Origin of the sequence: Dietzia sp. UCD-THP (assembly GCF_000349585.1) — a bacterium.
GTDB classification, from domain to species: domain Bacteria; phylum Actinomycetota; class Actinomycetes; order Mycobacteriales; family Mycobacteriaceae; genus Dietzia; species Dietzia natronolimnaea_A.
Window position 1 is genome coordinate 1 of record NZ_AOSR01000027.1, and the last position, 57,212, is coordinate 57,212.

Genomic DNA, 57,212 nt, shown 5'->3' on the forward strand with positions numbered 1-57,212 from the left:
CACCCCACACGGCCCCCTGGCCCAGGCCCGAGACCGGATCCTCGACCACCGATGGCGCCACCACCTCGACCGCCTCATCACCGACGACGGCCACCTCACCAACCCACCCGGCGCCCACCGCCCCCACCCCGCCTGACAGGGTCCTGATCGGGTTCAGCGTTGCCACGTCGTGGATCGTCTGGCGACCTCGTGGATCGCGTCGATCTCGCGCAATCCCAGTCGCTGCGGCTGCGATGTGAGATATCGCCTGATGCCGCGCCTGGTCACCACCGTCACAGCGCCATCTCTCGGCTGGTTCTTCACGGTGAATCCCCGGCGTGCTCCCACCACCGCGATCACCCCGGTGACCGGCACCGGAAAGCCGACATGCTCCGCCAGCAGACGGGATGCGCGCCTTGCCTCATGCCGACTGTTGCGGATGTACGGAACCCGACTGCCGTTGACCATGAAGGTGTCCCCGCCCACCCAGATCGAGGCTTTGGGGTGATTCTTGGAGTTCACGGTAAACACGCCACCCGGTCCGATCACCACGTGGTCGATATCGGCACCCCGCTCCCCCACGCGCACGGCGTGCAGGATTCTCCACCGAGCATCCAGTGCGGCCAGCTGGTCACCGACCGCCTGCTCACCATCCGCACCGATGCGCCACGCGCGCTCGTCCGTCTTCGCATCGAAGACCCGGGCGAGAATGTGGCGCACCATCCCCTGAGCCTCCCGTTCGGCGAGAGCCCGCTCGCGGGCGGCCGCCCCCGCGCGAGTGCCTGAGAGATCGTGCCACCTCAGCCCGGATCCGGTTGACGGCGCTGTGGTCAGGGGCGGCGCTGTGGCCGGAGGTGGAACCGGGGCAGTCGCCGCGACCGGCCCCGGCGACAGTGATAACGGTGTCGGGGATGGCGGTGTCGGGAGCGTCGGTGGCGCCGCCGGGGCCCCGGCTGGAGACGGCGTCGGTGAAGCGTTCCCCTGAGGTCGCCGGTCCAACTCTCGCACTGACCTCCCGTCCGGCCGGGAGTCCATGTGGTCCTCGATCGCCTTGCGCAACAGGGGCAGGTTGCTGAGGTCATCGGAGTGGTAGCGGCCGGTGGCGAGATCGAGGTATCCCAGGTCGGTTCCGCCCGGGGTCGCGGCGTAGAGCCTGTCGTGGCCGAAACGGACCCACCTTCGGACGATCCACTCGGTCACGGCGCCTCCTGTTGACAGTCGCAGAATCCTCACACCCCGACGCCCCGGTTCGTGGCGGAACGCGCGATTCGTCAAGCCCCCCGAGTGATACGGAATACTCCGCTCCCCCCTGTTGTTTGACATGTCAGCAAGTTAGGATGGAACGCATCAATAAGAGGTAACGCTCCAACAGACTGAAAGGCTCGCCGTCATGCAGTTCGGGATCTTCTCCATTGCCGACATCACCCCCGACCCCCACACCGGGCAGGTGTCCACCGAGCACGAGCGCCTCGAAGCGGTAGTCGAGTACGCGATTCAGGCTGAGCAGGTCGGCCTGGACGTCTTCGCGCTGGGCGAGCACCACAACCCGCCCTTCGTGACGTCCTCCCCCACCACCACCCTCGGCTACATCGCGGGGAAGACCTCGGACATCATCCTGTCCACCGCCACGACGCTCATCACCACCAATGACCCGGTGAAGATCGCCGAGGATTACGCCATGCTCCAGCACCTGGCCGGGGGCCGGGTCGACCTGACGATGGGGCGCGGCAACACCGGACCGGTCTACCCGTGGTTCGGCCAGGACATCCGGCAGGGACTGCCGCTGGCGATCGAGAACTACGAGTTGCTCCACCGCCTGTGGCACGAGGACGTGGTGGAGTGGGAGGGCAAATTCCGGACCGCCCTCCAGCAGTTCACCTCCACCCCGCGCCCGCTCGACGGGGTCGCACCCTTCGTCTGGCACGGGTCGATCCGCTCGCCGCAGATCGCGGAGCAGGCCGCCTACTACGGTGACGGGTTCTTCCACAACAACATCTTCTGGCCGATCCACCACACCAAGCAGATGGTCGAGCTCTACCGCCGCCGCTATGAGCACTACGGCCATGGCGCGGCCGATCAGGCGATCGTGGGCCTGGGCGGTCAGTTCTTCGCGCGCCCCAACAGCCAGGACGCCGTGAACGAGTTCCGCCCCTACTTCGACAACGCACCGGTGTACGGCCACGGCCCGTCGCTCGAGGACTTCACCGCCCAGACCCCGCTGACCGTGGGCTCCCCACAGCAGGTCATCGACCGCTACCTGACCATGCGCGAGCACGTGGGCGACTACCAACGCCAGATGTTCCTCATCGATCACGCCGGACTGCCCCGCAAGACCGTCCTGGAGCAGATCGAGATCCTCGGCACCGAGATCGTGCCGGTCCTGCGCCGGGAACTCGACGCGAAGCGGCCGGCCCACGTGCCGGACGGACCGACCCACGCAGCCCGGGTCGCCGCACGCGACGCCGCACTGGCCGCCGAGGGCGAGCCCGCCTACTCGGACGCCTACCGGTTCGGCACCGGGGACAACTGGACCGGCCTGACGGTCGAGGGCGGACAGCGCGCGCAGGAGCAGTCACTCGCGCGCGCCCGCCGCACCGAGTCCCGTCTCGCGCAGGCACCGGCCGGAAGGAGCAACAAGTGACCCCCACCCACTCGCCCGACGCCCGCCCGCTGCGGCTGGTCGTGGTCTCGGCCGGCACCTCGGTGCCGTCGAGCACCAGGATGCTGGCCGACCGGCTGACCTCGGCCACCCGTGAGGCCCTGATGCGTCACGGTCAGGACGTCGACGTGACGGTCCTCGAGGTCCGGGGGCTCGCCCACGAGGTCGTCGACGCCACGCTCACCAGGTTCCCCGGTGACACCCTGCGCGCGGCTCTCGAGGAGATCGGCCGCGCGGACGGGGTGATCGCGGTGACGCCGACCTACAACCAGTCGTTCTCGGGCCTCTTCAAGTCCTTCTTCGACGTCATCGACCCCGGAACGCTGGCGGGCGTCCCGGTGGCGCTGGGGGCGACCGGCGGCACCGTCCGGCACTCGCTGGCGATCGACTTCGCGCTGCGCCCGATGTTCGCGTACCTGAAGGCCGACGTGGTGCCGACCACGGTGTTCGCGGCGTCCGAGGATTTCGGGGCGGTCGCCCCGGGTGGCGAGGGCGAGTCGCTGTCCACCCGCGCGCAGCGCGTCGGCACGGAACTGGCCGACTACATGCTGCGGTTCGCCGGGGTGGCCCCCGGTGCAGTGGCGCCGACCCGGGCGGATGCGGGCCGGGGCAGGAGGAACGACGACGACGAGTTCGGCGACTTCGTCCCGATGGGCGATCTGCTCGGTGGGGCGAACTGATCCCGTGAGGCTGCCTCGTCTCGCCGGTGCACCCGGCCCCGTGGCGCGCGCGACCTAGTTCCGCGCGATCTGGGGCAGCGCCCTGATGGGGTCATCCGGGCCGATGTCGTAGGTGCACTCGTTCGGCCTGGGGTCGGGCACGAACGCCCACAGCATGGCTCCCGCGGCGCCCATCGCCTCGTAGTCGTCGATGCGGTCGCCGATCAAGTCCGCGCGGTCCTCGAGCGACAGGCAGGAGCCCGCGGCGATCCCGAGTTCGGTCACCACGAGCGGCTTGTCGGTCTGCGCGAGGCGCAATGGCAGGAATCCCGCGTTGTCGTAGTCGTGATACTGGAGCACGTCGACGTACGGGGATTCGGCGATGAGCCTGTACCCGTCGGCCACCAGGCCGCACTGGTCCCCACCCAGGAGGCCGGCGGTGATGAGTCGGCCGGGGTCGCGCTGCCTGATCAGCTGCCCCACCTCGTCGGTCCACTCACGCAGAACCTGCGCGGAGTCCGCCGGGCAGGTCCGGTACTGCCAGTGGCAGTCGGCCGTTCCGCAGACCGCGGTCTCGGGCTCGCCGATCGGCTCCCACGCCGCGATCGCCGGCGAGCCCGACCACCGTTCGACCGCGGTCGTGACCCAGTCGCGGTAGCTCAGTGGCATCGCCGTGGGTTGTTCCCAGCCGTCCAGGTACCAGTCGCGGTCCTTGTACTGCTCGTCCTCGCAGGCGCCGTCCTGGCCCACGAGAACCGGGATCACCATCTGATCGTGGCGCTCCGCGGCGGCGAAGACCGCGTCGATCGGGGCGAAGTCCAGGGCCCCGGTGAACTTGTTCACGGCGAGCTGTTGGAAGACGTTGAATCGCGTGGCGGCACCGTCCGGAAGTGAACCGAAGTACGCGTCGAGGTCGACCATCGCGCCGCATCCCCGGTTGACGCTCCAGTCCGTGGCCAGCTGGTAGGCGTTGAGCCCGGTGGGCCACCAGGGTTGGCCGTCGAGGTGGAGTTCTCCTCCGGAGACCGTGGCGCGATGCGGCTGCACCTGAGATCGCGAATCCGGTGGCGCCGCGCAGGCCAGCGTCATGACGAGCACCAGTAGTCCCACGAACGGAGCGGTCTTCATGAGGCGACGATAGACGACCTCTGTTCGAGAATTAATGAATTTTTCTGTGCATTCATACCCGCCGTTCAGACTCGCCGCCGACCTAGTCGAACACCCGCCATAGTCTCCAGGTCGGGCGGTCACTACCGGAGTTGACCACCTCGAACTCCAGGCTGCCGAGCTGGGCCCCGTTCTCGTGGACGGTCGGATAGCGGAGGTTGAGCGCGTCGGAGGTGCCACGCCCCTCGGCGGGCACCGTCAGCAGGAACTGGACACCGTTGGCCGCCGGGTCGTTGAGGATCTCGACGAAGTCGCGATCCGAGGGGATGACGAACTGTTCGGGCCTGGTGGTGGAGGCGATGATCGGGAATCCGTGGACCGTGTCCATGATGACGGCCCCGTCGGGGAGTCCGAGGGAGTCCAGATAGTCGGCGAGCCGGCGTTCGGTGTCGAACGACGCGACGATGGCCTCCTGTTGCAACCTGAGTTCCGGAGACCTGTCACCCGACTCGGGCAGGATCACGGCGTGCAGGGCGTGCTGCTCCTGGGACAGCGACGGGGACACCATGGCCACCGCGCTGAACGGGACTCCCGCCGCGAGCAGGAGGAGCATTCCCGCCGGGACGACTCGTCCGCCGGCGAGCCGGTCCTGCGTTCTCGCGGTGGCCCGGGGTCCGGGCCGTCGGGTGGTCATGACGCCACCGCGGGGGACGCAGAACACCGCCAGGACCACAAGCAGCGGTATGGCGCTGATATAGAACCTCAGGAACGGGAAGGTCATACCGCGGAGATAGGTGAACACCGCGAAGCCCAGCACCGCCACCAGGACCACCGCGGCCAGCGGTTCGGGGTCCCGACGGCGTACCGCCAGGACCACGCACACCAGCAGGACCACACCGAGCGCCGGGGCGAGCACCACGATCTCGGCCGCCGAGAACTCGAGGGCCGACAGCCCCCCGGTGGAACCCCCTCCGGACTGTTCGAGGATGGCCGCGTTGCCGTAGCGCGAGGAGAACTGCGCGAGTGCGCTGCCGGTCACCAGCCAGCTGGTCGCCGCCCACACGAGGAACGCCAGTGCGGTGGGCGCGGCGAGGATCACGCCGTCGAGAATCGCCGTCTCGGCCCTGCGGCTGCGACGGTACGACACCACCACGACGACGAGGGTCGCGGCGCCCGAGGCGGCCAGCGCATCGTAGCGGGCGAGGTAGGACATCCCCAGCGCGAACCCGGCCACCATCAGATCGTGGACGTCATCCGTGGTCATCCACCGCACCAGGCGGCGCACGGCCCACACCACGAAGAAGACGAACAGGGCCTCGCTCATGCCGTTCGCGCCGTAGTAGACGATCATCGGGTGCAACCCGAAGACCATGGTGACCCCCCAGGTGAACCAGGCCGGGCACCGGCGTTCGGTCGCGAGTGCGTGGATCTGGGTGACCGCGGCCGCCATCGCCGGCGCGCTCACCGCCACCGCGGTCAGGCTCCACCTGGTGAGGCCCGGGAACCACCCGGACAGACTGACCAGCGGGAGCTGGGCGAGCGCGGTGAGCGGGGTGAAGATGAAGCCGATGGCCGCCAGGTGCGGGTCTCTGGACAGCAGCGCGGTCCGGGTGTCGGCCACGCGGCTCAGCGCATCGCCCTGCAGGTAGTTGGCACCGAGGGCCAGGAAGAGCCCCACCGCCAGGTACAGCAGCGTGAACGCGCAGAAGACGGCGACGGGACGGGATCTCACGAGGCCAACCCGTGTCATGACGCCAACCCGTGCACGGTCTTCTCCCAGTAGGAGGGGTTGGCGAACAGCTGGTAGGTCCCCTTGATCGCGGCGATCGACATGAGCACCCAGTACAGCGGGACGGTCAGGCACGCCCACCACAGCGCCGCGTTGCCGGTCTCCCGGCACGCGATGAAGTTCGAGTAGAGGATCGTCGAGTTGCCCAGGACGAGGCAGATCAACGCGGGGAAGTACACGTAGGCGGGGAAGACCTGCGCGATGATCGCCGGCTGACCGATGATCCAGGACAAGGTGATGAGCCAGAACACCATGTTGAGGCAGGCGATCACGGGGGTTCCCGCCAGCAGGGTGGTGAAGCGGAACATGCTCACCGTGCCGAGGGTGCGCCACAGCCTGACCGGCTGACGCATGTGCACCAGCCAGGTCTGCAGGTACCCCTTGTACCAGCGCGAGCGCTGCCTGATCCAGTTGATCGGATCAGGGTTGGCCTCCTCCAGGGTCGTGGAGTCGAGCACTGCCGTCCGGTGTCCACGGGCGGCGATCCGGACACCCAGATCGGCGTCCTCGGTGACGTTGTACGGGTCCCACGCCCCGATCTCGGTCAGCACGTCCGCCTTGATGTGGTTCGACGTGCCGCCCAGCGGGATGGGCGAGCTGGATTTCATCAGCCCGGGCAGGAGGAAGTTGAACCACAGGGCGTAGTCCGCGGTGAACCACGCGGTGAGCATGTTCTGCGACCCGTTGTGAAACGCCAACTTGGCCTGGACGCACACCACGTCGTCGTCAAGATCGGTGAAGGCCACCGCCACGCGCCGGAGCTGGAGGGCATCCGGGCGGTCCTCGGCGTCGAAGATCGTGATGATCTCGCCGGTGGCATAGTGCAACGCGTAGTTACAGGCCTTGGGCTTGGTGCGGGGGTCGGCCGGCGGGATCCGGAGGATCTGACACACCTCCCCCAACCCCGCCGCCTCCGCGGCGTCGATCGTCACGTCGTCGTCGGCCTCGAGCAGTAACAAGACCTCCAGCTTGTCCGCCGGGTAGTCGATCGAGCTGACGGCGTCGATGAGGTCGCCGATCACCTCCGGTTCGTTGTACGCGGGCACCAGGACCGTGTAGGTGGGCAGGTCGGAGTCCGGCACGGCGAGGGCGCGATCGTCCTCCACGTGGAGGATCGACTCCCGCGCCAGACCACGCCCGAGCAGGAGGAGGCGATCGCCGAGCGTGATGAGGTAGACCGCCGTGCTCACCGCCGTCAGTGCGATGAGGGTCGGCGTGGTCGCCAGGACCAGGGCGAGGATCAGCACGGCGATCCCGGCGAGCCCGGCCCACTTCTGCCACGGCACGAACGGCACCGCCGCCGAGGCCAACGGGTCGCGTTCGAACAACCCGTGCACGGCGTCGTGGAGCGCGGCCTCGCTACGGCTCGCGTCCGGCTCGGCGGACTCGGAGGTCGCCGCCGCGGGATCTACTCGTCCGTCCACTGCGCCTCCACGAGATCGGTCGCGAGCTCGGTCAGCATATCGAGGTCCTTCTCCTGGGGGTCTGTGTCGATGACCGCGCCCGCGCCGCGCAGCAAGAGGTTGAGCAGGCGGGAGAACGACCGGGTGCCCGGGACGGCCGGGGGGAACTCGGCGTCGAACTCGTGGTTGTCCACGGTGATGAGCGTGACGCGTTGGATCCTGTCCCCCGACCGTGTCCAGATGAACGACATCACGCTCCAGGTGAGCAGGTTCTCGTCGTCGATCACCGTCCGGTACCGCGCGGTGACCCCTCGATTTAGTGGCAGCTCCCGGGGCGGGCTGACCCGTGCCGAACTGAGATCGAACATCATCTCCAACGGGAACACCTCGAGCACCCCGGGATCCTTGACGGTCAGCGTCTGCACCGCGGCGACCCTGGGGCGCAGGAGTTCGTCCCAGTCCGCCCGGACACGCGTCGCCCTGATCATCTGGCGCTCCAGCGTGGCGGACGGCCCGAACATCCGCTCGGCCCACGGGTAGTCGATCGTCTCGAGCTCCTGCCAGCCCGGGGGGAGTATCTGCCCCGACCCGCTCGAGGCGTCGGGCCCCGGGGACAGTCGTTCATCGATCCCCGCCGGCAGCGGCGCAAGGGCGAGGAGCACGGCCACGACGGTCACCAGAGGTGCGCTGCGCCACGCCTCACGCGGAGAGACCACCAGCGAGGGCAGGGGTCGACCACCCGACCGTTGACCATTCGCTGAGCCGGCCCCGCGGAGGCGGCGCAGTGCCGGTGGACCGAGGATCGCCAGCGGCCCCACAGACACCACCAGCACCATCACCAGCACCTGAGCCCACCGGTCCCCACCCAGGGCGAAGACGAAGAGTCGCAACGCACCCGGAGTCGCGACGGTGAGCAGCAACCAGGAGGGCCAGTACCGGAAGGTGCGGCGTGTCCCGAAGAAGAAGACGGACCCGCCCAGGAGGAAGAGCCAGGCGGCAACGAGATCCAGATGCAACAGGACGTAGCTGTCCGCGTACCTGGGCAGCACGAGCCACTGGATCATCAGCGCGATCGCCAGGATGATCGTCCCCGCGATCTTGTCGCTCTGCCGGTCGTGGATGGGCAACTCCGGCCGGCGCCGCAGGTGCAACGCCACTGCGGTCAGCACGGCGCCGACGGGGGCGGCGAGAACGACCTCGCTACCGGAGCCCGCCATCACCTCCCCGGCGATCCGCGCCCACGTCTGCCAGAACCCGGCGGCGGCGAGCACGACGAGCAGCGCCCATCTCGCGACGTGGTCCGCTCCCTCGCCCAGCACGACGCGGCGAACAGGGGCGGGCATCAGCGCCGCGGGCTGACCCGACGGCGCCGGGTGACAGCCCAGACGATCCCGGCGATCGCGGCCCCCGCCAGCGTGACCGCCAGACCGATGATCAGCGCGGTACGGACACCGCCGGTGCCCTCGTCCTGGCTGATGTCCACATCGACCGCCGCGGCCGTGGACAGTTCGACCGGCTCGCGGTCCGGCGCGGTGAACAGGACATTGCCGGCCAACATCGACCACCGACCCGGTTCGGCGTCCAACCATTCCAGGGTGCGGTCGAGCTCGGCCGACCCGGAATTCGTCGAGGCCACCAGTAGCGCTCGGTCGCCGTCCTGGACCACCTGCATCGACGCGAAGTCCACGTCCTCGTAGAACCGTAGGGTGGCCGGCTGGCCCTCCCGCGCCCCGATGACCTCCAGCGTGCGGCCCCCGGTCAGGGTCAGGGGCAGGTCGAGATCGGACGGGACGGACTCGGACGTCACGAGAAGTCCCGGAACGTCCCCTTCCACCAGGGTGTCGGTACTGACCCACTCAGGCAGCAGAGGAGTGGCGGACAGCGTCTGCAGTTCGGCGAGGATCGCCACCGCCCGTGCGGTGTCCTCCAGCGAACCGCTGCCGGTGGCCACCTGCAGGCGGGGCAGGAGCGCCTGGGGCAGGGAGCCGAACCCGGCGGGAGCGGGGGTAGCCGGGTCGGAGAGGCGGATCCGGGAGGATCCATCGATGATCATGGTCAACGGCTGGAGGACGCCGCACGCCGCGCCCGCGCCCGAGGTCTGCAGAGAGACGGTGATGTCGGTGTACCGGTTCAACGCGCCGGCGGGAACGGTCACGGTGCGGTCGAAGGACCCGGTCGGGTCGGCGGTCCAGGAGTCCAGCACCGTCTGACCGGCCGAGGCCACGAGCAGGCCGCTGCGATCGGACGGGGGCGGCGAGTACGACCCCACCAGATCGACCGCCACGTCCCCGGTGACCTGGCCCAGGCTGGTCTGGTCCAACCCGAAGCCGGCGGTGACGGAACCGACCGACCGCGCCGAGCGCGATCCCAGTCCGAGTTCGTCGAGGGTCGCCTCGGTCACCAGCGCGCGGGGCGCCGGGGTCGACGAGTCCAGGGTGGCCGAGCCCGCGACCGCGAGTGACCACAGATCGCTCGTCACCGACCGCATCTGGCGACCGAGGCTGGCGGAATCGCCCGTGATCTCCACGGTGGGGACGGCGTCGTCGGTCAGGTCGATCCGGGACTCGTCGGCTTCACGGATCTCCGCTCGGCGGGTGAAGGGCGAGGCCTCCGGAGCCCTGGACCCCGACGCAGGGAGCACCTCGATCTCCAGACCCGTCCGCCCGAACCTCGACGAGGCAAGGAGGGCCAACGCGGCAGCGGCCTCCGACTCGGCGAAGGTCGGCTCGTCCGGGAGGTAGATCTCCAGTCGCTCCAGGACCGGAGGGACGAAGTCGGCCAACACAGTGGGGGCCTCGGGCTCGCCGGCGAAGTCGACCTCGGTGTCGCGCAGCTCCAGGGGCCGGTCATCCCAGTCCGGGCAGGCCTCCCCGCGGGAGTGCAGGACGGTCCGCAGGGTGAGGTCCAGCACGCCGTTGAGCACCCGCCCGCGATCGAGCGGGATGGTCACCCGCTGCGACTCAGCGTCCGGCCCCAGCTCCTCCCGGCCCAGCAGCAGGTCACCTGACCACGCCTCGAGATGCCCACGCTCGAGGTCCACCGGGAGCTGGACCGTGGTGCTCAGGGTCCGGGGGGTCAGACCCTCGGGGACGGATATCGCAACCGGGACCTCGGCGCTGCGGTCCGGGAACGAGAGCACCTCCGCGACCCCGAGTGTGGGTCCGTCGACGACGGTCTGGGCGCCGACCGGGGCCGGGGCGGCGAGGGCGGCGGCCAGCAGAAAGCAGGCGGAAACACGAAGTGCGAGGGGCGCGGACACGGGTGATGACACTACCCGGCGATCGGGCTCATGGCCTGGGATCCGGCCGGGCTGCCCACCCACCCTCCCCTGTCAGATGCGGTAGGCCGCAGGCGCGGTCAACGAGGGTCGGCGGGTGCGCCCGGTGCGCCCCCCTCGACCCCCGCACGGTCAGTGCCCTCGTCGGCCAGCTGGTCCGGCTCGGGATGATCGGTGTCGAAGGTCTCGGGCAGGTTCTTGATGTGCTTGTTCATGTTGCGGATCAGCAGCACGGTGGCCACCAGCAGCAGCAGGACCACCGGTATCCCGATCGGCGAGGCCTTGCCGAACTCCGGCCCCATCGGATGGTCGTTGTACCCCGGGGTGCCCGGCGACTGGTTCTGTGCGAAGACCATCACCGCCTGGTGCGCCAGGATCTGGACGTCCGGTCCCAGAGTGATCATCGCGGGTCCTTCGCTGTGCTCGGTCCGACCGGCAGCGGGACGTACGGGTCGACGCCCTCGAACAGGTCTGACTCGTATTCTCCCTCAGCTCGCGCCGGTACGGCCACCCGGCTTGCCGCGAGTTCGAACTCCTCGGTGGGCCACACCCGCTGCTGCATCTCGACCGGGGCCGCGAAGAACCAGCCGTTGGGGTCGATCTGCGTGGCGTGGGCCAACAGCGCCGAATTGCGTTGCTCGAAGTAGTCGGCGCACTCCACCCGGGTGGTCACCCGCTCCATGATGTCGGGACGGTCGCCCCAGCGAGAGAGGAACTCGGCGAAGTGCCGGACTCCGTCGCGCGCGAACAACTCCTCGTCGAGAAGTTCCAGACGGCTCTTGGGGAAACCGTGCGTGTAGTAGACCTTAGCCACCGCCCACGGCTCGCCGGTCCCGGGATAGCGGGCGGGGTCCGCTGCGGCCTCGTAGGCGGCCATCGACGCCGAGTGCACCTTCAGGTGATCCGGGTGCGGGTACCCACCGTTCTCGTCGTAGGTGATCATCACGTGCGGGCGGAACTCCCGGATCCGGGCGACCAGGGAGCGGGTGACCTCGTCGTCGTCGGCAAGCGCGAAACATCCGGGAGGCAACGGCGGCAACGGGTCACCCTCGGGCAGACCCGAGTCCTCGAAGCCCAACCAGTGGTGCTCGACGCCCAGGATGTCGGCCGCGCGGGCCATCTCCCGGCGTCGCACACCGACGAGGTCGGCCACGACGTCGGGGCGGTCCATCGCGGGGTTGAGGATGCTCCCCCGTTCCCCGCCGGTGCACGTCTCCACCAGCACGGTCACACCCTGGGCCACGTACTTGGCCATGGTCGCGGAGCCCTTGGACGCCTCGTCGTCGGGGTGGGCGTGCACCGCCATCAGCCGGAGACCGGCCATCGTCGCACCTGCCGTTCTTCAGAGCTCGGGGATCGGATGACTCATTCTATGGACACACCGGGCACCGGTGCCCCCGGGGAGGCCCGTCCACCGCCCCCGGATACCCTGGGGACCATGAGTGAGGCGAGGTCGGACGTGGCGCCGCAGGCGGCGGGGACCCCGCCGGCCGGGCGGTACGACGACTCCGGATCCGGCGTGACGGGCAAAGTGGTCGCGGGATTCCTCGTCCTCCTGGTGGGCGCCCTCGTGGTGGCCGGCGCCGTCGCCGGCTACCGGCTCAGCTCCACCCCCACGATCTCCGCCGAGGTGATCGGCGTGACGGTCGTCGACGACTCCCGGACCGACGTGGTGATGACCGTCACCCGAGACGACCCCGGGACAGCCGCGTACTGCATCGTCCGCGCCCAGGACCAGACCAAGGGCGAGGTCGGCCGGCGGGAGGTCTACGTGCCCCCGTCCGCGAACAGCGCCATCCAGGTCGACATGTCCATCGCGACCTCCGCCCGCGCGTTCGTGGCCGACGCCTACGGCTGCGGCGACGACATCCCGGACTACCTGCGCAGGTAGGGCTTCTGCGGTCCCGCAGCAGGTCACCGCTGTGTTAGCATCGTCCTATCAGCACGGCTCCTTTCGCGGGGCCGTGTTTTTCGTACAGCAGCACACACACGAACAGATTGGAGTGCGCTCTCATGGCGAACGACACCCAGGGCTACTGGTTGACCCAGGATTCGTACGACCGCCTCATGGCCGAGAAGGAGGCGCTGATCGCCAACCGTCCGGTCATCGCCGCCGAGATCAACGAGCGACGCGAGGAGGGCGACCTCAAGGAGAACGCCGGGTACCACGCCGCCCGCGAGCAGCAGGGCCAGGAGGAGGCCAGGATCCGGCAGCTCGACGACCTGCTGGCCACCGCCCAGGTCGGTGAGACGCCCACCGAGACCGGCGTGGCCCTGGTGGGCTCCGTCGTCCGCGCGTACTACAACGGGGACGAGGACACCAAGGAGACGTTCCTCGTGGGCACCCGCGGTGAGGGCTCGGGCAAGGACGACCTCGAGATCTACTCCCCCGACTCCCCCCTGGGTCGCGCGATCCTGGGCGCGAAGGTCGGCGAGAGCCGCGAGTACACCACCCCCAACGGCAAGTCCGTCTCCGTGACGATCGTGACCGCGGAGCCGTACCAGAGCTGACCGGCCACGACGGGCCCGGTGGTAGGTTTTCCACGTCCATCGGGCCCGGGTCGACCAGCCCGATCCCGCGCCGGCGTAGCAGGAGTCCACGTGACAGACGGTTCCCATGACAGGCCTTTGGGCCCCGCACCGAAGATCGAGGCGGCGGCCGAGCAGGTCCTGGGACCGGCCCTGCGCACCGGGCAGTCACCGTTCGACGACGAGCTCTACACCTGGACCCCCGAGGTCGCCGAAGAGCTGGTCCGACGCCTCGACGGCGACGCCGAGGAGCACACCGGCGCGGACGCTGCGGGCTCCACTCGCTCCCCGGTCATGCAGGCGCTCCACGACCAGCTGGAGGGCGCCCCGCGGCCGGTGGTGCTCCTGGCGGCCGAGTTGCTCTACATCCAGCAGCTGCCCCTGTCCACGGTCACCGCGCGCCTCAAGCGGGGGCGGATCCGGGACGTCCTGTCCTGGGTGGACGACGCGCCGAAGATCCCCGACGCGCTCGACGAGGCGCTCGGCGAGAAGGGCCCGCTGACCGGCGGACTCGGGTTCAACGTCCAGATGCGCGAACACCTGCGGTGGTTGTGCACGTTCATCGTCCACTGGGCCGAGTTGGAGTCGGCCGAGCGGGACGCGGCGCTCACGGACCCGTGGGAGTTCCAGCGCGCCGCCCGCTCGACGCCCGGTGATTGGCGGGCCATCCGCTACAGCCTGCAGTACCTGGCCTGGCCCGGCTACTTCCAGCCGGTCGTCAAGCACGAGCACAAGACCCGGATCCGCGACGCCTTCGCCGAACTGATCGGCGGCCCGTCCGGCATCGACGAGCTGGACATCGACCAGGACCTGCACCGCATCGCCGAAACCCTCTCCGCCCAGCTCGGCCAGCCCGTCGACTGGTACCGAGGCGCGATCGCCAACCAGTGGCAGCGCCACCGCGACGACCACTCCCGCCGCGCGTGGCTGGTCCGGCCCGGTCGCGGCGGGGTCGGTCAGGCCGGGCAGTGGGTCGCGCAGAACCGGATCGCGCTGCCCGCCTCGCACCTGCCGCGCATCCCCGCGCACGCCAGCCGACTCGAGGTGTCCCAGGCCGTCGAGCAGGGCTATCCGCACCTCGACTACCAGGCGCGGTTCCAGCTCACCGCGGAACTGCACACCTTCCTGTCGAGGATGAGCCCGCAGGACGTGGTGGCCACGGTCGCCGACGCCAAGCTGCACCTGGGCACCCTCACCGACGACCTCGGATACGTGGAGGACGGCGGCCAGCAGCTCGAGCGCTCGGTGCGCTGGCACTCGGTCACGCTCGACCTGGACACCCTCCCCAGCCCGCTCTCGGAGCTGATCGGCGAGCCCGGCACGGTCGTGGATCTCACCGACGGTCTCGACGCGCTTCTCGCGGCCATGCACCCCGGCCGGCACTCCGCCGAGTCCCAGGTGGCAGAGGCCCCGGGCGCCGGAACCGTGCCCACCCTCCCCGACATCACCGACGAGCTCGCCGACAGCCTGCACATGCCGCGCAGGGAACTGCAGGAGATCGTCGACACCCTGCAGGAGCGGCAGCAGATCGTCTTCTACGGGCCCCCCGGCACCGGCAAGACCTACCTGGCGCAGGAGCTCGCCCGCTTCCTCGCCGGCGCCGACGACCCGAGCCGAGTGCAGCTCGTCCAGTTCCACCCCAGCTACGCCTACGAGGACTTCTTCGAGGGCTACCGGCCCACCCTGACCGAGTCGGGCCAGCCCGGTTTCGCCCTGCAGGCCGGGCCGCTGCGCCGCCAGGCCGCGCGCGCCACGTCGGACTCCGGCCGGGAGCATCCGAGCTTCCTCATCATCGACGAGATGAACCGGGCCGACCTGGCCCGCGTCTTCGGCGAGATGTACTTCCTGCTCGAGTACCGCGACCGCACGGTCCTGCCGCAGTACAGCCCCGACACCTCGTTCCGGCTGCCGCGCAACCTGTTCATCATCGGCACCATGAACACCGCCGACCGGTCGATCGCCATGGTCGACGCGGCCATCCGCCGGCGGTTCGCGTTCATGGAACTCCACCCCGACACCCCGCCCGTCGCGGGGGTGCTGCGGCGGCACCTCGAGGCCCGCGGCGAGACCACCGAGCCCGCCGACCTGCTGGAGGCGCTCAACTCGGAGATCGACGACTCGGACCGCGACCTGCGCATCGGGCCGTCGTACTTCATGAAGGACCGGGCCACCGAACCCGGCGGGCTCGAGGCGATCTGGCGGTACGACCTGCTCCCACTGCTCGAGGAGCACTACTACGGGCGCCTGTCGCGAGCCGAGGTCCACGAGCGCTTCGGGCTCGCGACACTGCGTCGGAAGATCGGCCGGGCGTGAACTCCCCCTCGGCGGGCTCCGCGGCGTCGGAGACCATCGAGTTCGACGAGTTCGACAGACGCGGCCGGCTCGTCACCCTGAGCTGGGAGGGCGCCCAGCACCTGTCCCAGACCCGGCTGGTCGAGGTATTGCCCGCCGGCCGCGACACCTGGCGGCTGATCCCGTGCGGCAGCGTCGGCTCGGTCCGCGTCGAAGGGCTGGCCGTCAGAGTCCTCCCGGCGGCCAACCTCGGCCTGACGCAGTTGTTCTTCCTGCTCGACCACGCGGCCGAGTCGGCGTTCCTCCCGTCCGCCGTCCAGGCGAGGGACGACGACGAGCTGTGGGTCTCCGTGGCCGAATCCATGGCCGCGTTGGCGCACGAGGCCCTGTCGTCCGGGCTGCTGCGCGGGTACCGCAGGGTCGACGAGGCACTGACCACCGTGCGCGGGCGGATCCGCCTGGGCGACCAGATCCGACGCCACCCGGGCATGACCATCCCCCTCGAGGTCACCTACTCGGAGTTCACCCCGGACATCGCCGAGAACCGCATCCTGCGCACCGCCGCGCACCGTCTGCAGTTCCTGCCCGACCTCCCGGACGCCACCCGGCGACGGTTGGCGATGGTGGACGCGCGGCTCGCGGACGCCACGCTCATCGGCCAGGGCGCCCCTGTGCCCGCCTGGACGCGGACCCGTCTCAACGCCCGGTTCCAGAACGCGCTCGCGCTGGCCGACCGGATCGTGCGACGCATCTCGGTCGAGGTGGAGGACGGCCACGCGGCGTCGGCCGCGTTCGTCACCGAGATGCCCGCGCTGTTCGAGCGCTTCGTCGAAGCCGAGCTGACCGCGGCCCTCGACGGCTGTGGGGGCCGGGTGCTGCACAACCCGGTGGTCCACCTCGACTCCGGGATCGAGGAGAGCGCAGTGGAGGACGCCGCCGCAGACGAGGGCGGATCCGGGGAGGACTCCGCCGCTGGCGGCGGTCGTCACAGCGCGCCCGCCCCTGAGGGCGATCACATCTCCGTCCCCACCGGGCTCGTGTACGAGGTCGACGGCCGCCCCGTCACCACGTTCGCCCCCATGTATCCCACCGACCGCCGGGCCCGCGCCGCCGAGCACTACCGCCTGCTCGCTGCCTGCACCGCACTCGGGGTGGACCGGGCATTCCTGGTCTATCCGGCCCAACGCCGCAACGACGCACCGCAGCCGCGGCGGATCGTGCACACCGACATCTCGATCGTCGAGTATCCCGTCGACCTCTCGATGGGGCCCGACGAGGCACGCAGGACTATCGTCGAACTGTCAGAGGAGGCCCGCGAGCTCGCGGCGCCCGGCCCCGCACGCCACGGCACCGGAGGGAGACGCCACGCCAGATGACTGACGCAGATGATCCGGTACGCAAGATCGTCGTCAACCTCGCCCTGGTGGCCGTGGGTTCGGTCGGCGCCTACCGTGGCGCGTACGAGCTCCTGGCCCAGCAGGCCAGGACCGCCCGGCGGGTGATCCCCAAACCCACCTCCCGGCCCTTCGACGGCGACGGCCTCTACCGGCCCGGGGCCGTCACCGCCGAGCCGTGGCGGCCCGGCATGACGTGCGACGTCCACATGGTGATCTTCGGCGACTCGCTCGCCGCCGGCCTGGGCGCGGACTCCCCCGGCGAGCTTCCCGGCGTGCTCCTCGCTCGCGGCCTGGCGGAGGAGGCCGGGTGGAACGTGCGGTTGAGCATCAAGGCGATCGTCGGCGCCACCTCCAAGGGGCTCGCGGGCCAGGTCGAGGCCATGCAGATCGCGCACGGCGATCCCGACATCTCGGTGATCCTCATCGGCGGCAACGACGTCACCGCACGCAATGCGATCGGCCCCTCGGCGCGACGGGTGGGCGAGGCCGTCGAGGCGCTGCGCGAGGGTGGTTCGCACGTGGTGGTGGGCACCTGTCCTGACCTCGGGACCATCAAGCCCGTCCCCCAGCCGCTGCGATCGGTCATGGCCACCCTCAGTCGACGCCTGGCCGCGGCCCAGGCAGTCCAGGTCCGCCGGGCGGGCGGGGTGCCCGTCTCGCTGGCCGAGGCCCTGGCCCCGGAGTTCCACAAACGCGGGGAGAGCCTCTTCTCACCCGACCGCTTCCACCCCAACTCCGCCGGATACGAACTCGCCGCCGGACTGCTGCTGCCCGCCGTGTGCGTGGCGCTCGGGGTGTGGGACGAGGTGCCGGAGGAGCAGGTGCCCCACGACGCCGCCGAGGCCGCCGAGTCGCTCGAGGCCGCGGAGAGCGCCGCCGAGAGCGCCGCCGACGATGCGGAGACCGCCGCCGCGCCGGACGCACCCGACTCGGACGACACGCAGCGCGAGTCGGTCGTGGCCAGGTTGACCAAGCGCCTGACCGACTTCGTCCGGACCCACGAGGACGCGGACGACGCCGACGAGAACACGTACCTGCATAATGAGGACGTGGACGGCGACCCAGAGAGCACTGGCGATGCCCGCGAGGCTGCGGACACCCTCCGCCGCCGGAGCCGGATCCTGCGGCTGGCCCGCCTCCCGCGGGACCAGTCGGACTCCGGCCACCCGATCGACCACACCTAGCACTCAACTGCAACGAAGGAGCTTTCCATGCCGGAAGCCGTGATCGTCTCGTACGCCCGCTCCCCCATCGGGCGCGCCAACAAGGGGTCCCTCGTGGGCATCCGCTCCGATGACCTCACCGCCCAGATGGTCAAGGCCGCGCTGGACAAGGTCCCGTCGCTCGATCCCACCCAGATCGACGACCTCATGCTGGGCTGTGGCCTGCCGGGCGGCGAGCAGGGCTTCAACATGGGTCGCGTCGTCTCCGTGCTCGCCGGCCTGGACACCGTCCCCGGTACCACGGTCAACCGCTACTGCTCCTCCTCGCTGCAGACCACCCGCATGGCGCTGCACGCGATCAAGGCCGGCGAGGGCGACGTGTTCATCTCCGCCGGTGTGGAGACCGTGACCAACTTCGCCAAGGGCACCTCCGACCACTGGCCGGACACCCACAACCCGATCTTCGCCGACGCCGAGGCCCTCACCGGCACCCGCGCCGAGGGCGGCGCCCCCACCTGGACCGATCCGCGTGAGAACAACGCCCTGCCGGACGTCTACATCCCCATGGGCCAGACGGCGGAGAACGTCGCGCAGATCACCGGCATCACCCGCGAGGAGCAGGACCACTGGGGCGTGCGGTCGCAGAACCGCGCGGTCGCCGCCGTCGAGAACGGCCACTTCGCCAATGAGATCACCCCGGTCACCATGCCCGACGGGACCGTGGTCTCGACCGACGACGGCCCGCGGCCCGGCACCACCTACGAGAAGATCTCGCAGCTCAAGCCGGTCTTCCGGCCCGACGGCACCATCGCCGCCGGAAACTGCTGCCCGCTCAACGACGGCGCCGCCGCGCTCGTCATCATGAGCGACACCAAGGCCAAGGAGCTCGGCCTCACCCCGCTCGCGCGCGTGGTGTCCACCGGCGTCTCGGGCCTGTCCCCCGAGATCATGGGTCTCGGTCCGGTCGAGGCCGTCAAGAACGCGCTGCGGATCGCCGGCAAGTCGATCTCCGACATCGACCTGTTCGAGATCAACGAGGCGTTCGCCGTCCAGGTGCTCGGCTCCGCCCGCGAGCTCGGCATCGACGAGGACAAGCTCAACATCAACGGTGGCGCGATCGCGCTGGGCCACCCGTTCGGCATGACCGGCGCCCGCATCACCGCCTCGCTCATCAACAACCTGCAGGCGGCGGACAAGCAGTTCGGCGTGGAGACCATGTGCGTCGGCGGCGGCCAGGGTATGGCGATGGTGCTCGAGCGCCTCAGCTGATCCCGGCCCGCGCGGCCTAATCTGGCCCAGCCCGGTCCGACCAGGCCCGGCGCCCCGCCGCCCGCGACCCGGCGCCCGGCGTCGAGAAGAGCGTTCCGCACACGTTTCCCGAGAGGATGTGTGCGGAACGCTCTTCTCGTTGTGTGGGCCCCGCCCGCGTCGTCTGGTGGGGCCGGCTCGCGCCTGCTCACCCCCGAAATGCCGGCGGCCCCGGCTCCCCTGTCGGGGGCCGGGGCCGCGGGCGCTACCGCTCGCGCTGATCAGTCGCGGAAGTAGCTCATCAGGCGCAGGATCTCGATGTACAGCCAGACCAGGGTGACGGTCAGGCCGAGCGCGACGCCCCACGCCATCTTGTTGGGGGCGCCCGCGCGCACGAGGCGGTCGGCGTTGTCGAAGTCGAGCAGGAAGCTGAACGCGGCGAGGCCGATGCACAGGAGGCAGAAGGCGATCGCGATCGGGCCGCCGTTGTACAGCGGGTTCGAGCCGCCGGTGAAGAAGCTGAGCAGGATGCTGCCGAGCGCCGCGAACAGCACGCCCACGATGGCGGCGGTGAGGAAGCGCGTGAACTTGGGGGTCACGCGGACGGCGCCGGTCTTGTAGACGAACAGCATGCCCACGAACACACCGATGGTGCCGAGGATCGCGGCGCCGACTGCACCGAGGACGCCACCACCCTGGATGTCGGCGGTGAACAGGTACGTCGCCGCGCCGACGAACAGGCCCTCGAGCGCGCCGTAGGTCAGCGTGATCGGCGCGGAGTCCATCTTCCGGCCGAAGGTGGCGATGAGCACCACGACGAGGCCACCGATGCCGCCGACGAGCAGCAGCGGGAAGAGCAGACCGGGGTTGACGCTGATCATGTAGAACGCGATCACGCCCACGATGCTGAGCAGTCCCAGCGTCATGGCGGTCTTGGTGACGACGTCGTCGATCGTCATGGGCCGCGTGTCCGCCTCGAACTGCGGATGGGCCTGGGGGGCACCGTACCCGGCCTGGGCACCGAAGCCCTGCTGGCCGTACTGGCCTTGCTGGAAGGTGGCACGGCCCGCGCCACCGAGCTGGGTGGCGCCACGCGCGCTGTCCTGGGACAGAGAGCTGAAGACCGGATTGCTACTGCTGCGCATCGAGGTCCCTTCGGATTGTCGGGGAAGGTCGTGTAGCGAGAGTCCCCGCCGGGTCACCGACGAATCACTCGTACTGGGTCAACGCGTGGGCACACCTGAGTGTTCCCCGCATTGATTCTTATCTTGCCTGACAGGTGGACCGCTCCACGCAACCGGCACTTAGCGATATGTCGTTGACATTCTTACGCCTGTCGCGGATACTTCTAGACAGACGGGAGCCGACCAGGCGCCCAGATCGGAAGGAGTCGCGATGAACATCGACGACACATACGGGCCGGGCGACTTCGGCCCATCGGCAACACCGGGCGGGGGCGGACATCCCCGGCAAGGCCGCCGCCCCGGCCGTCAGCACGGACACCACAGGGGCCGTCGTCACGAACACGGTGGCGGCGCGGCGCCGTTCGGCCCGGGAGGGCCCGGCACGCCGTTCGGGCCCGGTGGCCCGTTCGGGCCGGGCGGACCGTTCGGGCCCGGCGGACCCTTCGGCCCGGGAGGGGCCTTCGGCACGTTCGATGACGGTCCCGGGATGCGGCGCGGCCACCAGCGGCGACGACGGCGAGGTGACGTCCGGCACGGCGTGCTCCTGCTCCTGGCAGAGGGGCCACAGAACGGATACGGGATCATCCGCGAACTGGCCGAGCGAAGCGGGGGCACCTGGCGTCCCAGTTCGGGCGCGGTCTACCCGGCGCTCTCGCTGTTGGAGGACGAGGGTCTCATCGGTCCCGCTGACGACGCCGGGCCCAAGCACTACCAGCTCACCGACGCCGGGCGGGCGGAGGTCGACCAGCTCGCAGATCGCCCGGCCCCGTGGGTCGACGCCACCGAGGAGGCCACGTCCCGACTGGGCGGCGACGCCGACCTCTGGAAGGCCTTCGGGGAGGCCGCCATGGCCGTGCGGGCGGTCGTCCAGACCGGAGACCCGGCCGCCGGCGAGGCGGCCACCCGCGAACTGGTCGGCTTGCGCAAACGCCTCTACGGGCTCCTGGCTGAGGCCGGGGACTGACGCGGGTGGCGGGCCCCGGGCGTCTGTGCCCGGGGCCCGACCCGTATCAGGCCCCCGATCCTTATCAGACCCCCACCCCTGTCAGACCAGGGCGACCTTGTGATTCCACGAGCGCGCGGTGCGCCACAGGCAGTACGCCACCAGCACTGCCGACGCGGCCACAAAGCCGACGGGCATGACGTCGTTCCGCGCGGCCGCACCCGCGGCCACCTCGCCGAGAATGTCGAAGCGCACGAACTCGAGCGAACCGCCGGCGTCCATCGCGACACCGAACGGCAGCGCGATCATCGCCAGTAGCGACAGCACCTGGGTGGCCAGGTAGACCACGACGAACACCACGACCGGCCCGCCGGCTCCCAGCGCTGCCAGGCGCCGCTCGTGCCCCACCGAGACAGCGAAGTAGTAGTAGACGGGCCAGATCAGGAACGAGGAGAGGCCAGCGATCAGTCCGGCGGCGATCATCCACGGCGGCGCGGCCGTGGTCACCGCGGCCCAGGTGTCGGACAGGAGAGAGAGCGACGGCGAGGTGAGCCCTGAATGCAGGGCCGCCGCCCACCATGCCACCAGCGCGAGCCCGGCGGTGAGGACGAGCGCGGCCAGCGAGGCGATGATCGCCCACACCAGCCTGACCCAGAAGATCGCCGACCCGCGGACGGGGATCGAGTGCGTGAAGTACCCGGTGCGGCCGTATCCGGTACGCCAGTAGTCGGCGGCGAGGGTCAGCTGGACGGCCGGGACCGCCACGACCGCGGCCAACACCCCCAGGGCCATCCCGAGCTGGGAGAGAAGGGGCCACCCGGCGGACCCGAGCAGGCTGCCCAGGACCCCGATCAGGGCGATCATGCCGAGAGCTGTCCCGAGCGCCCCGCGAGTGCGCAGCCACTCGTGCTTGAGCAGTGTCGTCGTCATCGGTAGGTCTCCTTGAAGATCTGATCGAGGCTGGCGGAGTGCCGGCCGCGGAGGTCGTCGGCGTCGCCCTGGAGCAGGACGCGGCCGTGCCGCATCATCACCGCGGCGTCGAGGATGGGCTCCAGGTCGTGCACCAGGTGCGTGGATATCAGGAGCAGGGAGTCCTCGGAGAGGTTGCGGAGGATCCCGTCGAGGATCAGCTGCCGCGCGGCCGGGTCGACGCCCGAGATGGGCTCGTCCAGCAGGAACACCTTCGCATCGCGGGACATGGCCAGCGCGATCTGGACCTTCTCGCGCATGCCCTTGCTCATCTCCTTGAGCCGGGCGGATTCGCTCAGACCGAAGAACCCGATCAGGTCCCGGGCCTTCTCGGTGCGGAAATCGGAGAAGAAGTCGGCGTAGAGCTCGAGGCAGTAGCTCACCCGGGCGGAGTCCGGGAGGAAGCTGGTGTCGGGCAGAAAGGAGACGATCGCCTTGGACTCGGGGCCGGGCGCGTGGCCGTCGATCCGCACGCTGCCGGAGTACTCCGAGAGCACGCCGGCGAGGATCTTGAGCAGGGTGGTCTTACCGCAGCCGTTCTCGCCGAGCAGTCCCACGATCTGGCCCGGAGCCAGGCCCAGGTCGAGCGCGTCCAACGCGGTGGTGGAGCCGTAACTCATGGTCAGCCCCGCGGTCTCGACGAGTGTAGTAGCGGCGTTCTCGACGATGCTCACGTCAGACACCTCCGTCGTGCGCATGGGCAGTGGTGTGGTCATGGTCGTCCCATCTCTTGTCCAGTAGTTCTCGAGCCTTGTCCTGCGTCATCCCCAGTCCGCGGACCCGGCGGATGAACTCGTGGGCGGCACCGGAGGCCAGGTCGTCGCGGACCTCGTCGATGCGGGCGTCGTCGGAGGTGACGTAGCGCCCGCTGGCCCGTTCGGACCGGCACAGCTCGAGCCGTTCCAACTCGGCCAGTGCCCGCTGTGCGGTGTTGGGGTTGACGCCCAGGTCGGACGCCAGTTCGCGGACCCCGGGCATCCTCGCGCCCGCCGCCCACTCCCCGATCACGATGCGTCGCGAAAACTCCTCGACGAGCTGCACCCAGATCGGAGATGAGGTGTCGAACTGCATCGCGCCCCCATCCGTGTTGCTGTATTAGGTGCTTAATACAGTGACACTCGTCAACAGGAGAGTCAAGGCACGACCGGTCGCGCGCCCGTTGTGGATACCCCTAGGGGTATGTATCCTCAATCTCGAGGTCCAGGCGATCCGACCGTTCGCCTCGAAACCTCGTGATGACCCCGCGGCCACTCGCGCCGCACCCTGTGACCACTAGGAGTACGACCATGTGCCGACCGGCCACCTGTAAGACCTGTGGAAAGACGACGTGGGCCGGGTGCGGCATGCACGTCGACCAGGTGATGTCCCGCGTTCCCGCGGCCCAGCGGTGTCCCGGGCACGCCCAGGCTCCCAGGGAGGGGTTCGTGGCGAAGCTGTTCGGGAGGTGACCGGTCGGCCGGTACGGCCGGCCCCGATGACCGAACGGTGACGCCGGCTCAGTGCGTCAACGCGACCTTCACCGCCACGACGGTCGCGGCGACGACCGTGAGTGCGGCAGCACTGAGGAGCCACGTCCGGCTGGGTCGCTCGCCGTTGAGTCGGCCGATCACAAAGACGACACCGCCGATCCGCACCAGGACGGTGATCTCCGCGAGCAGGATCGCGGTGCCGTGCTCGAGTACCCCGATCCAGCCGACCGCGAGGATGAGCGACGGCAGGACCGCCGAGCTCAGGATCGGCACCGAGTTCCGCAGTTCGGCGCGCCTCTCGGCGCGGCTCAGCGGTTCGCCCTCACGCACACCGTGGCCCACCGCCTCGGCGAAGACGTGCGCGATGAACGTCGACAGCGCGGTGCCCAGCACGATCGCGATCCCCACGTACTTCTCGGTGTGGACGATCGGCACGAGCGCCGCGAGCACCAGGATGTTGCCGTAGATGTAGGCGCTGATCCGGCTGGCCGCGTCGCCACGATCGAGCGGCTGGCCCCGGGAGAGCCACGAGTTGCGCGGCAGGGAACGCCAGTCCGTGTCCATGCCGACAAGGGTGGCAGTCGGTGGGAGTCCGTCGCATCGAGTTCGCCGTCCTGCCCCGGGCCACCGGGCGCGCGGAATACTGTGGGCGTGCCCGGGATTCGAGGGCGTGGAGAGGCTCGGTATGGACTCAGCGGTAGACGTGGTGGTCGTGGGTGCGGGGATCGCCGGCCTGGTCACCGCGCGTGAGCTGACCCGGGTGGGCCACGACGTGGTGGTACTGGAGGCCCGGGACCGTGTGGGCGGCAGGCTGCTGGGCGCCACGCTCGCCGGAGGGCAGTCCATCGAGGTCGGGGGGCAGTGGGTCGGCCCCACCCAGCACCACGTCCTCGCGCTGATCCGCGAGCTGGGACTGCAGACCTTCCCCACCCACGTCGAGGGTCGGAACATCGCCGAACTCGGCGGTACCAGGGCGGAGTACACTGGCCGGATCCCCAGGTTCGACCCCGTCACCCTGGCCGATATCGCCCAGACCCAGTGGCGGCTCGACCGGATGGCCGCCCGCATCCCGCTCGCCGAGCCGTGGACCGCGCCCGGCGCCGAGCGCCTTGACTCGCAGACGTTCGACACCTGGCTCCGACGCACCGCCCGCACCCCGAGGGCCCGCGGGTTCTATCGGCTTCTCACCGAGGCCGTGTTCTCGACCGGTCCCGAGGACCTGTCCGCGCTGTGGGCGGCGTTCTACATCGGCTCGGCCGGCGGTCTCGACGCGATGATCGACACCGCCGGTGGAGCGCAGCAGGACCGCGTGGTGGGCGGGGCGCAGACGATCGCGATCGAGATGGCGCGCCGGCTCGGTGACCGCGTGGTACTGGACAGCCCGGTCACCGCGGTCGAGTGGGACGCCGGTTCCGTCCGCGTGCGAACCGGCCACCACACCGTGAGCGCGCGCCACGTGGTCATCGCGGTGCCGCCGCCGCTCGCGTCGAGGATCCGCTACTCCCCCGGCCTGCCGGGCGACCGCGACCAGCTGGTCCAGCGGTTGCCCATGGGGCGGGTGATCAAGGTCAACGTGGCCTACTCCGAGCCCTTCTGGCGCGCCGACGGGTGGAGCGGTCAGGCGAACAGCGACACCCGCGCGCTGGGCACCGTCTTCGACAACACCCCCTACAGCTCGAAGGGCGGCGGTCCCGGGGTGCTGGTCGGGTTCCTCGAGGGCCGACACGCGGACCGTTGCTCGCGCATGATGCCCGCCGACCGTCGGGCGCAGGTGCTGGAGGATCTCGCCGGGTACTTCGGCCCCCGGGCCCGCAATCCCGTTGACTACATCGAGCGCGACTGGGCCGAGGAGGAGTACAGCCGCGGGTGCTACGGCGCGTTCGCCGCGCCCGGGACCCTGACCCGCTTCGGCCCCCACCTGCGCCGCGCGGTCGGCCCGATCCACTGGGCGGGCACGGAGACCGCCACCCGCTGGGCCGGGTACATGGACGGGGCCGTCGAATCGGGCCGTCGGGTGGCCGGGGAGATCGGTGTGCCCGGGTGAACAGCCCGGAGCCCGTGGTCGCCTCGCAGAACGGCAGCACCCGGGTGTCGGCGTGCAGCCGCTGATCCGCACCGCCAGCCTCCGCGGCTTCGCCCCGCTGGTCAGCGAACTCGGCGGGGATCCCGAACAGCTGCTCCACCGGTACGGCATCTCGACCGAGGCCCTCGCCGGCGACGACGGGCTCATCTCTATCACCGCGCACGACCAGATGCTCGACGCCGCCGCTGCCGAGCTCGAGTGCCCGGATCTCGGGCTGCGGCTGGCCGACCGACAGGACATCTCCATCCTCGGCCCGGTGGCCCGGGCGGTCCGCCCCAGCGCCACCGCCACCGAGGCGCTCGAGTGCGCGGCGCGTTTCCTCTTCGTCCACAGCCCCGCGCTGACGATCGGCGTCGACGACGACCCGTGGAATCGGCGCGGAGTGATCGCCCTGACCTACCGCAAGCAGCTGTCCGAGTCTCCGTACTCCCCTCAGGCCATCGAACTGGGACTCGGCCTGTTCCACCGGATGGCGGTGCAGTTGCTCGGGCGCAGTCCCGGTCTCCGATCCGTCGAGTTGACCCACGGGCCGCTCTCGCCCGTGGACCGCTACCTGGACTTCTTCGGCGCCGACGTCAAGTTCGACCGCCCCGTGGCCGCGCTGTGCGTCGAGCGCAGGATTCTGGACGCCTCGTTCGCCACCGCCGACGAGGAGATCCGACTGGCCGCCCTCGATCACCTGGCGGGCACCTACTCGGACCCCGCCCACTCGATGGCCGGCCGGGTGCGCCGGGCTGTGGTCGAGCGCCTTCCCGGGCGGGTCCCGCCCCTCGCCGAGGTGGCGGCCTCGCTCGCGATCCACCCGCGGACCCTGCAGCGTCACCTCGTCGTCGAACACACCACCTACGGCCAGGTCGTCGACGAACTGCGGCGGGACCGGTCACACCGGTTCATCACGACCTCCGACCTGTCCTTCACGCAGATCGCCGACCTGGTCGGTTTCTCCGAACAGTCCACGCTCAGCCACGCCGTGCGTCGGTGGTTCGGCGTCCCACCCGGCGAGCTCAGGCGCCGGTCGAGAGTGTCGCGCTGACACAAGTGTGGCGGCGCCGGGCACCGGATCCTGGAAGTACCCGTCAGAGGCATGGCGCCGGGAGATCCACGGCGCCCGGAGGAGTACAGGAGTGGTGATGCTGCGCGAACACGAGTGGGGCGACCGAGACCTGGGAGACCATGACCTCCGGGACCGGGCGCCGCAAAAACAGTCCTCCGATCAGATGCTCGAGCAGATCGGCGCGCGCTCGATCCCCGAGTTCGACGGCGTCCACGACGTGTGGCCCCGGGGTGAGCGCCTGCGGGCCGTGCGTGCGGCGGCCGCCGAGTACAAGACGCGGTTCGTGCAGCAGGGGCAGGTGCGGGCCGTGCAGTCCGTGGACGTGGCGGCGGCGCCGTACCCGGTCAAATACGCGTTCAACAACGCGGTCTCGGTCCCCAGCCTGCCGCTGATCACCATGATCAACCGGATGATCGTGGTGCAGTACGACGACTGGGACGGCCGCCCCCGCACCCTGGTGTTCGAGCCGACCGTCCCCGCCGGATCCGCCGAGGCACCCTTCTACGACAACCTCCAGGCGCTCGTCGACAAGATCCCCGGTGGCAACCTCGCCGTCAAGCTGATCCTCAAGTACTTCAACGAGCCGGACCAGGCGCTCGCCAAGGTCGGGCTCACGCCCCAGGACGTGGACTTCCTCACCTTCGACCACCTACACGTGCAGGACCCCCGCATGATCCTCGGCTCGACCGAGGTGATCCCCGGGGACACCGCGCCCCGCGCGCCGCTGTTCGGCGACGCCAAGCTGCTGGTCCACCGGCGCGAACTGGCCACCCTCGAGGACCTGCATCCCATGCAGTGGGCCTGGTACGTCGCCGGCGGGCTCGGCGGGGTCGACCGGTCCCGGTTCGCGGTGTTCGACGGAGACATCGAGCTCGGCCCCGGCATCGCCCTGATGTGGACCCCCGGACACACCGACGGCAATCACTCGCTGGTCGTCAACACCCCCGACGGCGTGTGGGTGTCCTCGGAGAACGGCATCTCGCTGGACAACTGGCAGCCGGAACTGTCCCGGATCCCGGGCGTGCGGCGGTACCACGAGAAGTTCGGTCGGGAGATCTGCCCCAACGCCAACACCCTCGAGGACTCCCTGGACCAGTACGACTCCATGATCAAGGAGAAGACCATGGCGGACGCCTGCCCCGGCGACCCGCGCTGGCTGCAGATCCTGCCCTCCACCGAGCTCGTGTCGTGGAAGCGCTTCTGGCCCGTCGTGCCCACGTACTGCCACGGCGGCATCTCCTACGGCCGGATCCGCTCCGGACTGGGAAGCGAGAAGTGACGACGACGAGGTCGCGCAGCGCCCTCGTGACCGGGGCCGGTCGCGGGTTGGGCAGGGAGATCGCCGAGATGCTCGCCGATCGCGGATACCGGGTGATGGTCACCGACGTCGATGCGGACACCGCCGCCGCGGCCGCCGCCGCCATCGGGGAGAACGCCAGCTGGGCGGCTGTCGATGTCCGCGATCACTCGCAGGTCGAGAAGGCCCGGGATGCGCTCGTCGAACAGACGGGGGGCGTGGACGTGTGGGTCAACAACGCCGGGGTGCTCCTCACGGGTCCGGCGTGGGAGCAGAGCGAGGAGCAGCGGCGACTGCTCATGGAGGTCAACACCCTCGGGGCGATCAACGGCACCGTTGCCGCGATCGACGCGATGCGGGGCCGGGGTTCCCGCAGCGGTTCCGGCGGCGGGCGCAGCGGCGGCCAGATCATCACGATCGCCTCGCTCGCCGGGATCTCCGCCGTGCCGGGTGAGGCCGTCTACGCCGCCTCTAAGCACGCCGTCATGGGGTTCAGCACCAGCACCGCCATCGACCTGCGGCTCGAGGGGATCCACGACATCGCGATCTCCTGCATCTGCCCGGACGGGATCTGGACCCCGATGCTCTACGACAAACTCAACGACCCGCAGGCCGCCCTGTCCTTCTCCGGGTCACTGCTCCAGCCCGGCGACGTGGTGCGCGCCGTGGGCAGGGTGCTGGACTCCCCCCGCCTGGTGAGGTCCGTGCCGGCGTGGCGCGGAGGACTTGCGCACCTGGGGGCGAGCTTTCCGCGACTGGCCGTGGCGGGCCTGCCCCTCATGGCGGCCCTGGGACGCCGGGCGCAGCGCCGACTCCTGGCGAACCCAGAGCGTCAGGACCCCGCGCCGAACCGGGCTGCGAGGTAGGGAATGAGCCCCATGCACTCGGGTGTCAGCGCCAGACAGGACGCCTCACCAGGACCAGGGCCGAAGAGATAGCGCAGCGGATTCTCGATCGAGCCGATGGGAAACACGATGTCGCTCCTTTATGAACTCGAGTGCGGTGCCTTACTTGCGAAATCGGACCTTACCGGGCACCCGTTACCGCTCGGGACCGTACGCGGCCCGGGGCGATACGGCTCACCATCAGAAAGTGGTCCGGTTGCGGGGGCGTTGGGGGAACACCAACGATCGAAGAACTCTTCCCTCAGGCGCCTCCCGCGGGATCACACTCTCTGACCTGCGGTGCCCTGAACGGCCCGCGCAGGGCACCCCAGGTCAGCGACACTACGCCCGTCGCGCCCCCGCCCATCCCGGCCCGCGCACCAGGTACCCGACCCGGTCCGTCCACGTCTCGGAGCGGAACACGTCTCGGGCGATCGCGATCCACTCGTGCGAGGCGATCCGCGCCGGGTTGAACGTGTCGATGTTGGTGGTCAGCCCGTAGACGACCTTCTGCCCCTCGGGCTCGAAGGTGCCGAAGAGGCGGTCCCACAGGATGAGGATGCTGCCGTGATTCCGGTCCAGGTACTCGCGATTGCTGCCGTGGTGCACTCGGTGGTGAGCGGGCGAGTTGAAGACCCGCTCGAACGGCCCGATGGACCGGATCACCGCGGTGTGGATCCAGAACTGGTAGATCAGGTTGATCGCGCGCGCGTCCTGCACCAGCGCCGGCCGCACGCCCAGCAGCGAGAGCAGCCCGTAGGGCACATAGATCGTCAACGCCTCGGCCACCGGCTGGCGCAGGGCGGTGGAGAGGTTGTAGCGCTCGCTGGAGTGATGCACCACGTGCATTGCCCACAACCAGCGGCTCTCGTGGTCGAAGCGGTGGTTCCAGTAGTAGATGAAGTCCCACCCCAGGATCGCCACCGCGTAGGCGAGCGGTCCCGTGCCGAGGTCGAGCGGGGAGAACCGGAAGAGCTTGGATCCGGCCGTCTCCGCGCTCCACAACGTCGAGACCGTGACGACCGCCGAGGCCAGCGCCGTAACCGCCGACCCGCCGGTGATGCGTCGTAGCGCGGGCGGCACCTGGACAGCCTCACTCGTGGGCACCTGCACTCTTCCCACGGCGGGCACGTGCGCGGACCCCGCGACGGGCGACGGGTGAGAGACGGGGAACTCGTCGTCGTCGTTGCCCGGTCTCGCGCCCACACCCGACGCCACCCGCGACGGCACCGCGCCCGCCTCGAGCAACCCCGTGGTCCGGGTGCGCCGCCACACGTCCCCGGCCGTGGCCACCGCCGCGGCCGCGAGCGACAGACCCATCAGCGCCTTGGCGTACCGGCCGGTCCGGGGGGTGACCGGGGCGAGCAGCCTGCCCGCGACGTACGGGGCCACGAGGCTGCCCACGCCCATCGAGAGGCTGGCCATGGTGTCGGCGAACTCGTAGTCGCCGGCCCGCTCCCCCTCCGCCGGATTGCGGGACTGCCACGCGTACTCGGCCGCCATCGCCGCGATGAAACCGGGGATCGCCAGGACCGTCAGATCGATCTTCACGTCGCTAAGGATATGACGTGGGTCACTCCTAGGCGAGACCGGGATGGCGCTGCCGCCGAGGAGGCGCCCCGCCTGCTACGGCGAGACGGACTCCTCGGCGTCGGCCGCTACCGCCGGCCCCTCGGTCTGCGCGGTGTTGCGGACGAACCACGCGCCCACCACGGTGATGAGCGAGATGATCGCACCCACCACCAGCGCGTTGTGGACGCCGGTCATCTGCGCGGCCACGTCGCCCTGTCCGGACTCGGCGCCGGCCACGATGCCCAGCGTCATGACGGTGATGAACAGCGCCGTGCCGGCCGCGGCGGCGACCTGCTGGAGCGTGTTGAGCAGCGCGGAGCCGTGCGGGTAGAGATGCGGCGGCAGGGATCCCAGCGCCGAGGTGAGCAGCGGCGAGAACAGCAGCGCCAGGCCCACGCTGAGGATCATGTGCCACACCACGACGGTCGCCAGCGACGACTCGGCGGAGAAGAACAGGTACATGCCCCACAGGCCGGCGGCCGCCAGAATCGAGCCCGGGATGATCAGCGGGCGCGGACCGATGCGGTCGAAGAGCCTGCCGACGAACCAGCCGAGCACACCCATGAGCAGACCGCCGGGCAGCAGCGCGAGGCCGGACTCGAGGGTGGTGGTCCCCAGGATCTGCTGCATGTACAGCGGAAGCAGGATGAGGGTGCCGAACAGCGCCATCATGGACAGCAGCATGAGCGTGAGGCTGACGGTGAAGGTGCGGTACGTGAAGGCGCGCACGTCGAGGAGCGCGTAGTCCTTGAGCGAGAGCTGCCGCCAGACGAACACCGCCAGTGCGGCCACGCCCACGAGCACGGGCACCCACGGGGACACCAGTGCGTTGTCGTTGGCGGCTTCGCCGAAGGAACTCAAACCGAAGATCAGGCCAGCGAAGCCGACCGCCGAGAGGATGCCGGAGAGGATGTCGAGCGGGATCGGGCGGGTGGCGGTGACGTTGCGGATGAGCGCGGCGCCGGCCACCAATGCGAGGAGGCCGATGGGCAGGACGAACCAGAACATCCAGCGCCAGCTCAGCACGTCGAGCACCAGACCACCGACAGTGGGGCCGATGGCCGGGGCCACGGCGATCACGATGGAGATCACGCCCATGGTGCGGCCGCGACGGTCCGCGGGCACCACATTGAGCACGGTGGTCATGAGCAGCGGGATCATGATCGCGGTGCCCACGGCCTGCACCACCCGGCCGGCGACCAGGACCACGAACACCGGGGCCAGCGACGCCAGGAGGGTGCCGAGGGTGAAGGTCGTCATGGCGATGATGAACACCGTCCGCAGCGGCAGCCGCATGAGCATCCACCCGGTGAACGGGATGACCACAGCCATGGTGAGCATGAACGCGGTGGTGAGCCACTGCGCGGTGGCCGCGGCGACGGCGAACTCCCCCATCAGCTCGGGGATCGCGACCGACATGATGGTCTCGTTGAGGATCACCACGAACGCCGCGGCCACGAGCAGCGCGATCAGCCGCGTGGTGGCGGCGGGCAGCGGCGGCGAGCCCAATGCCGGGCCGGGCTGGGTGGGGCCGGGCTGGGTGGGGTCGGGCTGGGTGGGATCGGGATGGGCGGTAGACGATGCAGCAGAGGATGACTCAGTGGTCACGGGAATCCTTAGACATTACGGGTCGAGACAAAAGGTAAACCCGGCGAGGCGTCAGCGCCTGCACGGGAACTCCCGCACTGTACGCCAGTATCCCCGACAGACTTGCTGATGTGACCACCATTACGGGGCGGTCGGATCAGCGGTCCGGCGAGCCGGTGGGGCAGAATCGATTCATGACCGGGACCAGCACCGCGCGACGGGGCGACGTGGAGACGCGCACCCTGCCGATCTACGCGGCGGGCGACGCGGTGATGCCGTTCGCTATCACCGGCATGGACGAGCTGGTGGCCCGCGACATCGAATGGGAGCCGCACTCCCACCCCACCCACGAACTGCTGTGGAACAGGTCGGGGGCGTCCACCGTCACCATCGGGGCGCGCACGTGGTCCATCACCCCCTCTGTCGGGCTGTGGATCCCGGCGGGCGTGCTCCACTCCGCGGCCACCCCGGCGGGCACCTGGTACCGGACCGCGCACGTCGACGTCCGCACCGACTCGCCGCTGCCGACCGAGCCCGTCGCGGTGGAGGTGACCCCGCTGCTCACCCTGCTGCTCGAGCGCCTGGTCGACCAGACCCTGGCGGCCCGGTCGCGGGAGCTCACCGAGCAGATGGTGTTCGACCTCCTCGAACCCTCACCCCACGCGCTGCTGGTGCAGCGGCCGGACTCCGAGCTGCTGCGCCCGATCGTCACGGCCCTCGAGTCCCACCCCGGTGACGACCGGTCGCTCACCGAGTGGGCGGCGCGGCTCGGGGTGAGCGAACGGACCATGACCCGGGCGTTCCGGGCCGAGACGGGACTGAGCTTCGGCGCGTGGCAGGCGGCTTTCCGCGCCCAGCACGCATCGGTCCTGTTGGGCAGTGGCGTACCGGTCGACGAGGTGGCCGAGCGCGTGGGCTACCGCTCGGCGAGTGCGTTCGGGGCGGCCTTCCGGCGGACCACCGGGCTCACCCCGGGGCAATTCCGCCCGGCCACCCTCTCCGCCCCCGGCCACGCCACCCTCTCCGCCCTCGCCTCGGGCCACACTCGGTTGGCGGACCAATCCCCTCAGTAGGCGGACAGGATTCGCGAGAGGAATGGGCTACAGCGCGCGATATGTCCGCCAGACGGGTCCGCATGTCCGCCAAGCGGCTGGGTCCGCATGTCCGCCAAGCGGCAGGGAGCGCAGCACCGGTAGGCACCCGGGCCGGAGAGGCCCCGGCGACCGCGAGCCTGTCCGATCCGCGATATCCCGCGTCCTGATCGAGCGATTGCGCCGCACCGTCGTGCGGTCGTAAGGTCTTAGGCCAGCCTCACCTAATGGTCAGCCGCGTCGGACACGTCGACGCGGCGCCCGGGTGAGTCCTGCCCTGTTCATCTTCTCCAGAATGAGAGAGCCGCCCTGATGCGTTCTCGCGGTGTTGTCCCCTTCCTGATCGCCACCACGGCCGCCCTCGTGCTGTCCGCGTGTGGTTCGACCGCCGACTCCGACGAGTCGACGGGCGCGGCCGCGTCCGGCGGGTCCGGGTCGTTCCCCGTGGTGATCGAGCACGCGCTCGGCACCACGACCATCGAGGAGGCGCCCGAGCGGGTGGCCACCGTCGCGTGGGCCAACCACGAGGTGCCGCTCGCCCTGGGAGTCGTCCCGGTGGGGATGGCCGCGGCGACCTTCGGTGACGACGACGGCAACGGCATGCTCCCGTGGGTGGAGGAGCGACTCGAGGAGCTCGACGCGGAGCCCCCCGTGCTGTTCGACGAGACCGACGGGATCGACTTCGAGGCCGTCGCGGACACCGAGCCGGACGTCATCCTGGCGGCCTACTCCGGGTTGACGCAGGAGGACTACGACACCCTGAGCGAGATCGCCCCCGTCGTGGCCTACCCCGAGGAGGCGTGGGCCACCTCGTGGCGCGACACCATCCGCTTCAACTCCATGGGTATGGGCATGGAGGCCGAGGGCGACGCGCTGGTCGAGGAGCTCGACGCCGAGATCGCCGAGGCCACGGCCGCGCACCCGGAGCTCGAGGGCACGCGGACCATGTTCCTCACCCACCTCGACCCGACCGACCTGAGCACGGTGAACTTCTACACCGCCGCCGACACCCGGGCCGCGTTCTTCGAGGACCTGGGCCTGGCCACGCCGGCCGCCGTCACCGAGGCCTCGGCGAGCGGCAAGTACTCCGGCAGCATCAGCGCCGAGCAACTGGACCAGTTCGACGATGTCGAGCTGATCGTCACCTACGGCGACCAGAGCCTCGTCGACACGCTGAAGTCCGATCCGCTGCTCTCGCAGATGCCGGCGGTCAAGAACGACGCGATCGTGTTCCTCGACGGCAGCGGCCCGATGGGCACCGCCGCCAACCCCACCCCGCTGGCCATCTCGTGGGTGCTCGACGACTACGTGGCGCAGCTGGCGGAGGCCGTCGGCACCCGCGAGTGAGTCCCCACACCACCGCCCCGTCCGCGCCGGGTGCCGCCACGTCCGCAGTCAGGACGCTGCGGCGCCCGGCGCGGGTCCGGGTGGCGTGGCTCCTGGTGACGATCGCGGTCCTCGTCGTCGTCATCGTCGCCTCGGTGTCCATCGGCTCCCGCACGGTCTCCCTCGATGAGATCCTCGCCGCCCTGGGCGGCTCCGCCGACGGCCTCGGTGAGGCGTCGGTGGTCAAGCGCATCTCCCGCACCATCATGGCGATGCTCGTCGGCGCCGCGCTCGGACTGGCCGGCGCGGTGATGCAGGGCGTGACGCGCAACCCGCTCGCGGACCCGAGCATCCTGGGCGTGACCATGGGCGCCTCGCTGGCCGTCGTGGTGGGGATCGCGTACTTCGGGCTGTGGACCTACACCGGGTACATCTGGGCCGCGATCATCGGCGCCGGGATCGCTGCGGTGTTCGTCTACGCGGTCGGGTCCCTCGGCCGCGACGGGGCCACGCCGCTCAAGCTCGTCCTGGCCGGCGCGGCCACCTCGGCGGCGGCCACGTCGTTCATCAGCGCGGTGGTGCTGCCGCGCGGGGACATCGCCGGCGGGGTGCGCTCGTGGCAGGTCGGCGGCGTGGGCGGGGCCAGCTCCGAGGCCATCGAGCAGGTCCTGCCGTTCCTCGTGGTGGGCGCGCTGATCTGCTTCCTCGCCGCCCGTCCGCTCAACTCGCTGGCCCTGGGCGACGACCTGGCCGCCGGACTCGGCGAACGCGTGGTCCTGACCAGGGCCGTCGGCGCGCTCGGCTCGGTCCTGCTGTGTGGCGCCGCGACCGCCGTGGCCGGGCCCATCGCCTTCGTGGGACTCATCGTCCCCCACACCTGCCGCCTGCTCGTGGGCGTGGACCACCGCTGGCTGCTGCCGTTCTCCGCGCTCGTCGGGGCCATCCTCGTCACCGCCTCCGACGTCCTCGGCCGCGTGGTGGCCCGGCCGGCGGAGATCGACGTCGGGATCATCACCGCACTCCTGGGCGCCCCGATATTCATCGCGATCGTCCGCCGCCAGAAGATCCGGGAGGTGTGATGACGACGACGAGCACCGCTGCGACCTCGGACTCTCCGGCCACGGGCTCCCTGACCACCGGCGCTTTGACCACCGCCCGCCCGGCGTCCGTCGAGCTGATCGCCCGCGGTCGCCGCACCCGCAGGCGTCGGCGGCTGCTCGTCATGGCCGCGCTCGCCCTGGTCGCCGCGGCACTGTTCGCCGCCAGCCTCATGGTGGGCAGGACGTTCTATCCCCCGGCCGACGTGCTGGGAGTGATCCTGGGCCACGACGTGGCCGGGGCCTCGTTCACCGTCGGGCGGCTGCGCCTGCCCCGCGCGGTGCTGGCGGTGCTCACCGGCGTCTGCTTCGGCATCGGCGGCGTGACCTTCCAGACCATGCTGCGTAACCCGCTGGCCTCCCCGGACATCATCGGCATCAGCTCCGGCGCCAGCGCGGCGGCGGCGTTCGCGATCGTGGTGCTGGGCCTGGGCGGCGCGCAGGTCTCGGTGTTCGCGATCGTCACCGGCATCGCCGTGGCCCTGGCCATCTATCTACTGGCCTACCGCGGCGGGGTGGTGGGCACGCGGCTCGTGCTGATCGGGATCGGCACCGCCGCCATGCTCAACGCGGCCACCAACTACATCCTCAAGACAGCGCCGCAGTGGGAACTGCAGGAGGCCATGCGCTGGATCACCGGCAGCCTCAACGGTGCCTCGTGGTCCCAGGTACAGCCCGTGCTGGTGGCGTGCCTGGTGTTCGCCCCGGTGCTGCTGCTCAAGTCCCGCGACCTGTCCATGCTTCGGCTGGGCGACGACACCGCCTCCGCCCTCGGGGTGCGCACCGAACTCACCCGGATCATGCTGATCGTGGCCGCCGTCGGCCTCATCGCCTTCGCCACCGCGGCCGCCGGACCCATCGCCTTCGTGGCGTTCCTGTCCGGGCCCATCGCCGCGCGACTCGTGGGTCCGCACGGCTCGCCGCTCGTGCCGGCGGCGCTGGTCGGCGTGATCCTCGTGCTCGGCGCGGACCTGGTGGGCCAGTACGCTTTCGGCTCCCGCTACCCGGTGGGCGTGATCACCGGGGTGCTCGGCGCGCCGTACCTCATCTACCTGATCGCCCGCACCAACCGCACCGGAGGCTCACTGTGACCACCGACCACACCCTCCACGCGACCGGCCTCGACCTGGGCTACCGCGACCGCACCGTCATCCACGACCTGGACCTGCAGGTCCCGCCGGGCCGGATCACCGCGATCGTCGGGGCCAACGCGTGCGGCAAGTCCACGCTGCTGCGGTCGATGTCCCGGCTGCTCAAGCCCCGCGGCGGTCAGGTGCTCCTGGACGGCGAACAGGTGCACCACATCCCCGCCAAGAAGCTCGCCCGCACGCTCGGACTACTCCCCCAGTCCCCGCTCGCGCCGGAGGGGATCACCGTCTCCGACCTGGTGGGCCGCGGGCGCAACCCCCATCAGGGGATGCTCTCGAGGTGGAGCAGGGACGACGACGAGGCCGTGGCCGCAGCACTCGAGGCCACCGGCACCCTCGAACTGGCCGACCGGGCCGTGGACGAGTTGTCCGGCGGTCAGCGCCAGCGCGTCTGGATTGCCATGGCCCTGGCCCAGCACACCGACCTGCTGCTGCTCGACGAGCCCACCACGTTCCTCGACGTGGCGCACCAGGTGGAGGTGCTGGACCTGCTGGTGGACCTCAACCGCGACCGCGGCACGACCATCGTCATGGTCCTGCACGACCTCAACCTGGCCGCCCGCTACGCCGATCACCTCGTGGCGCTGGCCGACGGGCGCGTGCACTGCGCGGGCGCTCCCCAGGAGGTGTTCACCACCGAGATGGTGAGCGCGGTCTTCGGGCTCGATTCCGTGGTGATCCCCGACCCCACCTCCGGCCGGCCGCTCATGTTGCCGCTGGGGCGACACGGGGTTCGCGGTGAGCACGGGGTGATGAGCGGGCAGGGCACGATCGGCCACGCATGAGCGCGGGCCTGCGCGCCCGCTTCGGCTTCCGCGCCCGCTTTGCACGCCCCAACCGCGGGGGTTGCGCGCCCGCTTCGGCTCACGCGCCCTCTCTGCACGCCCTCACCCCACTCGCGCGCCCGGAATGGTCCATTCCGGACACGCAAGTCTGGGAGCACGCCGCCGGGGCGTACAGCCCAGGAGTCGGGCGGACGGCCCGGGGAGCTCGACGGCTCACACCAGCACCGTGAGCCGCAGGAGCCTCAGATCTCGGGCAACCGGTCCGCGCCCCAGCTCCCGTGGATCAGGTCGGTCACCCGGGCGATCTCCTCGGCGGAGACGGTCTCGGTCTCGCCGGGCTCCAGGGCGTCGAAGTGGAAGATGTACAACCGCGAGGCGAACTCCTCGAACGGCAGCGACGACTCGCCGAACCGCTCCCCGTTGCCGGCGGTGCTCACCACCACGTCATTGCCCCAGTCCTGGCCACTGTCGTTGTTGGGGTTGAAGAAGTAGACGCGCATGGTCTCGTCCGGGTCCAGCGCGGCCCGCAGGATGGTGATGGCGTGCCAGCCCACGAACCGGCCCGAGCTGTCGGTGACGGCGACGCCGGCGGGCTGCGGATGGATCAGCGGCTGGTTCCCGTTGTGGAACGGGTGGTAGCTGCCGTAGAAGTGCCGCAGGAAGTCCTCGAGACCGGTGAGCCGGCCGGACTCGACGTCCACGTTGATGCGGAACCCGCGCGCAGCCCACCATCCGTGGAACTCGGGGTTGACCCAGCGGTGCGGGTCGCCCTCGCGCTCGCTGCACAGCCGGCCCATCTCTGCGTAGATGCGGTCCAGGTGCGGCACCACGAGAAGCGACACCGGGTCCAGGTCCACGGGCAGCGTCTCCGCCAGACCGGCCTCGAGCTCGCGGGAGGACAGCGGGCGGCCCTCGAAGTGCATGACCACCTCGTTGTCCCGCGCCGCCCACGCGATGGTCTGGAGCAAGTAGTCGGGATCGTTGTACGCCCACATGGACAGCGCGCGGGCGGACTGGCAGGTGGGGTTGTCGCCCTGCCCCACGCCGAGCGGCTGGCCGAGCATCGACAGGGTCCCGGCCAGCAGCCAGATCCGTCCCGGCCGAGCCGGTCCGTAGGCCAGCGCCAGGCGTTCGTCAGCGTAATCGGACAGCCGTAGAGCCAGCAGGCGCCACAGTGCGGGCCCGACCGCCGGCTGGAACAGGATGCCGCGCTCGAGCAGCAACGCCAGCCCGTAGACCGACTGCGCGGTCTCGGGATGGACGGCCGCGTCGATCAGCGCATCGACGAGTCCGTGGAAGCACAGCAGGCTCTCGCGACCGGTGCTCGACAGGCCGAGGGCCTCGCTGAGCAGGAAGCTGCCCTTCTCGCGGAGGAACCGCAAGAGGACGGGGTGGTACGCCGAGACCAGGCCCGTATCGTGCATGGACCGCGCGAACCCGGCGGCCTCGTACTGCAAGGCCCCCTCGTCCATGGACTCCAGGCGGGAGCGGTAGACCTCCACCCCGGGGTCCTCCCGGCTCGCCTCGGTGGTGCCGTAGATGCTGCTGATCAGCCGGTCGACGCCGAAGCCCCCGCTGCTGGTGTCCACCTCGGGGTCATGGCGTGCCACCGCGATCTGCGTGATGGTCTCCTTGATGTGGTCGACTTGGATCGGGCGTTGGCGCAGGATCCGCCAGATCTCCTCCACCAGCTGGTCCAGGACGCTGTCGTAGCCGATCGACTCGGCGATGTGCGTGAGCGAGGTGCGCGTCACCTTGGCCATCCGGCCCTGCTGCACCCGTTCGGCCTCGGTGGCCGCGGTGAACAGCAACGCGGCGTTGGTGGCCAGGACCTCCTTGAGGTGCTGGAGGGCCTGTTCGGCGGTCACGTCTGGGTGCGCGTAGTCACTCTGGGCCACCGCGACCAGGCGTAGGTCGCTGACGATCTCCATCACGGCCGTGTCGGCGTTGGGGCTGCGGAGCGAGCCCGTGCTCAGCGCCGGGACCAGTGAACTCGGCGAGGCCCAGTCCGTGCCCTCGAACACGCCTGCGGCCTCGAGGTCCCGGGCCATCGACTGCACGGCCGCGGCGCCGCCGTCCTGGAGCAGGACCAGGCGCAGGCCGTCGAGCACGCGCCGCTTCGGCGTCGACTTACCGACGTCCCCAGCGTCGGCGAGGGCCCTGGTCGCGTCGACGAGCGAGGCCACCCGCTTGTCGAGCACTCTCGTCGCGGCGGGCACGTCGTCGACCACCCGCATGTCGTCGGTGACCCGCGCATCGTCGGCCACTGGCTCATGGTCGGCCACTTGGTGTCACTCTCCACATCCACGGGCGCCGGTGCCCGCCTTCGGTACCGTACCCACGTCGTCGGACCGGTGGCCGTCAGACGTAGAAGTCGAGTTCCTCCTGGCGCGCCAGGAGGGTCCGCATCTCATAGGCGTCGTCGCCGAAGAAGTAGACCAGCCCCCAGTGGGTGCCGAAGGCGGTCCGCTTGGTGACCGTCTCCTCGAGCGGTGCGGTGAGCTCGTGGGACTCGAAGTACTCGTGGTCTTCGGTCTCCTCCGGGATCTCGAGAGTGGAGACCACACGCCGCCGCGGGTAGACGCCGAAGCAGCCGGCGTGCCCGGTGGCGTCGACAACCTCGCGCGGGAAGAACGAGGTGATCTCGTCCTCGGTGGTCTTGGGGTCGAACGCGAGGACCAGGCCCTGGTAGGCGTTGAACCCGTAGGCGCGCTCGAGCAGTTCGAAGACCTTGAACCCCGGCGGGCGGTAGGCCACCTCGCCGAAGTACATCTCGCCGTCGCTGGTGACGAAGTACTCGGGGTGCACGAACCCGAACTTGATGTCGAAGGTCTTGATGAGCTTCTCGATCTGCCGCGTGATCTCCGGGCGGTAGCGCTCCAATTCGGGCGAGGCCGGCACGAACACTGAGTAGCCGAGGGTCACGTACTCGGAGATGTTGAGAAAGACGATCTTCCCGTTGTGAATCCAGGCCTCGACCGCGAACTCCCAGCCGTCGAGGTGGGACTCCATGAGGACCGGGAACTCCTCGTCGGGGATCGTGTCGACCTCGTCCGGGGTGCGGATGACACGGTGCCCCAGGCAGCCGGCCTTGTCGAAGGCCTTGAGGTGGATGGGGTCGTTGGGGTCGCCGTCGAGCTTGAGCAGGGTCTGGTTGACGCGCTTGAGAAAGCGGATCACGTCGTCGCGCTCGTGGGCCTCCTCGAAGATCCCCACGCGGATCCCGCCGAGCTGGGCGCGGCGCTTCATCAGCGCCTTGTCGCGCAGCAGCAGCGACTGGCCGTACAGGGTGGGGTTGTCCATGAGCATGGAGTTGATGGCGCCCGCCCACTCCACGGTCTCCTCGAACAGCGGGATCGCCACGTCGACGCCCATGTCCTTGAGGGTCTCGGCGATCTCCATGGACCGGTCGTTGAGCCGCTCGAAGTTCCACGGGACGAACGGGATGTTGTGCTGCCGGCAGTAGTCCTCGGCCCAGTCCGGGGCCACCACGACGTAGCGTCGGTCGAACCGGTCCACCGCGTCGACCGCGTTGGGCGCCCAGCCGAGCAGCGCCACATACCCCTTGGAGGGGTCGCGGCGGGACTCGTTGCCGTCCTGGGTCGCCAGCGAACTCCTGTCCGCCGCAGTGGTGGTCGTGTCTGCTGTGGATATCTGCACGCTGGAACTGCCTCCTGGGTTGGGGCGCGGGCTGGTCGGGCCACCAACCTACCCAAGTGGGCGCTTCGCGTGCCCCGCGAAGCCGGACACCCGGGCTAGAACGCGGGTGTCCCACGTGTTCCCATCCGCCCGGCACTGTGTCGCAAATCACTTCCGGCACCGTCCTCAGCAGCTGTTCAACCGCTCGGGGCCTTTGGGTCGAAAGGACGCATATCTGCACGATGACCAGAAGAACTCTGCCGGTCCTGGCAGCCACCGCACTCGTCGGCTCGCTCGGGGTCGCCCCCGCGACGGCGGGGAGCCTCGGTGCAGGAAGCCTCGGTGCAGGAAGCTCCGGCGGCGACACCACCACCCTCACGGCCCACATCACGGAGCTGAACGATTCCGGCGTCGAGAGCACCGCCTGGCTCTCATTGGAGGGCAACGAGCTCAGCGTCCGCATCGAGAGTCAGGGCCTGCTCGCCGGCGCCCCGCACGCGCAGCACATCCACATCGGTGGGACCAACCAGTGCCCCAGTCCCGACCAGGTGGGCACAGGTTTCGAGGGCACGCTCCGCACCACGGACGCCATCGACTCCTACGGCGCGGTCCAGGTGTCGCTGACCACCGAGGGCGACACCAGCCCGGCCAGCGCGCTCGCGGTCGATCGCTATCCCGTCGGCGATGAGGCGTACTCGCGGACGTTCACCGTCACCGACGAGGTGGCCGCCAACCTCCGCAACGGCGAGGGGTCCGTGATCCCGCACGGGGTCGACCACAACGGCAGCGGCGAGTACGACGGCGAGCAGATGTCGGACCTCGATCCGACGTTGCCGTCCGAGGCCACCGACCCCGCCGCGTGTGGTGAGCTGAACGTCCATTCGATGGGCAGCCTGTCCATGGGCAGCCTCGGGGGTTCGCTCGGGTCGATGGGCTCGTCCGGATCCACGGGGTCGCTCGGGCCCTTGGGCTCGTCGGGTTCCTGATCCCTTCAGACTCACCCCGCCGGTCACCGCGGAACCGTAGGGACTCGGTGTCACCGTGCTGAACGGGTGATCGACGGTCGGTGGCGCTGCGAGGGCGCCGCCGACCGCACAGCCCCGCATCCCAACCGAGTCGCGTGGTCCAGGCCCAGCGCCGCACCGATTGATGACGACGAGGCCAGGTGCCGGCCCCTTGTGAGGTGACGACGACGACGTCGCAATCCGCGTGAGCCTCCGCTCGCTGCGATATGAACACCAGCACTTCGGCGGAATGCTTGCTCAGGTCTGAGGCGCGACGAGTTGCCACGGACCGATCTGCTGCGATGGGCATGAATGCATCACATCCGGAGCGTGTTCGGAAGTCCAGCATCGTTACGGGGCATAACCGGTGGCCCTGGGCTCATGCCTCGTCTGGTCGGTATGGCAATCGCTCCAGGACCCAGGCCCAGTCGATCCGCTCCTGTTCCAGCCGGACGCGCTCGCCGTAGCGATCGGAGACCAGGTCGTCGTAGACCGCCGCCTCCGCCGCCGTCAGTCGATCGAGTGTAGCGCTGGTGGGTGAGGACTCCTGTCCCCATCGTCGAGGGTGCGCGTGGAGGGTCTCGAGATCCATGAGGAAAGACCGCACCGGCGGTAGATGCGTGCGCAGCCGATGGAGGATGGCGAAGCCGTGGGTGTCGAGGTCGCCCCAGTAGTGCACGTCGGCCTCACGCAGAGCGTCCCAGCGACCGAGACGGGCCACGTTGAATCCCTTCCCCCAGATCAACACCCCGGCGTCCGGGACGGGCAGCGTGAGGTAGGTGATCTCGTTCTCCACGATCACGGCAGTGGTCACGGACATGCCGAGTCCGTCGAGCTCCTCCGGCCGCACGGACAGTTCGGTGACCGAAGCCGGCGCGACGCTCCCTGCCATGCGGAACCGAACGTACTGGGGCTTGGTGCGCAGACCCAGATCCTCGAGGAACGAGGTGGCGTTGCGCGACACCCCGAGGAGTCCTGCGAGCACCGTCCGGTGACTCTCGACGACCTTGGTGTCCACCCCAGGGACATCGATCTGCCGCAGGTACCTGCCCGACCCGCGGGCGCCCTCGAGCCAGCGGTACGCCGCGAGGATCTGCGGCCACTCCTGTGCATACTCGAGCGCAGCGACGGGTCTGGCAAGGAGCCAGTCCGCCACCGCGGCGTCCGGGGCCTCCGCCAGCATCTGTTCGAAGATGGACACCTGCGACCGGACTCCCAGCAACGCCCAGGCCTGGTCGAACCGGGTCACCACTGCATGAGTGGGGATCTGATTGCGTCCGACTCTCCGGCCGCCTACCGCCGTGTACCGCAGGGTGTATCGGCTGCCGTCGCGACTGCCCGCCTCGAGTGCTGCCATCCAGTCCTGCACCTCACCGAAGCGTCCACCGATCTCTGCCGCCCTCGGCGGTCCCAGTGGAACCTCAAGCGGGATCAGAGCCTCACCGCGGGCGAAAGCCCGGAGCAGGGTGCCGTCGACCCACCGCCTGTGCACTTTCTCCCGGACCATCTCCGGTGTGGCCCATTTCCGCGCGCCGGCGACCATCACGCGCTGCCGCGCTGGCGGTGATACTCCTCGGTGGACATCATGACGAGCCGCGAGTATCTGCCCTCCACATTGTCCACGTACCCGATGGAGCGCACATACGGTGCGATCACGTGCACCTTCTGCAGGGGCGTGACGATCAGCAGCTGGATCCCGAGCTTGGCGAACAGCTCGAGGGCGTACCGGGTGGAGGCGTCGGAGCCGCGACCGAACGCCTCGTCGATCACCGCGAAGCGGAAGTCGCGGGCCTTCTCCGCGCCCCACTCCAGGCCGAACTGGTACGCCAGCGACGCGGCGAGGATGGTGTAGGCGAGCTTCTCCTTCTGCCCGCCCGATTTCCCGTCCGAGTCGCGGTAGTGTTCCCACTCCTCGTCGGTCTCGCGGTCGCGCTCCGAGGCGGAGAAGGTGTACCAGTTGCGCACGTCCGTGACTCGCGCCCGCCACGTCTTGTCGGTATCGCTGTGGCCCTCACGGCCGCGTAGTCGCTCGAGGATAGCCCGCACCTCCTGGTACCGCTGCTCGGAGTAGCGGTCGTCGCCACCGAGGGTGTCGTCGGTGACCGCTCGCAGGTCGGCTCGGAACTCCCGCACATCCTGGTTGACCGTGTTCTCCCGATCCAGGCGCACGAAGCGTCCGGGATTGAAGTCGATCGCTCCGAGTGCCTCGTTGATCTTCTCGATCTTCTGCTGGATGTCATCGGCCTGGCGCTGCAGCCAGTTGTGGAAGCCGGCGAGTTCGCGGATGGCGTTCTTCTTGAGCTGCTCCTCGAACTCCGCGATGAAGCGCGGCAGATCGTCCTGGGCCACCTGCGCGTGGAAGCGGATGTACTCCCCGCGCGCGTCGACCGAGGCGTCCATCTCGGTGGTCTGCTCCGGCCAGCGTCGCCGGATCTCCGCCATACCCTGCTGCAAACTGGTGGTGTAGCCGTTGAGTTCGCGCTGGGTCTGGCCGGTCTCCTTGTCGATTTCGTCAGACAGTCGTCGTTCGTGGAGTTCGGCTTGATCCGCGGTCGTCGACCCCGCGCGGCCCTGTCGTGTCCGGAGTCTGGGGTAGATGTCCGCCGCTGCTGCGCGGATGTCCGCCGTCAGCTCGTCGAGGCTGCGCCGGTCGCGGTCGATCTGACTGCTCTCCTGGGCGATGCGGCTTTCTCCACTGCCCTTCGCCTCGCCGAGAGTGTCCTTGGTCTGGCCGAGCTCGTTCACTCGTGTGTCGACCTCCGCCACGCGTCTGTCGATCTCGGCCAGTTCACTACTGCCCTCGAGCAGGCGACGACGCTCGGCATCGGCGGCATCCGCCCGCGACCGGGCGTCCTCCCAGTCGAGATCCCGCCACGAGGGATAGTCCGCCACCCGCGAGAGCGCGGTGCGCCGCTCCCCCACCTCGTTCTGCTCCCGCGACACCGACTCGAGTTGGGCGGCGAGCCGCTCCACTGAACGGGTGAGGTCGCCGCGCCGATCCTGCAGTGCGGCGATCTTCTGATCGTTGCGCCAGCCCAGCACCCAGCCGCGGGGATCGGCCGCGGACCGCCGGTCGTCCTTGACGTGATGATTTCTGGACCGCACCTGGCCCTCGCGAGTCACCGCCCGCTCGGCGTGCCGGAACTCCTCCACCGTGGTGGCGCAGAGATGGTCCGCCCGGGCGAACAACTCCTTGCTCAGATACCCGCGCAGCGGTGTGTCGGCGATCTCCACCGTGTCGGCGAGCAGCAGTCCGTCGGAATGGGGGCGCTGCAAGGGCAGGTGCCGCTCCGGGACCCGCTCGTAGGTCAGGCGGACCCCCATCTCGCGACCGTCGGAGCGCCGGGCGGTCAGCCGGCGGGCGTTGACCCATTCGGCGACGTCCGCGTAGTACCGCTGCGGCACCAACAATGACACCGCGAATCCGCGCAGCACGCGCTCGGCGGCTCCCCGCCACTGCGCGTGTTCTTCGGACACGTCCAAAAGCTCGCCGGCGAACGGGAGCTCCTCTTCCGACACTCCGAGTTCCGCGCAGAGGGCGGACCGCACCTGGAGTTGTTCGGTCGGCAGGTTGCTGCGGCGGGTCGCGAGGCTGTCCAGCTCTTCCTGCACCTCGCGGAGCTGCGCTTTCTCCTCACCGTGCCCGAGGACCAGCGCGTCGTACCGCTCCTTGAGCTCGGCGATCTGCGTCTCGATCTCTGCCTGCGCCCGACCGACCTGGACGGCGAGGTCCGCGAATCCGGCGGCGTCGCCGACCGGGTCGAGGCCGGCCCTCGCGACGGCGTCCTCGAACCGCTCTCGCCTTGTTCTCCGCTCCTCGGCCTGCGCGCCCGCGTCGCGGGCTGCGCGTTCCAGCTCGCCGATGCGGCTACCGCCCGCCTCGGCCCGGGCCGCGAGGAGCTGGTCGCGCTCCGCCCCGAGGGCCTGCAACTCGGTGCGCACCTGCTCCAGCTGGGCGGCGATGGTGGTGACCTCGGCGCGGACCCGCTCGATCTCCGCCTGGCGCAGCTCGATCCGTAGTTCGGCGAAGTAGGGGCGGATCGCCACGCGTTCCTCGTGGAGACGGTCCAGGCGCTCGACCGCGCTCTCGTACCGGCTGATCGAGGCGACCAGTGGTTCCAGTGCCTCGAGTTGGGCGCGGGCCCGTTGGACGGCATCGTAGGACCGGGTGAGGTCCTCGAAGTGCCGGATGATCCCCTCGATCCGCTCGGAGGCATCCGCGGGTTCGAGCATGTGCGTGCGGACGAACTCGTTGAGATCGCCAACGGCCTTCATCGAGACGGTCTGGTGGAACAATTCCATGGCCTGTTCGGACCGGATGCCCAGCAGGCGCCGCATGGCACGACCGTAGGGCGGGAAGTCTTTCTCCACCGTGGCGCCGTCGCGTCGGAGGCGCTTGAGCAGGTCGCCCAGATCAGAGCCGAAGTCGGTGAAGTGGGACTCGATCGACATCGCCCGGTCGGCGGTGACGAAGCGTCGCCAGGGTTGTCCTGTGGCGTCCAGCTGCTGAAAGACCTGGGCGAGGGTCACCTCGTCGTCGTACCCCTCGTTGACAAAGACGCCGAGTATCACCGAATACGACCGTCGGTCCCGCAGCCCCACCGGTCGCACGCTGCCGGTGGACTCGTTGCGCTCGGTCCTGTGGTGGCCTTCCACGTAGGAGCGCAGAGTGCGTTCCTTGCGCGCGGCGCCCGCAGCCTTGTTGTAGTCGATCCGGTGCGAGGGGAGCATGAGGGTGCTTACCGCGTCGACGAGCGTGGACTTGCCGCTGCCGATGTCGCCGGTGAGCAACAATGTCTCCCCATCCGGTTCCAGTTGCCAGACGCGTTTGTCGAAGGTCCCCCAGTTGAGCACCTCGAGCCGGACCAACCGGAACCCGGGACGTCCCTGTGGAGCGAGGTCGACGGAGGAGAACAGGCCCTCACTCATCGTCTGCACCCCCGTCGGCGTACTCGGCCAGTTTGGCGGAGAAGTCGGACAGGGTCTGACCGTCCACGTAGGCCTTGAGGATCCGGCGCACCTCCCAGGTGTCCCGCCGGCCTCGGAGCTGGCGCAGGAATCCCATCGAGACCAGGCGGTTGATTGACGTGTCGACCTGCTTGAGCACTCGGGCCTCGTCGGTGCTGTGAGCCAGGAAGAGCCGGATCATCTCGATGATCTCGTCCTGAGTGAGCACCAGTTGGCCCTGGTCGCCGGCGGATTCGAACTCCACCATCCGTTTGCGCAGCAGCACCAGCACAAGGCTGTCGGCGTAGGTGAGCGCGCGGCGTCTGATCACACGCGGGAGCGGTTCGTCACCGTCCTGCGGCTCGGTGGTGCGCAGATAGGCGTAGCCCTCGTCGTCGTCTATCACCACGTCGAGCCCGATCACCGCGAAGTGGTCGCGAACGGCGCCACGATGGCGGAGAAGGTCCTCCCATGCGTCCGATTCCTGGTAGACGACGCCCTGCATGAGGCGGATGGCGCTGGTCGCGACCGCCCTCTCGTCCGGGTTCACCGGCGTCTCACCACGACGCGCGGCATCCGGGCCCGCATCGACCGGCCGGCCTCGTCGTACTCGATCACCGTCTCCTCCTGCTCGTCGGTGGTCACCTCGATGTCGTCGGTGTCCAGAGCGAGGTAGCCGACGAGTTCCGCGGCGCCGTGCTCGACGGGGTACATGGTGACGACGTCCTCGAGCAATGCCGTACCGCGTTCGGGGACGAGGTTGCGCAACCTGGCGGCGAGGCGGGCGGGGTCCACGATCACCTGCTCGGCCAACACGGAGGTGTCGACGTCCTCCTGCTCGGCCGGCGGCAGGAGACTGTCCACTTCGGACGCGGGCCGCACACTGTGCAACGGTCGTTCGGTGGGTAGCGACACGTCCACGCCGGCCTGCTCCAACTCGAGACCGAATTCCGGGGGTGCGCCTGTGCGCAGCGCCAACGCGGTCCCTTCGATCTCGCGGACCAGGTCGAGGACGCGACGGTTCTCCAGCCAGATCTGATCGTCGGTGAACCGGCGGAGCTGCTCGGAGATCTGGCGGACGGTCAGCTGGGTGCGCTCGGCGGCCTCGGCCCACCCGTGGTGCACGGTGCGGATGCTGCGGTCCGCCTTCAGCTCATCGATCGTGGTGAGCCGCTCGAGCAGGGCGGAGAGTTCCTCCTGCCCGGACGAGGACAGGAGCATGTCGTAGAACGCCTGGAAGCTGCGTCCCTGATCGGAGGAGTCGATGCGACTACGCCCGCTGACGAGCTCCTCCAGCAGATCGCCCTTGCTGCCCTCCCACGTAGCTATGCGTTCGCGGGCCGAGCGGTCCAGTGCGCGGAAGTTCTCCTCCACCTCGCGGAAGTCGGCGAGGAGTTCGCGGGCGGTGGAGGAGAACTGCTGGTAGCGGTCGCGCACGGCGGTGATGTCGAGCAATCCGGCTTCAGGGTCGGCCTCGATCTGCTCGATCTCCCGCTCGATCTCCTGCTTTCGCCGCTGCAGCTCGGCGAGACGGATCTCCGGGTCGACTTCGGTGCCCTGGGCGATCTGGCGGAGCAGTTCGATCGCGGTCTGCAGTCGCGACTCGGTGCCGACGAAAGGCCGCGCGTGCAGGCTCTGGACCCACGAGTACGCCTTCTCCAGCGCGGGTGTGGCGTCATAGTGGATCTCGTCGGTGCCGAGCGGATAGAAGCGACGGAGAAACCCCGAGTCGATCGACGCCCACTCGGCCAGATAGTCGGCTGCGGCCCGCTTGAACCGCGGGTTCTCGGGATCCTCGCCGTTGCGCAAGTAGAGCTCGTCGTCGAGGGCGTCGATGATCTCCCCCTCCGGGCTGGCACCGTGCCCCTCATCCACGAAGAACCGTCCGAGAAACGAGAGCAGCAGCGGCGCATGGGTGGCGCGGAGCATTCGCCACGCGGGATGTCGTTCACGCAACGCGTCGATCGCCGCGTAGTCCACACGGTCTCCTCGGGTCAGCGGTCGGCAGGGGTCGTGCAGCCAGTCTAGGAGGGCGGCCGGACACAACTGTCTGGGCGGTCGGTGCGGGCAGCACCCCGCGAGAGGCGTTCCGTCACACCGTAGAGATCGATTCAGGACCACGCTGGTGTTGACTCAGCGCTTCGGCAAGAGGCGGTAGGTGTGTCTTCACGACGTCTCCTCGGCCATGAGGACGAGGTCGATGTCATGGTTGTCCAGTCTGCGTACGTACCGCTGGCATCGATTGATGGCCCGCAGGATGTCGTCGATCCGCTGATCGGACTCGCGACTCATAACGCGACGCTGTCCCGGAGCGCCGACTCTGAGATCGCTCGCTTAAGTAGTTGCGACGGGAAGACGTCGATATCGTCGCGGCCGAATAGCGCACGGACTTCCTCTAACAGACCGGAGGCGCGCATCAAGAGATTGCCGTCGGCCGGGTCCATGTCCACCAGGATGTCGATGTCGCTTCCCGCCTGCGCGGTGCCACGCGCGACCGAACCGAACAGCCTTGGTCTAGTAGCCGCGTACTTCGCCAGGAGCGCACGGAACTCGTCATCACGCGCCTCGATCAGCTCGCGCATTGCGAGCGATTCGGGAGTCGGGGCGGTGCTCGTCATAGCTACAGGTTACCGGCCGCCCGTGGGAACTGAAGGCCCCCGACCGCAGGAAGCAAGCGAGTCGTGTGAGACCACATTGCGTAGACAGATCAGGTGGTTCCAACTCTCGGATTACAGATCGCACCATGACGAGGACGGTCCGCTCTTCCGGCAGGTCGTACGTGACCAGGACGCTTCCGGCAGACCGCCGGTCCTACGGTCCGATCGCCGTGTCGAGCCAGTCGAACGCGCGTTGGGAGAACAGCACCGCCGCCCCGGCTTCGTCGTGTTCGCCGGCTCCCTCGGCGTTGGTGAACTCGATCATCGTCTTGGGCGCGGTGAGGGCGTCGAAGAAGCTCTGCGCGTCGACGACGCGCGGGTCGTTCTGGCCGACGGTCAACAGCACGGGGCAGTCGATGCGGTCCGCGATTCCCACCAGAGTGAACTGCGTCAGATCTCGCAGGTACTCGACCGGGGTCGCGCATCCGTGCGTGAGCATCCCCCGCCCGACCGAGAAGGCCAGGCCCGGGGACTGCTCCATCCCGGCGCGGACCGCCGCGTTGAGGTCGTCGTCGGCCTCCCCGGTGTCCAGGTCGTCGCGGTACGCCTCGGGGAGCAGCAGCGAGGCGTTGGCCCCCGGGGCGTACTGCGGCGCGTCGGCGATCACGGCGGCGAGGCGGTGCTCGGCTGTGGCGGCGCGGGGTGCGAGGTGGCCACCCCAACTGCGGCCCATCGCCGCAATCCGGGAGGCGTCGACCTCCGGACGGGCGACCAGCCAGTCGACCTGAGCGGTGACGACCGCCTCCCAGTCGTGTCGGAAGTGCAGGTCGCGCTCGACGAGCGCCGCGCCCTGGCCGGGGCCGTCCATCATGAGGACGGCGTAGCCGCGCCGCAGCGCCGCGACACCGCCGGCGACGTACGTCTCCTCCATCGTGCCGTCGTACCCGCCGACCAGGATCACCGTGGGGAACGGTCCCGGGCCGGGCGGGGTCGCGAAGTAGCCGTCAAGCTCGGTCCCTTCATACGGGACCGTGACCTGCTGGAAGGGATGGTCCATCAGCTCGACCGCCCGGCGGAAGGCGTCCCGTTGACGCGCGTTCGCCGAGACGAACCGAGGATCCATCGGGGGCGCGTACATGAAGACCCCGGAGATACGGAAGTAAGTGGTCGCACGGAGGAAGCCCTCACGCGCGCTCACCCGGTGGCCGGCGGCGAGGCTCGCCTCCGCGTCCGCGAGGATCCGTTCGCCGAGCGCGTTCCACTCGGCGTTCCAGGCGTCCCTGTACCCGTCGGGGATTCTGCGCGCGGTGATGAACGCCTCCCCGACGTCGGCCCCGCCCGACGGGATGGTGTCCAGCACGCGGAGGAACTGGCCGTCGAATCCACTGTCCGCGAAGGCAAGCCCGGTGAGGGTGGGGTCGCCGGGGACGTGCTGTCCGTCCCCGGTGAGGGTTGTCGAATCCGATGGAGTGTTGCTGGCCATGTCCACACCTCGTCGTCACTGGTGGTCATCCCTGGTCAGATCGCCGCCACCATCATTGCGCACCCGGTGCCCGTCACGTGCGTGAATCCGACGTGATGCGCTGGCCGCCGGCGATGACAGCGGGTCACCGGCGATGCCCCCGGCTCACCGACGCCGGACGGTGATCCGCCCTCCTCGGTGGGGCGCGAACGCGACGCCGCGGGAGTGCCACTTCTCGTCCCGCTCGGTGGTCGGGACGATCTCGTACATGCTCAGCAGGGTGCGGAGCACGACGTCCATCTCCATGGTCGCGAACGCCGCGCCGATGCATCGCCGGGTCCCGCCGCCGAACGGCAGCCAGGCCGGCGGTGGCGTGGTGTCGAGGAAGCGGGTCGGGTCGAAGCGCTCGGGCTGGGCGAAGTGCGCGCTGTCGTCGTGCAGCAGCGAGATCGCGACCAACACGTTGTACCCGCGCGGGATGCGCCACGGGCCCAGGTCGAGGTGCGGAGCCTGCACGTGGCGTCCGACGAGATCGATGACCGGCCGGCTGCGCTGCACCTCCAGGATCGTCGCGTGCCTGTAGTCGGTCCCCCCGGCGTCGACCTCGGCGACCAGCTCGTCCAGCACCGCGGGGTTCCGGCTGAGCCGCTCCAGGGCCCAGGCGAGCGTCGTCGCGGTGGTCTCGTGTCCTGCCACGAGCAGTGCGGTGAGCTCGTCGCGGATCTCCTCGTCCGTCATGGCCGAGCCGTCGTCGTAGGTGCTCTGCAGCATCATCGCCAGGATGTCGTCGCGCTCGTCGAGTCGGTCGTCGCGGCGGCCGCGGGCGATGAGGGCGTTGATCGCGTCGTCGTACACCGTCTTGTAGCGGGCGAACCGACCGCGCGGGCCCAACGACCCCACGCCCACAGCGCCCACGCGGACCGGCAGTTCGGGGGTGATCACCACCGCCGAGCCGGCCTCCACCATGGGCGGGATCACGCGGCGCAGCGTGACGAGCTCGTCGTCCCGGGCGCCGAACACCGTCCGGATGATGATGTCCAGCGTGATGCGCGTCATCGACGGCATGGAGGCGAACGGCCTGCCGACGACCCACGAGTCGAGTTCGCGCCGGGTCTCCTCCTCCACGACCGCCTCGTAGCCCTTGATGCGCCTGCCGTGCAGAGGTGGGGTGAGCAGCTTGCGGCGCCGGCGGTGGTCGGTGCCCTCGAGCGCGAACATCGACTGCTCCCCCAGGACCCGGCCCAGATTGGGGTCGACGTTGGTCAGCGACTGCTGCGGGGCGGTGAAGAGCTCCTTGGCCAGGGCGGGGTCGGAGATGATCACCGCGCGCCCGTAGATGGGCAGGTGCACGGTGACGGCGTTGCCGTATCTCGCCTGCAGGCGCTGGAGCACTCTGCGCCGGGCGAGGCCGAAACCCAGGCCCTGGATCGCACTGGGCAGCGGCGGTCCGGGCGGGAGCAGGGGTGCGCGGTCGTCGCCGGTTGGGTTTCTCGCGGACGCGGAGGGAACCGTCCTGTCCGTCACGCTGTCCATGGCATTGCATCCTCGGCCTCGGGTGGGGTGCGGGGCGTCGCCCAGCCTACGTGCGGAAAATGCGGTGGTGGCGCGGATAGTGCGACGACGACGAGGTCCTCCCTTGCCGCCCGGCACCGCACCCAATCCGTAGCGACCCCGGCGTCGAATCCCGGGCATGCACTCCGCTTCGCAGTCCCCTCGGCCCGCCGATTTCCACGTCGCGGCAGACGGTGCGGACGTGGCAGGGCTCTTCGCCGACTCCCGGGGCGCCGACGCCGGGCACGACTCGCCTGAGCCTGCCGAGTCCGAGCGAGGGGACTTCCTCGGCGCCATGCGCGCATCCTGGGACGACTGGATGCCCGTCGCCACCACGGGCTGGGGCGCGGTGGTGCTCATCGCCCCGTTGCTCGCGGTGCATGCCCTCGTCTGGGCGTTCGGCGGGCGCCGGCCCCGCTAGGTGATCCGCCTCGACGAGGTGCGTCGGCTCCGCTAGGTGCTCAGCTTCCGCTACGTGTTCCGCCTCAACTAGGTGCTCCGCCTCGCCGCCACCCGCCACAGGATGGTGCGCTCCTTCGACCGCGCCGCGTGCAGCGGATCAGCACTGTCTGCGGCGCGGGAATGACGTGGCGTGGTCTCGCTAGTCCCGAACACGGTCAGGCCAGCGGCGGCGATGCGGTCGAGCAGGTCATCGCGAGTGCGCAGTCCAAGGTGTTCGGCGAGGTCGGACAGGATGAGCCATCCTTCGCCCTGCGGCGTGAGGTGATCGACGAGCCCGCTGAGGAATCGGTGCAGCACGTCCGAGTCCGGGTCATAGATCCCCTGCTCCAGCGCCGAGGTCGGACGCCCGGGAATCCATGGCGGATTGCACACCACCACGTCGGCCCGCCCGGAGTCGCCTGCCGCGTCGTCGTCGGCGTCGGCGTCGTCATAGGGCCACAGGTCAGCCTGTGCGACCGCAATGCGGTCCGCCAGCCCTAGCCGATTCACGTTGTCCCGGGCGCACTGGACTGCGCGGGGATTGATGTCGGTTGCCACCACCTCTCGGGCCCCGCGCCGGGCCAGCACCGCCGCGAGCACTCCTGTCCCGGTGCCGATGTCCCACACGACGGGGTGGCTGACGCCCTGCGGCCAGGGGGCGTCGGCGACCAGGTCGATGTACTCGTCGCGGGTGGGGGCGAAGACTCCGTGGGCGGGATGGATCCGTGCCCCCAGGGCGCCGACCTCGATGCCCTTGCGGTGCCATTCGTGGGCGCTGATCACTCCGAGGAGTTCGGGCAGCGAGACGAGAATCTCGTCGCCGACGAATTCGCTCGACTCGTCGTCGGGCCGGTCGACCGGCTGCCCGTAGGCGTGCGCGCATGCCTGGCGCGCGTCGGGCGCTCGGCGCAATCTAACTGTGTAATCGGCCTGCAGGGGGATCAGGATCTTGCCCAAGATCGCCGCACGCTGTGCTCGCGCTTTCCGATTGGCGAGGAACACCTCTCCTGGGTCGGTGGATTGCGGTGACCGGGACTCCCGCTTCTCGAGGCGACGGTCGAGGGCGCGCATGAGCTGCCGGGCGTTCTGGAAGTCTCCCCGCCACAGCAGGCTCGAGCCTGTCTGGGCGATTCGGAGAGCCTTGTCTGCGGAGATGTCGTCGGTGATCACGACGATTCCAGTCGGCGCCGGTGCGGCGTTCTCGGAGCGCCAGAACCCGCTGCGCTGGGTGCCGCTCTCGGTCCACCTGACTGTGGTCATGGCGCGTCCAGTGGATGAGCGTGAGAGAGCAATTGAATCCTTCGAACTGGCGTGCACTCGCCGACTCGGCGAAAGCACGGATACGCGACACGGCGACGAGACGAGAGTAGCGCCGTTCAGGGCTCACCCGGTGCACACCGCTGACCCCGCCTCCGCCGAGTCGGGACCCCACCGGTGTAAGTGGGCCGCCTCGGCCTCACCGACGCGGCCGGCACTCCCCTCCTTGTGGATTGGCGGACCCCGGCCGCCGAGCGGTTCTTCGCCGCGACGTTCGCCGACCCGAGGGGCGTGACGTACCGCTGACGGTAGCGGTGGTCGGGCGGGCGCATCGTCGACTACTTGGATGAGGTTTTTGGTGACAACGAGGTCTCCTCTCACCTCAGCCCCGATGACCTCTCGGCCTTCGTCTCGAGCTTGTCCGAAGCGCAGACCGGCCGAATGCGCGATGTGCTCTCCACGATCCAGGCCGATCAGGACGCCATCATCCGCGCCGATGCCCGGGGCTCGTTCATCGTGGACGGCGGACCCGGGACCGGCAAGACGGTGGTGGCCCTGCACCGGGTCGAGGACGGCACACCCTGGGCGCGGAAAGCACACGAACCCGGCTCCCCCAACAGGAAACCGGGCTTGAGTGAATGTGTAGCGGGGACAGGATTTGAACCTGCGACCTCTGGGTTATGAGCCCAGCGAGCTACCGAGCTGCTCCACCCCGCGTCGCTAGCGTCGACAAACGTACGTCCCACTCTGCAGAAAACCAAATCGATACTCGGTTGATTGGCGGGGCAGGTGCTGCCGTTCCACCTACCTGTCACAGGTCTCCTGATTCCAACCGCTGCACGACCCTGGGGGCCAGTTCACCTTCCGTTAGTCTGTACTCCGACCACTTATCGTGACTTCCCTCAGACATCGAGGCCGAGAACACGCGCCGCCCCTTGGCGCTCACGGTGGTGTTCGCCTCGAAGTCCGGGCTCGGCACCAGCCAGGACTGCGCAATCGAACCTCGCGTCACATCCACATAGACGAACAGCATGTCCAGGTCGCGACGGGGATAAAAGGACGAATTGCGAACATTAGCCTGGAAGCGCTGCCGCTTCACCACTAGACCATCAGACATTCTTGCTTTGACCTGGACGGCCAAAGTGGCGGCGTGTTCCCTCAGGTGAAAGACGAGGTCGACGCCTTCGTCGTCGATGATTGAGGTCGACACGTTGATTCGTGCGCGGGACTGCAGGATGCAGGTGGCCGCGACGAGCAATTCAGCGGCCTTGCCCATTCGCCCGGCGTCCGGGGACTTCAAGAGGTAGTCGTCGGCTGCCATTCCTGCACTATAGGGGCCCAGCGAGGGCGCGCGTCCCGTTGTCGGCCGGAGCTGCCTGAGCGCGCCTTCGCGATTGTCTCGCGGGCAAGCGGAAAGTGAACTGGGACGACGAAGAGGCGTCCACCCACTGGGCGGCATGGAAGCGGTATATGAAACGAGCTGGACGGCAACTATGGGGACGCGACGAGTTGGTAGACCTGTGAAATCTCAGTCACCCCGGCGGCGCCCACCACTGATCCGGACGCGTTGAAGTGTTCCATCATGCACTCGATTAGATTCGGGTGCCGGTCTGCGGTTGGTATGACCATGGCAACTATCCACTGTCCAGCTCACAGAGCCTGGGGTCGGTCTAGTGCCCGCCGAGTGCATTAAATCCTCTGCACGCTTATTGATACGACAGTTGACGGGTATCGCGAACAGGTTCTAGTCACGGTGCCGGTGGGTGGGGGTCCTCGGGGCCTAGAAGCGACGACGACTTCGGCTCCCCCTCCAGAGGCCGTGGCTCCCATTCCCTCCGGCGTCAGCTGCAACTTCAATCTGCGGACGGCGGACGGAATCCGGTCGTTCCGCACAGCAGGGTCCGGAGAGATCTAGACGCCGATCTCACACATCGACTCTCTAGCTGTATTGACCACGCAGGTTGTGTCACCCGTCGGCATGGCGAGATGAAATGAGGAAGACCTCCGTGTGAGGTGTGGAAGCGACCAAGCACCCACATCCACAACGGAGGTCTTCGTGTCCCACGCTAATGCGACTTTGACGCCCACGGGAAGACTGCGCCTGGCTCGGTGTGTCGTCGAGGACGGCTGGACGCCCGCCCGAGCCGCCGAACGGTTCAACGTCTCGGTCACCACGGCCCGCCGCTGGGCCGAGCGATACCGAGAGAACGGCAAGGCGGGCATGGTCGACCGCTCCAGCCGGCCACATACCTGTCCGCACCAGACGCCCCGTCGGCGCGAGCGCCGGGTAATTGGGCTGCGTGTCTCACGCCGGTGGGGCCCG

49 protein-coding genes, 1 tRNA gene and 1 pseudogene are annotated in these 57,212 nt (G+C 69.5%); 23 read left to right on the plus strand and 28 right to left on the minus strand.

Going from position 1 to position 57,212, the window contains the following annotated elements:
- Window positions 1-153: 153 nt before the first annotated feature.
- Window positions 154-642, minus strand: a complete 489-nt coding sequence (locus H483_RS23790) for a nuclease-related domain-containing protein (RefSeq protein WP_238556217.1) — start codon at window positions 640-642, stop codon at window positions 154-156.
- Here H483_RS23790 and H483_RS39965 point away from each other — a divergent pair.
- From H483_RS39965 to H483_RS23800, 3 genes are all read left to right on the plus strand, one after another.
- Entirely contained in the window at window positions 532-765 is a 234-nt protein-coding gene (locus tag H483_RS39965) for a hypothetical protein (protein ID WP_238556220.1), read from the plus strand. The two genes, H483_RS23790 and H483_RS39965, sit on opposite strands and share 111 nt — an antisense overlap.
- Before the next feature lie 604 nt (window positions 766-1,369).
- Entirely contained in the window at window positions 1,370-2,620 is a 1,251-nt protein-coding gene (locus tag H483_RS23795) for an LLM class flavin-dependent oxidoreductase (RefSeq protein ID WP_017835764.1), read from the plus strand.
- Window positions 2,617-3,318, plus strand: coding sequence for a CE1759 family FMN reductase (locus H483_RS23800; RefSeq protein ID WP_017835765.1), 702 nt, complete (start codon window positions 2,617-2,619; stop codon window positions 3,316-3,318). The genes H483_RS23795 and H483_RS23800 overlap by 4 nt, the downstream gene beginning before the upstream one ends.
- Window positions 3,319-3,372: 54 nt before the next feature.
- On the opposite strand, the gene H483_RS23805 is transcribed toward H483_RS23800, so the two are convergent.
- The 7 genes from H483_RS23805 to mca form a co-directional block, all read right to left on the minus strand.
- Window positions 3,373-4,425, minus strand: coding sequence for a hypothetical protein (locus H483_RS23805; protein WP_017835766.1), 1,053 nt, complete (start codon window positions 4,423-4,425; stop codon window positions 3,373-3,375).
- An 82-nt stretch (window positions 4,426-4,507) separates the two neighbouring features.
- A complete protein-coding gene (locus H483_RS23810) occupies window positions 4,508-6,136 on the minus strand; it encodes a glycosyltransferase family 39 protein (RefSeq protein ID WP_017835767.1) in 1,629 nt (542 codons plus the stop codon).
- Window positions 6,137-6,150: 14 nt separating this feature from the next.
- Window positions 6,151-7,617, minus strand: a complete 1,467-nt coding sequence (locus H483_RS23815) for a glycosyltransferase (protein WP_017835768.1) — start codon at window positions 7,615-7,617, stop codon at window positions 6,151-6,153.
- A complete protein-coding gene (locus H483_RS23820) occupies window positions 7,602-8,939 on the minus strand; it encodes a hypothetical protein (RefSeq protein WP_031264542.1) in 1,338 nt (445 codons plus the stop codon). The genes H483_RS23815 and H483_RS23820 overlap by 16 nt, the downstream gene beginning before the upstream one ends.
- Window positions 8,939-10,855 carry a hypothetical protein gene (locus H483_RS23825; protein WP_017835770.1) on the minus strand — a complete coding sequence of 639 codons (1,917 nt, stop codon included), beginning with the start codon at window positions 10,853-10,855 and terminating at the stop codon, window positions 8,939-8,941. The genes H483_RS23820 and H483_RS23825 overlap by 1 nt, the downstream gene beginning before the upstream one ends.
- Window positions 10,856-10,953: 98 nt before the next feature.
- Window positions 10,954-11,277 (minus strand): hypothetical protein, encoded by a 324-nt coding sequence (locus H483_RS23830; RefSeq protein WP_017835771.1) that lies wholly within the window; start codon window positions 11,275-11,277, stop codon window positions 10,954-10,956.
- On the minus strand, window positions 11,274-12,197 hold the full coding sequence (gene mca, locus H483_RS23835) for a mycothiol conjugate amidase Mca (RefSeq protein ID WP_017835772.1): 924 nt from the start codon (window positions 12,195-12,197) through the stop codon (window positions 11,274-11,276). The genes H483_RS23830 and mca overlap by 4 nt, the downstream gene beginning before the upstream one ends.
- A 114-nt stretch (window positions 12,198-12,311) precedes the next feature.
- Between mca and H483_RS23840 the strand changes: the two genes are divergently transcribed.
- The 6 genes from H483_RS23840 to H483_RS23865 all read left to right on the plus strand — a co-directional run bounded on the left by H483_RS23840 (window position 12,312) and on the right by H483_RS23865 (window position 19,523).
- Window positions 12,312-12,764, plus strand: coding sequence for a DUF4307 domain-containing protein (locus H483_RS23840; protein WP_017835773.1), 453 nt, complete (start codon window positions 12,312-12,314; stop codon window positions 12,762-12,764).
- A gap of 122 nt (window positions 12,765-12,886) precedes the next feature.
- Complete coding sequence (greA, locus tag H483_RS23845; protein WP_017835774.1) at window positions 12,887-13,384, plus strand: transcription elongation factor GreA; 498 nt, start codon at window positions 12,887-12,889, stop codon at window positions 13,382-13,384.
- 90 nt (window positions 13,385-13,474) lie between these two features.
- Entirely contained in the window at window positions 13,475-15,715 is a 2,241-nt protein-coding gene (locus H483_RS23850) for an AAA family ATPase (protein WP_031264544.1), read from the plus strand.
- Entirely contained in the window at window positions 15,712-17,070 is a 1,359-nt protein-coding gene (locus H483_RS23855; RefSeq protein ID WP_017835776.1) for an McrC family protein, read from the plus strand. Before H483_RS23850 ends, H483_RS23855 begins: the two co-directional genes overlap by 4 nt.
- Window positions 17,067-18,275, plus strand: coding sequence for an SGNH/GDSL hydrolase family protein (locus H483_RS23860; protein ID WP_017835777.1), 1,209 nt, complete (start codon window positions 17,067-17,069; stop codon window positions 18,273-18,275). The genes H483_RS23855 and H483_RS23860 overlap by 4 nt, the downstream gene beginning before the upstream one ends.
- A gap of 27 nt (window positions 18,276-18,302) precedes the next feature.
- Complete coding sequence (locus H483_RS23865) at window positions 18,303-19,523, plus strand: acetyl-CoA C-acetyltransferase (protein WP_017835778.1); 1,221 nt, start codon at window positions 18,303-18,305, stop codon at window positions 19,521-19,523.
- 260 nt (window positions 19,524-19,783) lie between these two features.
- Here H483_RS23865 and H483_RS23870 read toward each other — a convergent pair whose 3' ends face one another.
- The gene (locus tag H483_RS23870) at window positions 19,784-20,647 is read right to left on the minus strand and encodes a Bax inhibitor-1/YccA family protein (RefSeq protein WP_017835779.1); all 864 of its coding nucleotides are present in this window, start codon (window positions 20,645-20,647) and stop codon (window positions 19,784-19,786) included.
- A 250-nt stretch (window positions 20,648-20,897) separates the two neighbouring features.
- Between H483_RS23870 and H483_RS38380 the strand changes: the two genes are divergently transcribed.
- Window positions 20,898-21,650: a PadR family transcriptional regulator gene (locus H483_RS38380; protein WP_081615087.1), complete on the plus strand. Its 753-nt coding sequence runs from the start codon at window positions 20,898-20,900 to the stop codon at window positions 21,648-21,650.
- Window positions 21,651-21,731: 81 nt separating this feature from the next.
- Here H483_RS38380 and H483_RS23880 read toward each other — a convergent pair whose 3' ends face one another.
- The 4 genes from H483_RS23880 to H483_RS23895 all read right to left on the minus strand — a co-directional run bounded on the left by H483_RS23880 (window position 21,732) and on the right by H483_RS23895 (window position 24,631).
- Window positions 21,732-22,559 (minus strand): hypothetical protein, encoded by an 828-nt coding sequence (locus H483_RS23880; protein WP_017835781.1) that lies wholly within the window; start codon window positions 22,557-22,559, stop codon window positions 21,732-21,734.
- Entirely contained in the window at window positions 22,556-23,272 is a 717-nt protein-coding gene (locus tag H483_RS23885; RefSeq protein ID WP_202959089.1) for an ABC transporter ATP-binding protein, read from the minus strand. Before H483_RS23885 ends, H483_RS23880 begins: the two co-directional genes overlap by 4 nt.
- Window position 23,273: 1 nt before the next feature.
- Entirely contained in the window at window positions 23,274-23,669 is a 396-nt protein-coding gene (locus H483_RS23890) for a GntR family transcriptional regulator (RefSeq protein ID WP_017835783.1), read from the minus strand.
- A gap of 425 nt (window positions 23,670-24,094) precedes the next feature.
- Complete coding sequence (locus H483_RS23895) at window positions 24,095-24,631, minus strand: hypothetical protein (RefSeq protein WP_017835785.1); 537 nt, start codon at window positions 24,629-24,631, stop codon at window positions 24,095-24,097.
- Between the two features lie 121 nt (window positions 24,632-24,752).
- Between H483_RS23895 and H483_RS23900 the strand changes: the two genes are divergently transcribed.
- The 4 genes from H483_RS23900 (at window position 24,753) to H483_RS23915 (ending at window position 29,367) form a co-directional block, all read left to right on the plus strand.
- On the plus strand, window positions 24,753-26,111 hold the full coding sequence (locus tag H483_RS23900) for a flavin monoamine oxidase family protein (RefSeq protein ID WP_017835786.1): 1,359 nt from the start codon (window positions 24,753-24,755) through the stop codon (window positions 26,109-26,111).
- Between the two features lie 52 nt (window positions 26,112-26,163).
- Window positions 26,164-27,183, plus strand: coding sequence for an AraC family transcriptional regulator (locus H483_RS23905; protein WP_042328953.1), 1,020 nt, complete (start codon window positions 26,164-26,166; stop codon window positions 27,181-27,183).
- A gap of 97 nt (window positions 27,184-27,280) precedes the next feature.
- A complete protein-coding gene (locus tag H483_RS23910) occupies window positions 27,281-28,483 on the plus strand; it encodes a hypothetical protein (protein WP_202959090.1) in 1,203 nt (400 codons plus the stop codon).
- Window positions 28,480-29,367, plus strand: a complete 888-nt coding sequence (locus H483_RS23915; RefSeq protein WP_031264547.1) for an SDR family oxidoreductase — start codon at window positions 28,480-28,482, stop codon at window positions 29,365-29,367. Before H483_RS23910 ends, H483_RS23915 begins: the two co-directional genes overlap by 4 nt.
- Window positions 29,368-29,727: 360 nt before the next feature.
- On the opposite strand, the gene H483_RS23920 is transcribed toward H483_RS23915, so the two are convergent.
- Together H483_RS23920 and H483_RS23925 are read right to left on the minus strand one after the other, a co-directional pair.
- Window positions 29,728-30,936, minus strand: coding sequence for a sterol desaturase family protein (locus tag H483_RS23920; protein ID WP_017835790.1), 1,209 nt, complete (start codon window positions 30,934-30,936; stop codon window positions 29,728-29,730).
- A gap of 75 nt (window positions 30,937-31,011) precedes the next feature.
- Entirely contained in the window at window positions 31,012-32,565 is a 1,554-nt protein-coding gene (locus H483_RS23925; protein WP_017835791.1) for an MDR family MFS transporter, read from the minus strand.
- A 173-nt stretch (window positions 32,566-32,738) separates the two neighbouring features.
- Between H483_RS23925 and H483_RS23930 the strand changes: the two genes are divergently transcribed.
- The 5 genes from H483_RS23930 to H483_RS23950 all read left to right on the plus strand — a co-directional run bounded on the left by H483_RS23930 (window position 32,739) and on the right by H483_RS23950 (window position 37,991).
- Window positions 32,739-33,617: an AraC family transcriptional regulator gene (locus tag H483_RS23930; protein WP_081615089.1), complete on the plus strand. Its 879-nt coding sequence runs from the start codon at window positions 32,739-32,741 to the stop codon at window positions 33,615-33,617.
- A gap of 330 nt (window positions 33,618-33,947) precedes the next feature.
- Complete coding sequence (locus H483_RS23935) at window positions 33,948-34,982, plus strand: iron-siderophore ABC transporter substrate-binding protein (RefSeq protein ID WP_017835793.1); 1,035 nt, start codon at window positions 33,948-33,950, stop codon at window positions 34,980-34,982.
- Window positions 34,983-35,038: 56 nt separating this feature from the next.
- Window positions 35,039-36,040 (plus strand): iron ABC transporter permease, encoded by a 1,002-nt coding sequence (locus H483_RS23940; protein WP_042328962.1) that lies wholly within the window; start codon window positions 35,039-35,041, stop codon window positions 36,038-36,040.
- Complete coding sequence (locus H483_RS23945; protein ID WP_017835795.1) at window positions 36,040-37,149, plus strand: iron chelate uptake ABC transporter family permease subunit; 1,110 nt, start codon at window positions 36,040-36,042, stop codon at window positions 37,147-37,149. Before H483_RS23940 ends, H483_RS23945 begins: the two co-directional genes overlap by 1 nt.
- Window positions 37,146-37,991: an ABC transporter ATP-binding protein gene (locus tag H483_RS23950; protein WP_017835796.1), complete on the plus strand. Its 846-nt coding sequence runs from the start codon at window positions 37,146-37,148 to the stop codon at window positions 37,989-37,991. Before H483_RS23945 ends, H483_RS23950 begins: the two co-directional genes overlap by 4 nt.
- A gap of 242 nt (window positions 37,992-38,233) precedes the next feature.
- On the opposite strand, the gene H483_RS23955 is transcribed toward H483_RS23950, so the two are convergent.
- A complete protein-coding gene (locus tag H483_RS23955) occupies window positions 38,234-40,228 on the minus strand; it encodes a hypothetical protein (protein ID WP_031264549.1) in 1,995 nt (664 codons plus the stop codon).
- 124 nt (window positions 40,229-40,352) lie between these two features.
- Window positions 40,353-41,651 carry an acetyl-CoA carboxylase biotin carboxylase subunit family protein gene (locus H483_RS23960; RefSeq protein WP_017835798.1) on the minus strand — a complete coding sequence of 433 codons (1,299 nt, stop codon included), beginning with the start codon at window positions 41,649-41,651 and terminating at the stop codon, window positions 40,353-40,355.
- Between the two features lie 221 nt (window positions 41,652-41,872).
- On the opposite strand from H483_RS23960, the gene H483_RS23965 reads away from it, so the two are divergent.
- Complete coding sequence (locus tag H483_RS23965) at window positions 41,873-42,616, plus strand: hypothetical protein (RefSeq protein WP_017835799.1); 744 nt, start codon at window positions 41,873-41,875, stop codon at window positions 42,614-42,616.
- A gap of 397 nt (window positions 42,617-43,013) precedes the next feature.
- On the opposite strand, the gene H483_RS23970 is transcribed toward H483_RS23965, so the two are convergent.
- The 8 genes from H483_RS23970 to H483_RS24000 all read right to left on the minus strand — a co-directional run bounded on the left by H483_RS23970 (window position 43,014) and on the right by H483_RS24000 (window position 53,173).
- Window positions 43,014-44,177 carry a Wadjet anti-phage system protein JetD domain-containing protein gene (locus H483_RS23970; RefSeq protein ID WP_017835800.1) on the minus strand — a complete coding sequence of 388 codons (1,164 nt, stop codon included), beginning with the start codon at window positions 44,175-44,177 and terminating at the stop codon, window positions 43,014-43,016.
- Window positions 44,177-47,563, minus strand: coding sequence for an ATP-binding protein (locus H483_RS23975; protein WP_017835801.1), 3,387 nt, complete (start codon window positions 47,561-47,563; stop codon window positions 44,177-44,179). Before H483_RS23975 ends, H483_RS23970 begins: the two co-directional genes overlap by 1 nt.
- Window positions 47,556-48,131, minus strand: a complete 576-nt coding sequence (locus tag H483_RS23980; protein ID WP_017835802.1) for a DUF4194 domain-containing protein — start codon at window positions 48,129-48,131, stop codon at window positions 47,556-47,558. The genes H483_RS23975 and H483_RS23980 overlap by 8 nt, the downstream gene beginning before the upstream one ends.
- Complete coding sequence (locus H483_RS23985; RefSeq protein WP_017835803.1) at window positions 48,128-49,561, minus strand: DUF3375 domain-containing protein; 1,434 nt, start codon at window positions 49,559-49,561, stop codon at window positions 48,128-48,130. The genes H483_RS23980 and H483_RS23985 overlap by 4 nt, the downstream gene beginning before the upstream one ends.
- 186 nt (window positions 49,562-49,747) lie before the next feature.
- Window positions 49,748-49,873, minus strand: coding sequence for a hypothetical protein (locus tag H483_RS40370; protein ID WP_017835804.1), 126 nt, complete (start codon window positions 49,871-49,873; stop codon window positions 49,748-49,750).
- Window positions 49,870-50,199, minus strand: a complete 330-nt coding sequence (locus H483_RS23990; RefSeq protein ID WP_031264551.1) for a nucleotidyltransferase family protein — start codon at window positions 50,197-50,199, stop codon at window positions 49,870-49,872. The genes H483_RS40370 and H483_RS23990 overlap by 4 nt, the downstream gene beginning before the upstream one ends.
- Before the next feature lie 193 nt (window positions 50,200-50,392).
- A complete protein-coding gene (locus H483_RS23995) occupies window positions 50,393-51,661 on the minus strand; it encodes a S9 family peptidase (protein ID WP_017835806.1) in 1,269 nt (422 codons plus the stop codon).
- Between the two features lie 144 nt (window positions 51,662-51,805).
- A complete protein-coding gene (locus H483_RS24000) occupies window positions 51,806-53,173 on the minus strand; it encodes a cytochrome P450 (RefSeq protein WP_017835807.1) in 1,368 nt (455 codons plus the stop codon).
- Between the two features lie 157 nt (window positions 53,174-53,330).
- Here H483_RS24000 and H483_RS24005 point away from each other — a divergent pair, with 157 nt between their 5' ends.
- Window positions 53,331-53,612: a hypothetical protein gene (locus H483_RS24005; protein WP_017835808.1), complete on the plus strand. Its 282-nt coding sequence runs from the start codon at window positions 53,331-53,333 to the stop codon at window positions 53,610-53,612.
- A 68-nt stretch (window positions 53,613-53,680) separates the two neighbouring features.
- Here the strand turns inward: H483_RS24005 and H483_RS24010 are convergent, their stop codons facing one another.
- Window positions 53,681-54,892, minus strand: a complete 1,212-nt coding sequence (locus tag H483_RS24010) for a class I SAM-dependent methyltransferase (RefSeq protein WP_017835809.1) — start codon at window positions 54,890-54,892, stop codon at window positions 53,681-53,683.
- A gap of 180 nt (window positions 54,893-55,072) precedes the next feature.
- Between H483_RS24010 and H483_RS39970 the strand changes: the two are divergent.
- Window positions 55,073-55,453, plus strand: a pseudogene (locus H483_RS39970) (AAA family ATPase); the annotation flags it as partial.
- Between the two features lie 79 nt (window positions 55,454-55,532).
- Here the strand turns inward: H483_RS39970 and H483_RS24015 are convergent.
- Together H483_RS24015 and H483_RS24020 are read right to left on the minus strand one after the other, a co-directional pair.
- Window positions 55,533-55,606: transfer RNA gene (locus H483_RS24015), tRNA-Met, on the minus strand.
- A 94-nt stretch (window positions 55,607-55,700) separates the two neighbouring features.
- Window positions 55,701-56,210 carry a hypothetical protein gene (locus H483_RS24020; protein WP_017835811.1) on the minus strand — a complete coding sequence of 170 codons (510 nt, stop codon included), beginning with the start codon at window positions 56,208-56,210 and terminating at the stop codon, window positions 55,701-55,703.
- A gap of 735 nt (window positions 56,211-56,945) precedes the next feature.
- On the opposite strand from H483_RS24020, the gene H483_RS38385 reads away from it, so the two are divergent.
- Window positions 56,946-57,212: leucine zipper domain-containing protein (locus H483_RS38385; RefSeq protein WP_152427854.1), on the plus strand; the 267-nt coding region annotated here is incomplete at its 3' end.

Excerpts from the sequence above, each read along its gene's own strand:
- H483_RS23880 (WP_017835781.1), bottom strand. The coding sequence starts at position 22,559 with ATGACGACGACACTGCTCAAGCACGAGTGGCTGCGCACTCGCGGGGCG.
- H483_RS24010 (WP_017835809.1), bottom strand. The coding sequence starts at position 54,892 with ATGACCACAGTCAGGTGGACCGAGAGCGGCACCCAGCGCAGCGGGTTC.
- H483_RS23945 (WP_017835795.1), top strand. The coding sequence starts at position 36,040 with ATGACGACGACGAGCACCGCTGCGACCTCGGACTCTCCGGCCACGGGC.
- H483_RS24005 (WP_017835808.1), top strand. The coding sequence starts at position 53,331 with ATGCACTCCGCTTCGCAGTCCCCTCGGCCCGCCGATTTCCACGTCGCG.
- H483_RS23990 (WP_031264551.1), bottom strand. The coding sequence starts at position 50,199 with ATGACGAGCACCGCCCCGACTCCCGAATCGCTCGCAATGCGCGAGCTG.
- H483_RS23860 (WP_017835777.1), top strand. The coding sequence starts at position 17,067 with ATGACTGACGCAGATGATCCGGTACGCAAGATCGTCGTCAACCTCGCC.
- H483_RS23820 (WP_031264542.1), bottom strand. The coding sequence starts at position 8,939 with ATGCCCGCCCCTGTTCGCCGCGTCGTGCTGGGCGAGGGAGCGGACCAC.
- H483_RS24020 (WP_017835811.1), bottom strand. The coding sequence starts at position 56,210 with ATGGCAGCCGACGACTACCTCTTGAAGTCCCCGGACGCCGGGCGAATG.
- H483_RS23970 (WP_017835800.1), bottom strand. The coding sequence starts at position 44,177 with ATGGTCGCCGGCGCGCGGAAATGGGCCACACCGGAGATGGTCCGGGAG.
- H483_RS23975 (WP_017835801.1), bottom strand. The coding sequence starts at position 47,563 with ATGAGTGAGGGCCTGTTCTCCTCCGTCGACCTCGCTCCACAGGGACGT.
- H483_RS23830 (WP_017835771.1), bottom strand. The coding sequence starts at position 11,277 with ATGATCACTCTGGGACCGGACGTCCAGATCCTGGCGCACCAGGCGGTG.
- H483_RS24000 (WP_017835807.1), bottom strand. The coding sequence starts at position 53,173 with ATGGACAGCGTGACGGACAGGACGGTTCCCTCCGCGTCCGCGAGAAAC.
- H483_RS23910 (WP_202959090.1), top strand. The coding sequence starts at position 27,281 with ATGCTGCGCGAACACGAGTGGGGCGACCGAGACCTGGGAGACCATGAC.
- H483_RS23900 (WP_017835786.1), top strand. The coding sequence starts at position 24,753 with ATGGACTCAGCGGTAGACGTGGTGGTCGTGGGTGCGGGGATCGCCGGC.
- H483_RS23865 (WP_017835778.1), top strand. The coding sequence starts at position 18,303 with ATGCCGGAAGCCGTGATCGTCTCGTACGCCCGCTCCCCCATCGGGCGC.
- H483_RS23870 (WP_017835779.1), bottom strand. The coding sequence starts at position 20,647 with ATGCGCAGCAGTAGCAATCCGGTCTTCAGCTCTCTGTCCCAGGACAGC.
- greA (WP_017835774.1), top strand. The coding sequence starts at position 12,887 with ATGGCGAACGACACCCAGGGCTACTGGTTGACCCAGGATTCGTACGAC.
- H483_RS23995 (WP_017835806.1), bottom strand. The coding sequence starts at position 51,661 with ATGGCCAGCAACACTCCATCGGATTCGACAACCCTCACCGGGGACGGA.
- H483_RS23965 (WP_017835799.1), top strand. The coding sequence starts at position 41,873 with ATGACCAGAAGAACTCTGCCGGTCCTGGCAGCCACCGCACTCGTCGGC.
- H483_RS23840 (WP_017835773.1), top strand. The coding sequence starts at position 12,312 with ATGAGTGAGGCGAGGTCGGACGTGGCGCCGCAGGCGGCGGGGACCCCG.
- H483_RS23795 (WP_017835764.1), top strand. The coding sequence starts at position 1,370 with ATGCAGTTCGGGATCTTCTCCATTGCCGACATCACCCCCGACCCCCAC.
- H483_RS23890 (WP_017835783.1), bottom strand. The coding sequence starts at position 23,669 with ATGCAGTTCGACACCTCATCTCCGATCTGGGTGCAGCTCGTCGAGGAG.
- mca (WP_017835772.1), bottom strand. The coding sequence starts at position 12,197 with ATGGCCGGTCTCCGGCTGATGGCGGTGCACGCCCACCCCGACGACGAG.
- H483_RS23895 (WP_017835785.1), bottom strand. The coding sequence starts at position 24,631 with ATGGACACGGACTGGCGTTCCCTGCCGCGCAACTCGTGGCTCTCCCGG.
- H483_RS38380 (WP_081615087.1), top strand. The coding sequence starts at position 20,898 with ATGAACATCGACGACACATACGGGCCGGGCGACTTCGGCCCATCGGCA.
- H483_RS23955 (WP_031264549.1), bottom strand. The coding sequence starts at position 40,228 with ATGCGGGTGGTCGACGACGTGCCCGCCGCGACGAGAGTGCTCGACAAG.
- H483_RS23805 (WP_017835766.1), bottom strand. The coding sequence starts at position 4,425 with ATGAAGACCGCTCCGTTCGTGGGACTACTGGTGCTCGTCATGACGCTG.
- H483_RS23930 (WP_081615089.1), top strand. The coding sequence starts at position 32,739 with ATGACCGGGACCAGCACCGCGCGACGGGGCGACGTGGAGACGCGCACC.
- H483_RS40370 (WP_017835804.1), bottom strand. The coding sequence starts at position 49,873 with ATGAGTCGCGAGTCCGATCAGCGGATCGACGACATCCTGCGGGCCATC.
- H483_RS23935 (WP_017835793.1), top strand. The coding sequence starts at position 33,948 with ATGCGTTCTCGCGGTGTTGTCCCCTTCCTGATCGCCACCACGGCCGCC.